The organism is Streptomyces sp. NPDC006332 (genome assembly GCF_040612855.1).
Taxonomy (GTDB): Bacteria; Actinomycetota; Actinomycetes; order Streptomycetales; family Streptomycetaceae; genus Streptomyces.
Window position 1 is genome coordinate 1 of the sequence record NZ_JBEXRA010000051.1, and the last position, 56,899, is coordinate 56,899.

Annotated in this window: 48 protein-coding genes and 4 pseudogenes (1 of these 52 cut by a window edge); 26 read left to right on the plus strand and 26 right to left on the minus strand. The window is 69.7% G+C overall.

Annotation, left to right across the window (positions count from 1 at the left end; translation table 11 throughout):
* Positions 1–220: 220 nt before the first annotated feature.
* Entirely contained in the window at positions 221–1,075 is an 855-nt protein-coding gene (locus ABZ027_RS33880; protein ID WP_356775107.1) for an oxidoreductase, read from the minus strand.
* Positions 1,076–1,363: 288 nt separating this feature from the next.
* On the opposite strand from ABZ027_RS33880, the gene ABZ027_RS33885 reads away from it, so the two are divergent.
* Entirely contained in the window at positions 1,364–2,281 is a 918-nt protein-coding gene (locus ABZ027_RS33885; protein ID WP_356775109.1) for a helix-turn-helix transcriptional regulator, read from the plus strand.
* Positions 2,282–2,313: 32 nt separating this feature from the next.
* On the opposite strand, the pseudogene ABZ027_RS33890 reads toward ABZ027_RS33885, so the two are convergent.
* The 17 genes and pseudogenes from ABZ027_RS33890 to ABZ027_RS33970 form a co-directional block, all read right to left on the minus strand.
* Positions 2,314–2,642 (minus strand): annotated as a pseudogene (locus ABZ027_RS33890) (NAD(P)-dependent oxidoreductase); the annotation flags it as partial.
* Positions 2,642–2,797: pseudogene (locus ABZ027_RS33895) on the minus strand (transaldolase family protein); the annotation flags it as partial. The pseudogenes ABZ027_RS33895 and ABZ027_RS33890, both read right to left, overlap by 1 nt.
* The gene (gene tkt, locus ABZ027_RS33900; RefSeq protein WP_356775111.1) at positions 2,794–4,878 is read right to left on the minus strand and encodes a transketolase; all 2,085 of its coding nucleotides are present in this window, start codon (positions 4,876–4,878) and stop codon (positions 2,794–2,796) included. The gene tkt and the pseudogene ABZ027_RS33895, both read right to left, overlap by 4 nt.
* Positions 4,879–4,911: 33 nt before the next feature.
* Positions 4,912–6,231 carry an MFS transporter gene (locus tag ABZ027_RS33905; protein WP_356775113.1) on the minus strand — a complete coding sequence of 440 codons (1,320 nt, stop codon included), beginning with the start codon at positions 6,229–6,231 and terminating at the stop codon, positions 4,912–4,914.
* Between the two features lie 199 nt (positions 6,232–6,430).
* On the minus strand, positions 6,431–6,931 hold the full coding sequence (locus tag ABZ027_RS33910) for a ribose-5-phosphate isomerase (protein WP_356775115.1): 501 nt from the start codon (positions 6,929–6,931) through the stop codon (positions 6,431–6,433).
* Complete coding sequence (locus ABZ027_RS33915) at positions 6,928–8,676, minus strand: dihydroxyacetone kinase family protein (protein WP_356775117.1); 1,749 nt, start codon at positions 8,674–8,676, stop codon at positions 6,928–6,930. The genes ABZ027_RS33910 and ABZ027_RS33915 overlap by 4 nt, the downstream gene beginning before the upstream one ends.
* Positions 8,673–9,605, minus strand: coding sequence for an NAD(P)-dependent oxidoreductase (locus tag ABZ027_RS33920; protein ID WP_356775119.1), 933 nt, complete (start codon positions 9,603–9,605; stop codon positions 8,673–8,675). The genes ABZ027_RS33915 and ABZ027_RS33920 overlap by 4 nt, the downstream gene beginning before the upstream one ends.
* Complete coding sequence (locus tag ABZ027_RS33925; RefSeq protein ID WP_356775121.1) at positions 9,602–10,474, minus strand: sugar phosphate isomerase/epimerase; 873 nt, start codon at positions 10,472–10,474, stop codon at positions 9,602–9,604. Before ABZ027_RS33925 ends, ABZ027_RS33920 begins: the two co-directional genes overlap by 4 nt.
* A 53-nt stretch (positions 10,475–10,527) precedes the next feature.
* Positions 10,528–11,376, minus strand: coding sequence for an alpha/beta hydrolase (locus tag ABZ027_RS33930; RefSeq protein WP_356775123.1), 849 nt, complete (start codon positions 11,374–11,376; stop codon positions 10,528–10,530).
* 64 nt (positions 11,377–11,440) lie between these two features.
* Entirely contained in the window at positions 11,441–11,854 is a 414-nt protein-coding gene (locus tag ABZ027_RS33935; protein ID WP_356775125.1) for a zinc ribbon domain-containing protein, read from the minus strand.
* 37 nt (positions 11,855–11,891) lie between these two features.
* Positions 11,892–12,701 (minus strand): N-acyl homoserine lactonase family protein, encoded by an 810-nt coding sequence (locus tag ABZ027_RS33940; protein WP_356775127.1) that lies wholly within the window; start codon positions 12,699–12,701, stop codon positions 11,892–11,894.
* Between the two features lie 20 nt (positions 12,702–12,721).
* Entirely contained in the window at positions 12,722–13,516 is a 795-nt protein-coding gene (locus tag ABZ027_RS33945) for an SDR family oxidoreductase (RefSeq protein ID WP_356775128.1), read from the minus strand.
* 18 nt (positions 13,517–13,534) lie between these two features.
* Complete coding sequence (locus ABZ027_RS33950) at positions 13,535–13,846, minus strand: putative quinol monooxygenase (protein WP_356775130.1); 312 nt, start codon at positions 13,844–13,846, stop codon at positions 13,535–13,537.
* A 49-nt stretch (positions 13,847–13,895) separates the two neighbouring features.
* Positions 13,896–14,795, minus strand: a complete 900-nt coding sequence (locus tag ABZ027_RS33955) for a ribose ABC transporter permease (RefSeq protein ID WP_356775132.1) — start codon at positions 14,793–14,795, stop codon at positions 13,896–13,898.
* A gap of 139 nt (positions 14,796–14,934) precedes the next feature.
* Positions 14,935–16,503: a sugar ABC transporter ATP-binding protein gene (locus ABZ027_RS33960; protein ID WP_356775134.1), complete on the minus strand. Its 1,569-nt coding sequence runs from the start codon at positions 16,501–16,503 to the stop codon at positions 14,935–14,937.
* Between the two features lie 6 nt (positions 16,504–16,509).
* Complete coding sequence (locus tag ABZ027_RS33965; RefSeq protein ID WP_356775136.1) at positions 16,510–17,625, minus strand: sugar ABC transporter substrate-binding protein; 1,116 nt, start codon at positions 17,623–17,625, stop codon at positions 16,510–16,512.
* Positions 17,626–18,005: 380 nt separating this feature from the next.
* Positions 18,006–18,710: an FCD domain-containing protein gene (locus tag ABZ027_RS33970; protein ID WP_356775138.1), complete on the minus strand. Its 705-nt coding sequence runs from the start codon at positions 18,708–18,710 to the stop codon at positions 18,006–18,008.
* Between the two features lie 240 nt (positions 18,711–18,950).
* Between ABZ027_RS33970 and ABZ027_RS33975 the strand changes: the two genes are divergently transcribed.
* From ABZ027_RS33975 to ABZ027_RS33990, 4 genes are all read left to right on the plus strand, one after another.
* Entirely contained in the window at positions 18,951–19,748 is a 798-nt protein-coding gene (locus ABZ027_RS33975) for an SDR family NAD(P)-dependent oxidoreductase (RefSeq protein WP_356775140.1), read from the plus strand.
* 193 nt (positions 19,749–19,941) lie between these two features.
* Entirely contained in the window at positions 19,942–20,688 is a 747-nt protein-coding gene (locus tag ABZ027_RS33980; RefSeq protein ID WP_356775142.1) for an SDR family oxidoreductase, read from the plus strand.
* 375 nt (positions 20,689–21,063) lie between these two features.
* Complete coding sequence (locus ABZ027_RS33985) at positions 21,064–22,773, plus strand: MFS transporter (RefSeq protein ID WP_356775144.1); 1,710 nt, start codon at positions 21,064–21,066, stop codon at positions 22,771–22,773.
* Positions 22,774–22,929: 156 nt separating this feature from the next.
* Positions 22,930–23,349 carry a nuclear transport factor 2 family protein gene (locus ABZ027_RS33990; protein WP_356775146.1) on the plus strand — a complete coding sequence of 140 codons (420 nt, stop codon included), beginning with the start codon at positions 22,930–22,932 and terminating at the stop codon, positions 23,347–23,349.
* A gap of 28 nt (positions 23,350–23,377) precedes the next feature.
* Here the strand turns inward: ABZ027_RS33990 and ABZ027_RS33995 are convergent, their stop codons facing one another.
* Positions 23,378–24,157 (minus strand): IclR family transcriptional regulator, encoded by a 780-nt coding sequence (locus tag ABZ027_RS33995; protein WP_356775148.1) that lies wholly within the window; start codon positions 24,155–24,157, stop codon positions 23,378–23,380.
* 151 nt (positions 24,158–24,308) lie between these two features.
* Between ABZ027_RS33995 and ABZ027_RS34000 the strand changes: the two genes are divergently transcribed.
* The 4 genes from ABZ027_RS34000 to ABZ027_RS34015 all read left to right on the plus strand — a co-directional run bounded on the left by ABZ027_RS34000 (position 24,309) and on the right by ABZ027_RS34015 (position 28,714).
* Complete coding sequence (locus ABZ027_RS34000) at positions 24,309–25,409, plus strand: NAD(P)-dependent alcohol dehydrogenase (RefSeq protein ID WP_356775150.1); 1,101 nt, start codon at positions 24,309–24,311, stop codon at positions 25,407–25,409.
* A gap of 194 nt (positions 25,410–25,603) precedes the next feature.
* A complete protein-coding gene (locus ABZ027_RS34005; protein WP_356775152.1) occupies positions 25,604–27,301 on the plus strand; it encodes a thiamine pyrophosphate-binding protein in 1,698 nt (565 codons plus the stop codon).
* 31 nt (positions 27,302–27,332) lie between these two features.
* Positions 27,333–28,151, plus strand: a complete 819-nt coding sequence (locus tag ABZ027_RS34010; RefSeq protein ID WP_356775154.1) for an SDR family oxidoreductase — start codon at positions 27,333–27,335, stop codon at positions 28,149–28,151.
* A 14-nt stretch (positions 28,152–28,165) separates the two neighbouring features.
* Positions 28,166–28,714 carry a VOC family protein gene (locus tag ABZ027_RS34015; protein WP_356775156.1) on the plus strand — a complete coding sequence of 183 codons (549 nt, stop codon included), beginning with the start codon at positions 28,166–28,168 and terminating at the stop codon, positions 28,712–28,714.
* A gap of 187 nt (positions 28,715–28,901) precedes the next feature.
* Here the strand turns inward: ABZ027_RS34015 and ABZ027_RS34020 are convergent, their stop codons facing one another.
* Positions 28,902–29,780 carry a helix-turn-helix transcriptional regulator gene (locus ABZ027_RS34020; RefSeq protein ID WP_356775158.1) on the minus strand — a complete coding sequence of 293 codons (879 nt, stop codon included), beginning with the start codon at positions 29,778–29,780 and terminating at the stop codon, positions 28,902–28,904.
* 102 nt (positions 29,781–29,882) lie between these two features.
* On the opposite strand from ABZ027_RS34020, the gene ABZ027_RS34025 reads away from it, so the two are divergent.
* The 3 genes and pseudogenes from ABZ027_RS34025 to ABZ027_RS34035 all read left to right on the plus strand — a co-directional run.
* Complete coding sequence (locus ABZ027_RS34025; RefSeq protein ID WP_356775160.1) at positions 29,883–30,578, plus strand: SDR family NAD(P)-dependent oxidoreductase; 696 nt, start codon at positions 29,883–29,885, stop codon at positions 30,576–30,578.
* A 375-nt stretch (positions 30,579–30,953) separates the two neighbouring features.
* Positions 30,954–31,250 (plus strand): annotated as a pseudogene (locus ABZ027_RS34030) (XdhC family protein); the annotation flags it as partial.
* Between the two features lie 102 nt (positions 31,251–31,352).
* Positions 31,353–31,810, plus strand: a pseudogene (locus tag ABZ027_RS34035) ((2Fe-2S)-binding protein); the annotation flags it as partial.
* 15 nt (positions 31,811–31,825) lie between these two features.
* Here the strand turns inward: ABZ027_RS34035 and ABZ027_RS34040 are convergent.
* A complete protein-coding gene (locus tag ABZ027_RS34040) occupies positions 31,826–32,302 on the minus strand; it encodes a tautomerase enzyme (protein ID WP_356775162.1) in 477 nt (158 codons plus the stop codon).
* A gap of 121 nt (positions 32,303–32,423) precedes the next feature.
* Here ABZ027_RS34040 and ABZ027_RS34045 point away from each other — a divergent pair, with 121 nt between their 5' ends.
* The 3 genes from ABZ027_RS34045 (at position 32,424) to ABZ027_RS34055 (ending at position 37,206) form a co-directional block, all read left to right on the plus strand.
* A complete protein-coding gene (locus ABZ027_RS34045) occupies positions 32,424–33,272 on the plus strand; it encodes an oxygenase MpaB family protein (protein WP_356775164.1) in 849 nt (282 codons plus the stop codon).
* 61 nt (positions 33,273–33,333) lie between these two features.
* Positions 33,334–35,577 (plus strand): tetratricopeptide repeat protein, encoded by a 2,244-nt coding sequence (locus ABZ027_RS34050; protein WP_356775166.1) that lies wholly within the window; start codon positions 33,334–33,336, stop codon positions 35,575–35,577.
* A 54-nt stretch (positions 35,578–35,631) separates the two neighbouring features.
* Positions 35,632–37,206, plus strand: coding sequence for an NAD(P)/FAD-dependent oxidoreductase (locus ABZ027_RS34055; RefSeq protein WP_356775168.1), 1,575 nt, complete (start codon positions 35,632–35,634; stop codon positions 37,204–37,206).
* Between the two features lie 68 nt (positions 37,207–37,274).
* On the opposite strand, the gene ABZ027_RS34060 is transcribed toward ABZ027_RS34055, so the two are convergent.
* Positions 37,275–39,074: a serine hydrolase gene (locus tag ABZ027_RS34060; protein ID WP_356775170.1), complete on the minus strand. Its 1,800-nt coding sequence runs from the start codon at positions 39,072–39,074 to the stop codon at positions 37,275–37,277.
* Between the two features lie 167 nt (positions 39,075–39,241).
* On the opposite strand from ABZ027_RS34060, the gene ABZ027_RS34065 reads away from it, so the two are divergent.
* From ABZ027_RS34065 to ABZ027_RS34080, 4 genes are all read left to right on the plus strand, one after another.
* On the plus strand, positions 39,242–40,369 hold the full coding sequence (locus ABZ027_RS34065; RefSeq protein WP_356775172.1) for a nitronate monooxygenase family protein: 1,128 nt from the start codon (positions 39,242–39,244) through the stop codon (positions 40,367–40,369).
* Positions 40,366–41,940 carry an acyl-CoA synthetase gene (locus tag ABZ027_RS34070; RefSeq protein ID WP_356775174.1) on the plus strand — a complete coding sequence of 525 codons (1,575 nt, stop codon included), beginning with the start codon at positions 40,366–40,368 and terminating at the stop codon, positions 41,938–41,940. The genes ABZ027_RS34065 and ABZ027_RS34070 overlap by 4 nt, the downstream gene beginning before the upstream one ends.
* A 269-nt stretch (positions 41,941–42,209) precedes the next feature.
* A complete protein-coding gene (sigJ, locus tag ABZ027_RS34075; RefSeq protein ID WP_356775176.1) occupies positions 42,210–43,112 on the plus strand; it encodes an RNA polymerase sigma factor SigJ in 903 nt (300 codons plus the stop codon).
* An 83-nt stretch (positions 43,113–43,195) separates the two neighbouring features.
* Positions 43,196–44,695, plus strand: a complete 1,500-nt coding sequence (locus tag ABZ027_RS34080; protein ID WP_356775178.1) for an acyl-CoA synthetase — start codon at positions 43,196–43,198, stop codon at positions 44,693–44,695.
* A 9-nt stretch (positions 44,696–44,704) separates the two neighbouring features.
* Here ABZ027_RS34080 and paaK read toward each other — a convergent pair whose 3' ends face one another.
* Entirely contained in the window at positions 44,705–46,003 is a 1,299-nt protein-coding gene (gene paaK, locus ABZ027_RS34085) for a phenylacetate--CoA ligase PaaK (protein ID WP_356775180.1), read from the minus strand.
* A gap of 254 nt (positions 46,004–46,257) precedes the next feature.
* Here paaK and ABZ027_RS34090 point away from each other — a divergent pair, with 254 nt between their 5' ends.
* Positions 46,258–46,983 (plus strand): alpha/beta hydrolase, encoded by a 726-nt coding sequence (locus tag ABZ027_RS34090; protein WP_356775182.1) that lies wholly within the window; start codon positions 46,258–46,260, stop codon positions 46,981–46,983.
* A gap of 4 nt (positions 46,984–46,987) precedes the next feature.
* On the opposite strand, the gene ABZ027_RS34095 is transcribed toward ABZ027_RS34090, so the two are convergent.
* The gene (locus tag ABZ027_RS34095; RefSeq protein ID WP_356775184.1) at positions 46,988–49,042 is read right to left on the minus strand and encodes a sulfatase; all 2,055 of its coding nucleotides are present in this window, start codon (positions 49,040–49,042) and stop codon (positions 46,988–46,990) included.
* A 115-nt stretch (positions 49,043–49,157) separates the two neighbouring features.
* A complete protein-coding gene (locus tag ABZ027_RS34100; protein ID WP_356775186.1) occupies positions 49,158–50,777 on the minus strand; it encodes an acyl-CoA synthetase in 1,620 nt (539 codons plus the stop codon).
* 174 nt (positions 50,778–50,951) lie between these two features.
* Between ABZ027_RS34100 and ABZ027_RS34105 the strand changes: the two genes are divergently transcribed.
* The 6 genes from ABZ027_RS34105 to ABZ027_RS34130 all read left to right on the plus strand — a co-directional run bounded on the left by ABZ027_RS34105 (position 50,952) and on the right by ABZ027_RS34130 (position 55,903).
* A complete protein-coding gene (locus tag ABZ027_RS34105; RefSeq protein WP_356775188.1) occupies positions 50,952–51,752 on the plus strand; it encodes a crotonase/enoyl-CoA hydratase family protein in 801 nt (266 codons plus the stop codon).
* Positions 51,753–51,801: 49 nt separating this feature from the next.
* On the plus strand, positions 51,802–52,746 hold the full coding sequence (locus ABZ027_RS34110) for an OB-fold domain-containing protein (RefSeq protein WP_356775190.1): 945 nt from the start codon (positions 51,802–51,804) through the stop codon (positions 52,744–52,746).
* A complete protein-coding gene (locus tag ABZ027_RS34115; protein ID WP_356775192.1) occupies positions 52,743–53,792 on the plus strand; it encodes a thiolase domain-containing protein in 1,050 nt (349 codons plus the stop codon). The genes ABZ027_RS34110 and ABZ027_RS34115 overlap by 4 nt, the downstream gene beginning before the upstream one ends.
* On the plus strand, positions 53,789–54,955 hold the full coding sequence (locus tag ABZ027_RS34120) for a thiolase domain-containing protein (RefSeq protein WP_356775194.1): 1,167 nt from the start codon (positions 53,789–53,791) through the stop codon (positions 54,953–54,955). The genes ABZ027_RS34115 and ABZ027_RS34120 overlap by 4 nt, the downstream gene beginning before the upstream one ends.
* A gap of 83 nt (positions 54,956–55,038) precedes the next feature.
* A complete protein-coding gene (locus ABZ027_RS34125) occupies positions 55,039–55,281 on the plus strand; it encodes a DUF397 domain-containing protein (RefSeq protein WP_356775196.1) in 243 nt (80 codons plus the stop codon).
* Positions 55,282–55,405: 124 nt separating this feature from the next.
* Positions 55,406–55,903 (plus strand): hypothetical protein, encoded by a 498-nt coding sequence (locus ABZ027_RS34130; RefSeq protein WP_356775198.1) that lies wholly within the window; start codon positions 55,406–55,408, stop codon positions 55,901–55,903.
* Between the two features lie 5 nt (positions 55,904–55,908).
* Here ABZ027_RS34130 and ABZ027_RS34135 read toward each other — a convergent pair whose 3' ends face one another.
* Positions 55,909–56,899 carry the 3' portion of an N-acetylmuramoyl-L-alanine amidase gene (locus tag ABZ027_RS34135; RefSeq protein WP_356775200.1) on the minus strand. It continues 977 nt past the right edge of the window, so the window shows 991 of its 1,968 coding nt (coding positions 978–1,968); its start codon lies off the right edge, out of view; the stop codon is at positions 55,909–55,911.

The following is a 56,899-nucleotide window of genomic DNA, read 5'->3' on the forward strand; positions in this document are numbered from 1 at the left end:
GAGAGACGGGTTTGGTGTGTGGGTTGTCGACCCGGAAGATCCGCACCCCGTGGGCCATCCAGTGCCGCAGCACCCGCAGGGTCTCGGCTGCGGGGGCGGCTCGGGTCGGTGGGCCTTCCGTGCGGGGTACTGGGCGGGCAGCGCAGCTGCCCGGGCCCGCCGGCCGGCGACAGGGTCAGGGGTACGGCGTTGTCGCCGGCCGGCGGATGCTGTCGCTGGGTCAGGCGGCGGAAGCGTCGAAGTCGGCCGACTTCGTCAGTGCCTCGTTCGCGCGGATCTCGGCGAGCATCGACTCCAGCTGCTCGATCGCCATGCCGTACGCCGGGGCGCCCAGCAGCAGACGCTGGGGGTGGGTGTCGGCGGCGAGGGCGGTGATGATCGCGCGGGCGGCGGCGTGCGGGTCGCCGGGCTCCTTGCCGGCGTCCGCGCGGAACGCGGCACGCGTCGCGCCGACCGTGTCGGCGTAGTCGGCGATCTCCCGCTCGGGCAGCGTCTCGTTGGCGGACCGGCCGGCCCAGTCGGTGCGGAAGGGGCCGGGCTCCACGAGCAGCGTGGTGATGCCCAGCGGGGCGACCTCCTGGCGCAGCGCGTCAGTCAGTCCCTCGACGGCGAACTTGGTGGCGGCGTAATAGCCGACGGCCGGGAAGGCACGCAGTCCTCCGATGGAGGAGAAGTTCACGATCGCTCCCGAGCGGCGCGCCCGCATGCCCGGCAGGACAGCGCGGACGACGTCGGACAGACCGAAGACGTTGATGTCGAAGATCCGGCGGATCTCGTCGTCGGTGCTTTCCTCCACGGCGGCGAAGTAGCCGATGCCGGCGTTGTTGACCAGCACATCGATGCCGCCGAAGTGCTTCTCCGCGGCCTCGACGGCCTCCCTGACCTGAGCGGCGTCGGTGACGTCGAGGGCCAGAGCCAGCGCCTGGTCGTTGCACTCGACGAGATCCTGGACCTGGGCGACATTGCGAGCGGTGACGACTGCCTGGTGGCCGGCGGCGAGGACCTCCTGGGTCAGAGCGCGGCCGAAGCCGGTCGAGCAGCCGGTGATGAACCAGACCTTCTGCTGAACAGTCACGATGCGGATCTTCCTCAGATTGGGCGCACCCGCTCCACGGCGATCACCACAGGTGACGTCGAAGGGGGGTGCGGTGTACGGGGGAAAGCGACGCCCGCCCCGGCGCCCGGACCAGCACACGGCAGGCGGGCCGCGGACCTTTCGAAGGTCGCTGCGATGGCCGCTCAACCATTGATGCACGCCGTGAAGCAGCAAACCAAGCCGTGAACGGGGGCCGTTGCTGCCGGGGAAAAACCTTCCCCCCCAGGCCAGTGGATCCCCGCCGCGAGCCGGGGAACACTGGCAGGCATGGCGAACAATGCCGAGGAGATCAAGAAGTTCCTGCGCACCCGGCGTGACGCGGTCCGCCCCTCCCAGGTCGGTCTGGCCAACTACCCGGGCCGGCGGGTACCCGGCCTGCGCCGCGAAGAGGTCGCGCAGCTCGCCGGAGTCAGCGTGGACTACTACACCCGCCTGGAACAGGGACGGCTCACCAGCGCCTCCGAAGGCGTCATCCTCTCCATCGCCGAGGCCCTGCAGCTGACCCAGGCCGAGACCCAGTACCTGCGCGACCTGCTGCGCCCCCAGCCCCGCCGCGGCACGGAAGAGGCGCCGCCCCAGCAGGTACGGCCCGATCTGCTGCGCATGCTGAACGGGCTGCACGACCAGCCCGCCTTCGTCCTCGGCCGCCGCAACGAGGTCCTGGCCTCCAACGACCTTCTCGACGCCCTGTTCACCCCGTTCAACCACCGCCCGCCCGGCGAGCGCAACCTACTGCGCTGGATGCTCCTCGACCCCGCCGCCCGCTCCCTGTACCTCGACTGGGCGCAGGTCACCTCCGAGGTCGTCGGTGTGCTGCGCGCCGAGGCCGGCCGCAACCCGAACGACCCGCAGATCGCCGAATTCGTCGCCGAACTGCGCTCCGCATCCCCCGAGTTCCGCACCTGGTGGGCCGAGCGGACCGTCGTCGAACGCACCTGGGGCAGCAAGCGGTTCAATCACCCCGTCGTCGGCCGCGTCGACATCACCTACGAAGCACTCTCCCTGCCGGGCGACCCCGACCAGATCCTCTTCGTCTACGCCGGCAAAACCGACGACGACCTCGAAAAGCTGCGCATTCTCGCCAGCTGGTACGCCCGGTCCACCCCCCGCCCAGCCTCTGCCGGAAAGGGCACTGCCCAGCAGCAACGGGAAGGGGCGGGCGAACAAGATCCCCGACACGCGTAGGCCCACCGCGGCGTTCCCCCCGGCGGCTACGGTCACGCCGTGTACGCCAGCTTCTCGCGTCGTACGGGATGCAGGAAGCCGCCCCCGGAGGCCCAGCGGGCGATCTCGGCGACGGCGTGCTCGGCCAGGCGCCCCCATTCGTTGCCCTGGGATCCGGCGAGGTGGGGAATGATGAGAACGTTGTCGCAGTCCCACAACGGGTGCTCGGGCGGCAGGACTTCAGGGTCGGTGACGTCGAGGACGGCACGGATGCGGCCGGCCGGGCGGTGTCGGTGAGCGCGTCCTGGTCGATGACCGCACCCCGGGCCGTGTTGATGAGTACGGCGCCCGGGCGCTTCGACTCGATCAGGGAGCGGCTGACGCCTTCTGGAAGATCGACGGGTTGGTGGTGACGCCCACGACGTGCTGCTGGTCGATCAGCTCGGCGAGGTTGCCGGACGTGATCCGCTTGCGCGACAGGTCGTCCAGCCAGATCGCCACGCCTTCCTCGGAGAGGCGCTTGAGTGCGTCTGTCATGACGTGGCCCCCTGGCGTAGGGATGCGAGGGCGGCCGATACGACGTTCTCGGCAGTGAAGCCGAACTCGCGGAAGAGGATATTGCCGTCCGCCGAAGCACCGAAGTGCTCCAGCGAAACGATGCGGCCCGCTTCCCCGACGTAACGGTGCCAGGTCAGTCCGATCCCGGCCTCGACCGCGACCCGCGCCTTCACCGCAGGCGGCAGGACGCTGTCCCGGTACCCCTGGTCCTGCTCCTCGAACCACTCCACGCACGGCATGGACACCATCCGCGTCGGCACGCCCTGGGCCTGGAGCCGTTCACGCGCCTCGACGGCGACGTGCACCTCGGAGCCGGTCGCGATGAGGATGACCTGCGGCGTCCCGCCCTCGGCGTCGAAGCGGACGTAACCGCCCTTGGTCACGTCCTCGTCGGGCTCGTAGGTGGGCACGCCCTGCCGGGTCAGCGCCAGGCCGTGCGGGGCGCCCTTGCCGAACTCCTTGGTGTAGCGCCCCAGGATCTCGCGCCAGGCGATGACCGTCTCGTTGGCGTCGGCCGGACGGACCACGTTCAGGCCCGGGATCGCGCGCAGCGAGGCCAGGTGCTCGGCCGGTTGGTGGGTCGGGCCGTCCTCGCCGAGGCCGATGGAGTCGTGCGTCCAGACATAGGTGACGGGCAGCTGCATCAGCGCGGACAGCCGGACGGCGTTGCGCATGTAGTCGGAGAACACGAGGAACGTGCCGCCGTAGATACGGGTGTTGCCGTGCAGCGCGATGCCGTTCATCTCGGCGGCCATCGCGTGCTCGCGGATACCGAAGTGGATCGTGCGGCCGTACGGGTCCGCCTCCGGCAGCGGGTTGCCCTTGGGCAGGAAGGAACTCGTCTTGTCGATGGTGGTGTTGTTGGAGCCGGCCAGGTCGGCTGAGCCGCCCCACAGCTCGGGGATGACCGCGCCGAGGGCCTGGAGGACCTTGCCGGAGGCGGCACGCGTGGCCACGCCCTTGCCGACTTCGAAGACGGGCAGGTGCGCCTCCCAGCCCTCCGGTAGCTGGGCCGCGGAGATCCGGTCGAACTCCTCGGCGCGCTCGGGGTTGTTGGTGCGCCATTCCTGGAGCTGCTTCTCCCACTGGGCACGCGCCTCACGTCCGCGCTCACCCAACTCGCGGGCGTGGGCGAGAACCTCGTCCGCCACCTCGAAGTGCTGCTCCGGGTCGAAGCCGAGGACCCGCTTGGTGGCCGCGACCTCCTCCTCACCCAGAGCCGAGCCGTGAGCGGCCTCCGTGTTCTGGGCGTTCGGGGCGGGCCAGGCGATGATCGAGCGCATCGCGATGAAGGACGGCTTGTCGGTGACCGCCTTGGCCTTCTCGATCGCCGCGAACAGCGCGGCCACATCGAGGTCGCCGTTCTCCTTGGGCTCCACCCGCTGCACATGCCAGCCGTACGCCGCGTACCGCCCGGCGACGTCCTCGGAGACAGCGGTCTCGGTGTCGCCCTCGATCGAGATGTGGTTGTCGTCCCACAGCAGGACCAGGTTGCTCAGCTTCTGGTGACCCGCCATCGACGAGGCCTCGGCCGAGATGCCCTCCTGCAGACAACCGTCACCGGCGATGCAGTAGACGAAGTGGTCGAAGGGCGACTCGCCCTCCGGGGCCTCCGGGTCGAACAGGCCGCGCTCGTAGCGGGCCGCCATCGCCATGCCCACCGCGTTCGCGACCCCCTGGCCGAGCGGGCCGGTCGTCGTCTCGACGCCCTTGGTGTGCCCGTACTCGGGGTGGCCCGGCGTCTTGGAGCCCCAGGTGCGGAAGGCCTTCAGATCGTCCAGCTCCAGGCCGAAGCCGCCCAGGTAGAGCTGAGTGTAGAGAGTCAGGGACGAGTGGCCCGCGGACAGCACGAAACGGTCTCGGCCCGTCCACGCGGGGTCGGCGGGGTCGTGGCGCATCACCTTCTGGAAGAGGGTGTACGCGGCGGGCGCCAGGCTCATCGCCGTACCCGGGTGGCCGTTGCCGACCTTCTGTACGGCGTCGGCGGCCAGGACGCGGGCAGTGTCGACGGCCCGCGCATCCAACTCGGTCCATCTCAACGCGGTTGGTGACCAGTGCATGAGGGATTCCATTCCGTTCCGGTGACTTGACCGCTAGCGAGAGACCGAGCCGAGCGCTCCACGAGCAGGGGAAGGAGCCACGCGCCGGGTCTTGTTGCGGAGACCGAGAAGCAGCGCGAGGAGTCCGGCCACCACGAGGGGGTAACCGAGGACGTAGTAGCCCGTGGCCACGTCCGCGCCGCCTGCCAGAACACCGACGAGAACCGGTCCGATGATGCCCCCGAAGTTGCCGATGGCGAGCACAAGGCCGGAGGCGGTACCCGCATGGGAATTCGGTACGAAACTGAGAACCCAGGCCCACCACGGCCCGAACGAGGCATGCACCCCGACGCATGCGATCGACAGCAGGACGAGGCTGCTGCTGAGGCTGCTTTCCAGCGCACGGCTGATCAGCAGTGCCACTCCGGCCAGCAGCATCGGCCATGCCACGAAAAGGGTACGTTGCTGCGGTTTGCGGTCGGAGTACAGAGCATTGAGGAACATGCCCACTGCGGCGACGCCGTAGGGCACGGCTGTCAGCCAGCCGACCGTGAGAATGCCGCTGCCGGACAGTTCGGTGAGCAGGGTCGGCAGCCACTGGCCGAACCCGTACAGGCCGATGACCCACAACAGGTAGATGACGCCGAAGAGCCATACCTTGGGGTTGAGCAGTACATCTCGAAGGTTTCCGCGTTCCGTCTGACCGATGGCACGGTTCGTGATGACGTACGTGCGCTCCGCCGCACTGAGCCGAGAGTCCTCTTCAGGGTGGTCGGCGGCGAGCCAGGCGAACAGCAGCGCCGCGATCACGGGTGGGGCTCCCTGCAGGATGAACATCCAGCGGTAGTCCAGGGCGCTGATCATCCAGCCCCCCAACGGGGCCATCACGATGGCCGATATCGGGATCGTGATCAAGGAAACCATGGAGGCCCGCCCTCGCTCCCAGGAAGGGAACCACCGTACGAAGCAGACGGTGAAGGCCGGGTAGACCAGCCCCTCTCCCAGACCGAGCACAGCGCGGACCATCAGCAACTGCGTGGTGCCGGTGAAGACGCCGGTGGCCATCGAAGCACAGCCGAACACCAGGAGGGCCGTGACGATGGTGCGCTTCGGCCCCAGTCGGTTCACCACCCAGCCGGCGGCCCCCAGGCTGACGACGTATCCCCAGAAGAAGGCGGAGAGAAGGACCCCGATCTGGGCCTGGCTGAGGCCCAGCTCCTCCTTCATCGCGGGTGCCGCGATGGACATGTTGGTCCGGTCGATATAGGCGACCAGGTAGGAGAAGAACAGGAGGCTGCCCATCCGGTACCAGCGGGCCTTGGGGATGTGGGCGTCACTGGGAGTGGTGTGGGCAGATGGAAGCGCTTCGGGCATGAGCTGCGCATCCCTTCGAATCGGTACGAGTGACAGGAGCGGCATTCCGAAGAGGAAGCCGTCCATGGAGCGGTGATCGAACGCGTGCGGGGTCCGGCGACGGCTTCCGGGTTGGGGAGGGGAGGCCGAGCGTCGTGGGAAAGCGGATGCCTGGCACGTCTCAGGGCGGGCGCCGGTGCGGCCCGAGAGCGCGGGTCAGTCAGGCTCGATGAGGTGTGCCGGAGTTCGGGGGAGCCTCTTGCTCGTATCCGGAGATCGCAGCGACCTTGGCCGCGGAGGCGGAGCTGGTGTCGAAGCGGTAGTCGAGCCATTCGCGGGCAAGGCGGCGGGCGAGTTCCAGGCCCACGACACGCTGGCCGAAGCACAACACCTGGGCGTCGTTGGACAGCACGGCCCGCTCCACCGAGAAGCTGTCGTGAGCGGTCACGGCCCGGACACCCGGCACCTTGTTGGCGGATATCGCCATACCGAGCCCGGTGCCACAGACGAGGAGCGCCCGCTCCGCCTCCCCTGCCGCGACAAGCTTGGCCGCGGTGACCGCCACATGCGGATACGCGGTGTTCTCGCCCGGGGTCACCCCCACGTCGATGACCTCGGCGATCCGGTCGTCTGCTTGCAGGTCGGCCTTGAGGGCCTCCTTGTACTCCAGGCCCGCGTCATCGCACCCGACGACCAGTCGCAGGGGCTGCTGTGCGGTCATACGACGTGCTCCTTCGTGCGTACGGAAAGGACTGACCGGACACACAGGGCGTAGGACGTCGCCCCGGCGTCAGGTGTACCGATGCTGCGTGCCGCCAACGGGCGCGCCCGGCCTGTCTTCGGAACCAGGTCCGCGGTCGCCAGGGCAGCGGTGTGGGCCACGGCCGCTGCCTCGTCCCACGCGGTCCACAGGTCCACGCCACGGCCGATGGCGGTCTCCAGGGCATCAGCGAACGGCAGGGCCGCGTCCAGCAGAGTCTTGTCACCCGGAGCGGCCTTGCCCAGGGCGACGATGGTGTTCAGCCCTTGCCGAAGGGCGTCCGCGACGTCCTCGGCGGTGATGGTGGACGCGGTGTCGCTCAGGCGTGACCCGGCCGTACGCAACGCGGCACCCCACAGGGCACCGGAGGTACCACCCGCTTTCGCGGCCCAGGCGTCACCCGCGCCGATCAGCACGGTGGTCACGCCCGCCCCCCGCTCGGCAAGGGGCGTGGCCGCGTCGACGGCGGCGGTCACGCCCTTGACCATGCCCCGTCCGTGGTCCCCGTCTCCGGCGACCGCGTCGATGCGGCCCAGTTCGTCGGCGGAATCGATCAGAGCGGTCCGCATGCTGCTCAGAGCGGCGACGACAGCGGCAGCGGCTTGCCGGGCCGCAGGCGTCGCCTGCGGGATCTGTGCCGCCTCGATGGACGAGCCACCCTGTGCTGCCGGCGAACGCCGTCGGCTGGCGCCTTCATCCTGGGCGAGAAGGGCGAGCCCCTTGCGGTAGGCGGGGGTGTTCGCCGGTGCGCGCCACAGTGACTCCAGTTGCTCGTCGAGGAACGTCACCGTGAGAGAGACACCGGCCATGTCGAGGCTGGTCACCAACTCGCCCACTTCTGGTTCGACGACGGTGAGGCCTCGCTCGGCGAGGAGCCGCGAGACAGTGGCCCACACGACGAAGAGTTCCTCGTACTTGGTGGTGCCAAGTCCGTTGAGGATTACCGCGATTCGCCCCGAGCAGTCGGCGGGCCGCTCGGCGAGAACACCGTCGACCAGCCGGTTGGCCAGTTCGGAGGCGGACGGCATGTCGGCCTCCGACACTCCTGGCTCACCGTGGATCCCCAGCCCGACGCCCATGCGCCCCTCGGGCACGGTGAACAGAGGCGTCCGAGCGCCTGGCAGGGTGCAGCCGGAGAAGGCCACCCCGAGGGTGCGGGTACGGTCGTTGGCCCGGCGCGCTGCTTCCTCGACCGCGTCGAGGTCGTAGCCGGCCTCGGCCGCGGCACCCGCCACGCGGAAGACCACGAAGTCCCCGGCGACCCCGCGGCGGCGATCGGTTTCGGCGCCGGGTGCACTGGCGAGATCGTCGGTGACGAACAGCACCCGAGCGTCCGTGCCCTCACCGGTCAGTCGCTGCGCGGCGCTCGTGAAGTTCAGGACGTCGCCCGCGTAGTTCCCGGAGAGAATCAGCACCCCTGCGTCACTCGTGGCGGCCTTCGCCACGGTGTAGGCCTCCTGGGCGGAGGGCGAGGTGAAGATGTTCCCGACGACGGCACCATCGGCGAAGCCGCGGCCGACGATGCCGCAGAAGGCGGGGTAGTGCCCGGAGCCGCCTCCGACGACGACGGCGACCTTGCCCCGCGGGGTCTCCTGAGCGCGGACCACGCCCCCGGGCACGCCGGTGACGTAGCCGGAGTTGGCGTCGAGGAATCCGGCGAGCATGTCCTCCGTGAAGGCCGCCGGGTCGTTGAACAAATGGGTCATCGGTCGTTCTCCATGCTTGACGCGGACCCATCCGCACCCGCTTGTACGGTTCCCGGGCCAGGCCCGGCGGCGCGGTACGTGGTGATGACGCGGGAGTCGTCAGCGCGGCCTAGACCGGCAGTCGCGGCGGCACGGAACCTGCTTGCCGCTTCCGTGAGCAGCGACGCGTCGAATCCGACCGCGCCCGCGGCATCGGCGACCAACGTCGCGTCCTTGACGAAGATGTCGATGGCGGAGCGGACCGGCGGATCCTCCGCGAGCATGCGAGGGCCGCGGTCGGACAGCATCCACGACCCGGCCGCACCGCCCTTGACGATCTCGAGCACGGTGCCCGCATCCAGACCGAGAGCCTCCGCGAAGGCCAGAGCCTCGCCGGCCACGGCCAAGTGGACGCTGCACAGGAGTTGGTTGACCAGTTTGACCGCCTGCCCGTCGCCCACGGCCGGGCCGCACGGGACGACCCGACCCATCGGCGTCAGCAGGTTCGTGTGCCGGGCCAGCAGTTCCTGGTCGCCGCCGGCCAGCAGCGTCAGTGTGCCGGCCTCCGCTCCCGCCACTCCACCCGTGACGGGTACGTCCAGTACCTCGACCCCGCGATCGACGAGGGCCTCGGCGACCGTGCGGACAGCGTCGACACCAACGGTGCTCATGATCACGCAACCTGTCCCCGCGGCGATCCCCTCGGTCACGCCTCCCTCTCCGAGGACCGCGTCGTGCAACTGCTGAGGCGTCGCCACCATCACCAGGACGGCGTCGACGCCCGTGGCGGCGTCCCCGGGACCGGTTGCCGGATGCATCCCCGCTGCCGCGGCCTCGTCCAGCCGCGCCGGGGACGCGTCGAAGGCGACGACGTCGAATCCGGCCGTGACCAGATGCTTCGCCATGGGGAGTCCGATGGCTCCGACCCCGACGAATCCCACGCGCGTCATTGGCCCTCCCGGCTGTCGTGTCCGCTTTCGGTGGCTGCGAGGAACATGGCGGACAGGGCTGCCGCCACCTCGTCGTCCTTGCTGGTGTACGGGCTGTTGTGGGTCTCCAACTCCAGTACGTAGGCGCCTTGGTAGCCGGCTGATTCCGTGGCGTCGAAGAACCGGGCGAAGTCGACGTCTCCGTGGCCGACGGCACGCCGTATGTCACCGGGGACCGCGTCCCGCAACTGCACATGCGCGATCTGGTGGGCGCGCTGGGAGAACGCCTCCGCGGGGTCGGAACCACCCGCGGCGACATGCGAGGTGTCGAACACCAGCGGTAGCTGCGAACCCAGTTGGTCGGCCAGTTCGAGAGTGCGGGCCAGCCGGAGGTAGTGCGGTGCCTCGACAGCCACCCGCACTCCGTATCGCTGCCCGACGGCCGCCGCCAGGAGGGAACCTTCGATCACCCGGGCAATCCGATCCCTGACGTCACTGGCCGCAGCGCGGTTGTCGCCGGGATCCAGGGCAGCACCGCCGGGAAGGATGAGCACGGGCGCACCGACGGTGGCGCAGAATTCAGTCAGTCTCTCCACGCGGTTCAGCACCACGGCGAAGTCCGTCTCGTCGAAGGACTCTGGATCCGCGTTCAGCGCGAGTGGCTTCAGACCGCCGGCCTTGACGGCGGCTGCGGCCTTCCGCAGCTGACCCGGCTCACCGTCGGGGGAGATGTGCTCGCACAGCCCACGCAGCGCTACGAGGTCGACGGCTTCGGCGCCCAGTGAGGCGATCCGTTCCAAGGCGGGGGCCAGCTCGAGGTGCCGGAAGCAGACGGTGGAGACACCGATGCGCTCGGCAATGGTGCGCCCGTTGGGCGCGACGACAGGCATGACAGGTCCTTCCGGACAGGTGTGCTGACGGGGAGGTGAGAGAAAGTGGCGCGCTATGTCCGGGCGGCCGTGAAGAAGGAGCGGAAGTGCCCGGCGAGTTCCTCCGGCTGCTCGTCGGGGACCCAGTGCCCGCATTCGTCGATCACCACCTCGGTGACGTCCTTGGCCATCGTTCGGCAGGAGATGGCCACTTCGGTCCCTCGTCCCCAACTGGTGCCGCCCCCGACGGCCAGGACCGGCATGTCCAGTGGCGGCAGCCCGGTGTTGTCCGCGACGTCCTGGGTGACGCTCCGGTAGTAGGCGAACCCGGCGCGGGTGGCGCCGGCGGAGGTGTACACGCGCAGGTACTCGGCGATGTCCGCGGGGTCGATGGCATCGGGCCGGTGCCCGTAGTTTCGCCAGAACCAGCCCAGGTAGTGGTGCTCGCGTCCTTCGACGAGTGCCTCGGGCAGGTCGAGGGTCTGCAGGAAGCGATGGTGCCAACGGCGTCCGCCCTGGCCGATGTCGGGGGCACCGTCGCCGGGAATGGCGACGTCGACGATGGCCAGTCGGCTGACGGCGTCGCGGTGGTCGGCGGCCAGCCGGAAGGCGACCACTCCGCCCCAGTCGTGTCCGGCCAGATGGAACGTCTCGATACCGAGCCGGTCGTGGACGAGTTCCCACACATCCGCCGCGACGGTCTTCTTGTCGTACCCACCGGCCGGGCGGGAGGTGTCCCCCAGCCCGCGCAGGTCAGGCATGATCACCCGAAAGCGGTCGGTGAGGAACGGCAGGGTCTTCTGCCAGCACAACCAGGTCTGCGGGTAACCGTGAAGCAGCACCAGCGGCTCGCCCTCACCGGCGACCGTGTAGTGCATCTGCACCTCGGACAACTGCGCATAGTGGTGTTCGAGCTGTGTCATGGCCTGGCCCTCCTGCTGCCGTGCCGCCGACAAGTCGGCTGCGGATCGGATGTGGTGACGACGCTCATGCCGGCGCTCCGTCGGCCTTGGGCAGGGGCGGTCCGTCGGTGCGACCCGTGGTGGCGCGTACTTCGTCCACGGTCAGCGGTGCGTGGTGGTAGTGGCCTTCGTGGGCCACCACCGGGGACCGCGGGGCCGAGAGTTCCGGGTAGCGCTCTTCGAGGGCCGTGCGCTGCTCCAGCGCTCTGCGCCAGTGGGTGACGACCTCACGGTTGCCCCGGTGGGTGCCGAGCCAGGTCGTCGGGGCCTCGCGGCTGCTCGGCGGCAGGCTCGCGGTGCCCGTCAGGCGGGCCCCGGCGGCCGGCTGACGCCGGGTGTTGGTCCCGCATGCCGGGCACGCGGGGTGAGGTGAACTCCAACGGGGGACAAGTGCCTCGAAACGGTGTCCGTGGCCGCACTCGTAGTCATAGATCGGCATGGGATGTCCTTCGGGCCGGGCGGCGGAATGGGTGCCGTCACGTGTAGTAGGCCGGGGCGGACCGTACGAGCTTCGCCTGTTCGGCGTCGTGGCCGAAGATCACGGTCGCGTCGGTGCGTTCGGCGATCCCTCTGATCTTCTCGACCGATGCCAGCCACTTCTGGCTGTCGTGCACGATGCCCGGCGTGACGCTCGGCGGGCCGAAGTTGTCCCCCCGGAAGATGGCATCCGAGGTGAAGATCATGGTGCCGGTGTCCGGCAGGTCCACCTGGAGCGACATGGTGCCCCAGGTGTGCCCGGGGGTCTGGAGCAGCTTGACACCGGGCAGGATCTCGGTGTCCTCGCTGACGGTCTGGAAGGGCAGTTCGCCGTAGTCGCTGCGGATGAAGGGGCCGTCGCAGTAGCCCTCGAAGCCGAACGCGCCCTCGTACTCCGCCTGGCTGCACACGACCTTGGCGTCGGTGCCGTTGAACATCCAGCCGTTGCCCGCGTGGTCCCAGTGCAGGTGGGAGAAGACCAGGAAGTCGATGTCACCGGTCTCCACTCCGGCCTGTCGCAGACGGGAGTCGAACCACTCCTGTTCCTCGGCGACGACCGGCCAGTAGTCGGTCAGTCCGGTCGGCGCCCACTTGGTCTCCCAGTCACGCGGCAGCCCGGTGTCCCAGAGAAGGTTGCCCTCGGGGTGCTGGATCAGCACGGAATGAACGGGCACGTCCACCCACGGTGCCGGCCTGTGAGGTTCCTGCCGGGTGCCGACCACACGTGCGGGGTCGAACAGCAGCCAGCTCAGGCTGGCCTCGAACTTGCCCACCGGCATGACGGTGAGCTTGATCTCGTCGCTGCTCATCTTCAGATGCCTCTCTCTGGTCAGATGTACCGGCTCAGCGTTTCTCCGCCGTCGACGCTCAGCAGGTGCCCGTGGACCATGCCGGATTCGTCGGAAGCGAGATAGACAGCGGCGTTCGCGACGTCGGCTGCTTCACCCCAACGGCCGAGCGGCAGTCCCTGGGCCAAGGAGTTCTGGAATTCGGTGTCGTCGAATTCGTCACGAGTGAAGGAGGTCTTCACGAAGGTGGGGCAGATTCCGTTGACCCGGATGCCCTTCGGGCCGTAGTCGGTCGCCAGGGACATGGTGAGCAGACGGGTGGCACCCTTGCTGGTGTTGTAGAGCGCCTGGCGCGGATGACCGCGCAATCCGGAAGTGGAGACCATGTTGATGAGATTGCCGCCGCCCCCCTGATCCAGGAACACCTTGATGGCTTCCACGGAGCCGAAGTACGTCCCCTTCACGTTGACATCGAGGATCCGGTTCAGCTCGTCGTCGCTGTATTCGTGGGCAACCCGCCCGTAGCTGCGGACGGCTGCGTTGTTCACCCACTGGTCGAGCCTTCCGAACCGCTCGACGGCCGCGTGCGCGAGTGCCCGCACTTCGTCGTGCGCCGAGACGTCACAGGGGACGAACACGGCCTGACCGCCGCGTTTGACTATCAGGTCGGCCGTCGCCACGTCACCGTCCGCTTCGAAACCGCCTTCCCGCGGGGTCGCGCGCACATCGCTCACGACCACCTTGGCGCCTTCCTCGGCGAACCGTAGGGCGATGGCACGGCCGATGCCTGAGCTGGAGCCGGTGATCACGGCCACCTTGCCCTGCAACCTGTTCATTGACTGCTCCTTTTCTGGTCAGGCCTTCGCGTCGGTACGCAGAGTGCACATGGAGATGCGTACCGGAATCGCGATCAGATGCCTGGTGAGGCGGTCGTAATCGGCGACGTGTGGGGAATCGAGATGCCGCCCGAAACAGTCCCTGGATTCCCACTCCTCGTAGAAGAGGAAGTGATCAGGATTCTCCAGGTCCTGGAGTATGTCGTAGCTGATGTTCCCGGCCTCTTTCCGGGTGGGCTCCACCAGCTCGGTCAGATTCCGCCAGAGTTCTTCGGCCTGACCAGGATGCGCCGTCACTTCGGCGACGATTCGAATCGGTTGACTGGGCATGCATTGCCCCTTTCGCTTCTTGGGCTTCTCCGCTCTTTCCCTCTTACAGTCAAGAGGCCTTGGCCCGTCGGCGCGCGCTGAGAGAGTCGAAGGAAACCGCGACGAGAATGATCGAACCGATGACCACCTGGTGCCAGAACGTGTTGACGTTCAGCAGGTTCAATCCATTGCGCACCACTGCCATCAGGGCCGCGCCGATCGCTGTGCCGGCCAGAGACGCCTTGCCGCCATTGAGGCGGGTGCCGCCGATCACGACAGCGGCGATGACATCCAGTTCGTAGTTGGTCGCCGCCTCCGGCATCGCGGCTTCGAGCCGGGAGGTCAACAACAGCCCTGCCAGCGCGGCGGCGAAGCCTGTCATCACATACACCGACACCTGAATCCGCGAGATGCCGATCCCGACCAGCCGCGCGGCTTCCCGGTTGCTGCCGATGGACAGCACATACCGCCCGTACTTGGTGCGGTACATCAGGTACCAACAGACAGCGAAGACGAGGACCATCACCAGCACCGGCACGGGAACCCCGGCAATGGCGCCCTGGCCGAACCACTGGAACTCGGAGAACGCGAGCCCGGTCATCGGGACTCCCTGGCTGTACACCATGATCACCCCTCGGAGGATGATCATGGCTGCCAGGGTGCAGATGAACGGCGAGATGCCGAGTCGGTCGATGAGCAGGCCGTTGACGAGGCCTATCAGGCCGCCCAGCAGCAGGCCGGCCAGCACGGCGAGGTAGATGTTGATGCCCTGCAGTATCAGGTCGGCCATGAACAGACCGGTCAGGGCGGTGGTGGCGCCCACCGAGAGGTCGATGCCACCCATGCCGATCACGAACGTCGCCGCGAAGGCGATGACGGACACGAAGACCATCTGCCGCAGGACGTTGGTGATGTTGTCGACGGTGAGGAAGTCGTTCGCCGTCAGGCTCAGCGCCGCGACGATCAGCACGAAGACGGGAAGGATACGCCCCGCGCTGCTGCTGAGCAGCGCGGATGTGAAGCTCACCGCTCGGGGTGGGCGGGCAGTCGCGGCCTGTGGTGCCAAGGAGGCTCCGGAAGCCGTGGGTGTCTGGGGGTACGTCTTGCTGTCACTCATCTGCGGCCTCTTCGGCGCGTTGGACGGAATAGTGAGCGATAAGTTCCTGGGTGGCCTCGCCGGCGTCCAGGACCGCCGCGACGCGGCCTTCGTACATGACCAGAACGCGGTGGCAGATACCGAGCAGTTCGGGGCTCTCGGAGGAGACCACGACGAAGGACTTCCCGCGCCGCGCGTAGTCGGCGATGTGCCGGTAGACGTCGGCCTTGGCTGACACGTCGATGCCGCGCGTCGGCTCCTCGAGGATGAAGACCTCCGGATCGACCGTGAGCCAGCGGGCGAGCAGTACCTTCTGTTGGTTTCCGCCGCTGAGCAGGGTGATGTCCTGCTCGCCGGACGCGGCCTTGACGCCCAGCTCACTGGTGTAGCGGTCGGTCACCTGTCGTTCCTGCTCCCGGTGCAGGCGCACTCGTGAACCACGCCGCAGGCCTGCGATGGTCAGGTTCCAGCGGATGGAGTGCCCGGTGAACACTCCCTCCGTCTTGCGTTCGGCCGGCAGGAAGGCCAGGCCGCATGCCGTTGCGTCCTGGGGGCTGCGAATCGTGACCTGTCGCCCGGCGACTGCCACGGTTCCCTTCTCCGGTGGCCGGATTCCGTAGACGGACCTGACGAGCGCGTTCTTGCCTGATCCGTTCAGCCCGGCGATGCCGAGGATCTCGCCGCGCCTCACCGCGAAACTGACCTTCTCGAAGTTCCGTGCCAGGGTGAGGTCCTCGACCTGGAGAACGGTCTCCTCGGCCGGCGGTGGCAGCGTCGGATACTGCTGTTCGAGAGAGCCGCCGATCATCAGCGAGATGATGGTGGCGACGTCCACCTGATCCGTCGGAGCCGTCGACACGTGGCTTCCGTCGCGCAGTACGGTGATGCGGTCACAGAGGCCGACGACCTGGTCGAGCTGGTGCGACACATAGATGACGGACTTGCCGGCGTCTTTGAGTCTGCGCACGGTGGCGAACAGTTGCTCGCGTTCTTCGGCCTCCAGCGCCTCGGTCGGCTCGTCCATGATGATGATGTCCGCACGGGAGTGCAGCGCCCGTGCGATCTCGATGAGCTGTTTCTCCGCCAGGCTCAGCCTGCTGACCGGAACATCGACGTCGATGACGACCCCGAGGTCCTCCCGGAGGAGGTCGTGGGTCCGATCGCGCATGGCGTTGCGGTCAAGGGGGCTCAGGATCCACGGACGTCCGCCCCGGCACTTCTCATGCCGGACGAAGATGTTCTCCACGGCCGTGAGGTCCGGGAAGAGCGACAACTCCTGGTAGATGATCGCGATGCCCAGCTCTTGCGCGTGCGCGGGTCCGCGGAGGTCAACGGCCTTGCCCCGGATGCGGATTTCGCCGTCGTCCTTGCTGTACGCGCCGGAGAGGATCTTCATGATGGTCGACTTGCCGGCGCCGTTCTCCCCGACCAGGCCGAGGACTTCACCCGGGAAGAGGGTGAGATCGACATCGCGCAGGGCGTGCGTGGCACCGAAGCGCTTGGTGATGCCCCGCATGTCGAGAACGGGGCTGCGGGCGGACGGGTCTCGCTCCTCCGCGTGACTGCGTGCTGAGGTGGTCATCACTGATCACTTCTTCTTCGCCGGGGGCACGTAGACGTAGTCGTCGGGATTGAAGTCGGCGATGTTCGTCTTGTCGTAGACCGTGACCTTGCCGAACACCGTCCGGGGCACGCGCCGGCCGTCGGCCACGTACTTCTCGATGGTGCTGATGATGTTGCGGCCTTCTTGCTTGGCGCCGGTGTCGACGGTCGCGGCGAAGTCACCCTTCTTGATCGCGGCGTTGGCCTCGCTCATGTTCTCGTAGCCGACGACCGCGACCTTTCCCTGCAGGTTGCGCGCCTTGAGCGCCTCCAACCCCCCGAGCGCCATTTCGTCGTAGAGCGAGACCAGGATGTCGATGTCGGGGTGGGCGGTGAGTATGTTCTCCGTGACGCTGAGGCCCTGGGCCCGGGTCCAGCCGGCCGGCTGGGAGGCAACCACCTTGAGGTTGGGGTACTTGGAGATCACCGAGTTGAAGCCGCGCATCCGTTCCGAGGTGTGCGGGCCCGGCAGCCCTTCGAGCATGGCGATCTTCACGGTGCCCTTGTTCTTGTAGTGGTCGACGATCCACTGCGCCTGTGCGCGGCCACCTTCGCTCTGGTCGTAGCCGATGTTGCTGACGTAGTACGGGCTGCACACCACCGGCGAGTTGAAGGTGAAGATGGGAATGCCCTTCTCCGATGCCTTCTTGAACAGCGGTTCCAGGGCGTTCTCGTTGTAGAGGGCGATGGCGATGGCGTCGTAACCCTGTGAGATCCACGCCTCCACGCTGCGGACCTGGTCGTCGGTGGCCGACTGGCTGGCGGGGGCCTGGACGTCCAGCTTGACTTTGGACTTGCCGCCTGAGGCGTCGATGCCCTCTTGTACGCCGGCCAGGACCCGCTTGTAGTACGTGTCCATCGCCGTCGGGCTGAAGCCGATCCTCAGCCGGCCCTTCTTCTTGGTGGGAGGAGCCTCCAGTCCCGAGGACTTGACGTTCCCCTCCTTGGTGACGTCGCACTTGGCGGCGGCTCCCGCCTTCTGGCCGCTGGATGACGAGGCCTCATTGGAGGTCGCACAACCGGCGGCGACGAAGGAGAGGGCGGCTACGAAGGCCGTGGCCCTCAGCCGTGTACGTCTGCTGGAGCGTTGGGTTCGCGTCATGGCTTCGACTGCCTTTCGTATGCGGACACGCGAAGCGGAGCTGTGGAGGGGGGCGGTGCGCGGTGGGGAAGGAGCGCGCCCCGCCCGGATGAAGGGAGCAGCAGTGACAGGAGGTTCGGTTCTCGCAGATATGACGTCTGCGTCACCAGCGCGTGTCGCGGCGGTCACCGTTGCAACGAAGGTAGGTATCGCTGTGGACGCTGTCAACGAATTGGTCCAACAAATTTGGGAGGGCGTGTTCACCCTGGGCCCGCGACCGTTCTGGCGACTGAGCGCTACCGGCCGGCTCTCGCCGTGCTTCGGGCACGTCGAAGAGCCCGCGCGCCGAGGGCGCGCGGGTATGGTGCTTCAGGGAAGGGTGGCCGGAGGTCCGGCCGCTGTCAGTCCGAGGTCTTGCCGGTGATCTGCTGCCAAATCTCGTAGTGGTGCTTCACGGCGAGCGTCGCGGCATCAGGGTCGTTCGCGGCGATAGCGTCCGCGATCTCCTCGTGGACCGAATCCGTCACCCGGCGGCGCGGCGTGCCGCCGACCTTCAGGTCCTCGGCCTCCCAGGCGGAGCGGCGACGATCGTGCAACAGCCCGCGCAGTGCCGCTGACAGGCCGTCTGTGAGCAGGTCCAGCACCGGGTTGTCGGCGATCCGGTAGAGCATGCGGTGAAATTCGTAGTCGGCGCTGTCACCACGTTCGACGTCGTCGGCCGACGAGGCCGCGTACATCTCGTCGATCTGGGCGCGCAGCCTGCTCACGTCCTGAGCGGTCGCGCGTTCCGCGGCACTGCGCACGGCCGCCGTCTCCAGCATTTCCCTGGCGCGCTCCAGTTCGGGAGTGGAGATCTGGCCGAACCTGACGGCCAGGCTGAAGTACAACCTGGCGAAAGCCGGATCGGGCGCCTCGAGGTAGGTGCCGCTGCCCTGCTTACGCCGCACCATGCCCATCGCCTCCAGGGTCGCGAGCCGCTCACGCAGGGTGCCGCGACTCACGCCGAGCTGGGCCCCGAGTTCACGCTCCGTAGGCAGCCGACCGGAGTCTCCGTCCGCGGTGGCCTGGGTCAACAGGTTCACCAATAGTTCGGTCTCCTCGTCCATACGCAACCCCTCCTCGCCCTCGTGGGGCCCTGTCGCCGCACGTCCTGACCATGCCGGAAGCACAGCACTAGCACACCTGCGCGTGTGCGGACGCGCGCGCCGTCCTGTCTGGAGCGCGCTTCATCACTGATCGTCGCAGGGTGAATATTTGTTGGACCAATATATCGCTCGATCGACGGGAGGAGGGTAGCTTTGACAGTGATGAGGATTGGTCCAACGAATTACAGAGAGGACCACACCATGAACAGCGTCCCCTCCCGCCGACCACTGGCACTGGTGACCGGCGCCTCCGCCGGCATCGGCTACGAACTCGCCCTGCTCTTCGCCCGCAACGGTTACGACCTCATCGTCACCGGTCGCAGCGACAACATCCACAAGGTGGCGCCCGACTTCGAACACCACGGTGCCGAGACGATCCCCGTTCAGGCTGACCTTGAGGACCACCAGGGAGTGGAGAACGTCTGGCAGGCCGTCACGAAGACCGGCCGGCCGCTGGAGGCAGCCGTCCTCAACGCCGGTCGCAGCATCGGAGGCGCCTTCCTCGACACCGACCTGGACGACGAGCTGGGCCTGATCGCGCTGAACGTCACCTCCGTCGTCCACCTCGCCAAACACGTGGCCCGGCACATGGCCGAACGTCGCCGCGGCCGTATCCTGATCACCTCTTCGATCTCCGCCACGATGCCGACGCCCTACGAGACCATCTACGGTCCGTCCCGGGCGTTCACCTTCATGTTCGCCGAATCCCTGCGGCAGGAGCTCAGGGAACACGGCGTCGGCGTCACCGCCCTGTTGCCCGGCGCCACCGACACCGACTTCCACTCCCGCGCCGGCATGGACAACACCGCGCTCGGCCCCGGAGCCAGGAAGAACAGCCGACGTGTGGTCGCACAGCAGGGATATGACGCACTCATGGCCGGCAAGGACCATGTCGTCGGAGGCGACCGTGCCACCAAGCGCATTGCCTTGATCAACCGCGTACTGCCCGAACCCGTCAAGGCCACCCGCCAGGCACGCATCACCAAACCCCGCGCCTGAAAGCAGGCGCTGCTTCCGGCGTCGTCATCGACGGTCGCCCGATCGACAGGTGGGGTGTTCTTTCAACGAACAAGACGTACTCGCCCGCGTCCGCGACGTCCCAAGATGAGGGCGACGGCCTTGCGGCACCGGGCGCTCCATGGGGCTGTGCCCGCTCTGGCTGTGTTCGAACGCCGACCGAGGAGACATGGCCATGGCTGGACGACTGGCGGGCAGGACCGCCGTTGTGACCGGAGGCAGTACCGGCATCGGGCAGGAGATCGCCAGGCGGCTCGCGGCGGACGGAGCGGACATCGCGATCGCGGACGTCGATCCGGCGGACGAGACGCGGGAACTGGTCGCGCGGACGGGCCGTCGGTTCTTCAGCGACAAGGTCGACGTCTCGGACGAGGACGCGATCAACGGGTTCGCCGCGAGGGTCCGCGGCGAGCTCGGTTGCGCCGACATCCTGGTGAACAACGCGGCCGTGGTTCTGCTGGCCGACCTCGACCATGTGACGTACGAAGAGTGGCGACGCACCTTCGCCGTCAACGTGGACGGTCCCTTCCTGGCCTCCAGGGCCTTCCTTCCGGACCTGAAGAAGTCCGGGTCGGGACGGATCATCAACATCACCTCGTCGAGCTACTGGACCGCGCCGCCGCCCTTCGTCTCCTACGTCTCCGCCAAGGGCGCGCTGAACGGCCTCACCTCCGTCCTGGCCGCCAACCTCGCCGCTCACGACATCACCGTCAACGGCGTCGCGGCGGGTCTGGTCCGGACCGCCGCGGCTGTGGCGAACACCAGCGACGCCTTCTTCGAGCAGGCCGTGCAGGTGCAGAACATCAAGCGGGTGCAGATGCCGGACGACGTCTCGGGCGTCGTGGCGTTCCTGGCTTCCGAGGACGCCGCGTTCATCACGGGGCAGATCGTCGTCGCGGACGGCGGCAGCACACGTCGCTGAGTAGCTCGGTGGAGGCCCGGCGTCCCCGCTCACAGTCGACGCCCCCAACCCCAGGGGGCGACTTCCAGTGACCGGACGTACCCCTTGGGGCCGGACCCTCGGTGCCGAAGCATCACTGACGACTTGTTCGTCCAACGAACATGTCCATTGAGCGTGACGGGGGACGCTTCCTACGTTGTCGCTGCTCGGTAGGACGGTCACCACGCCGGGCGACCTGAATCAGGGTTGGTCGCAGAGCCACGCGGAGGCGGTCCGCGCAGGCCCCGGGGCGGTTCGGCAGCGGTGTCTCCGCATGGCCGCACACAAGCACCCAGCAAGGTCCGGCGGCGAACGCCGGTTCCGACAGTAGCGCGCGCCGCGCGCAAGGAGTCGTCCATGGTCCAGATCGATTCACCCGCCGAGGCAACCGGAGAGAGTGCCAGATACACCCTGCGGCCAGGCACGCTGGCCGCAGTGGTGTTGGCCGTGTGCCTCTCGCAGATGGCCCTTTCCGTCCCCTCGCTCATCACCGGGCTGATCCAGCAGGATCTGACGCCGTCCTCGGCGCAGCTGACGTGGATCGTCGACGCCTTCTTCATCCCCGTCGCCGCGCTGGAACTGGGCTTCGGCGTGTTCGGTGACCTGTTCGGCCGCAAGCGTCTGCTCGTCGGGGGAGCCGCGCTCATCATCGTGGGCTCGACCGTCGCGGTCCTGGTGCCGGGGGCGGGGTCGTCGACGGACACCCGGGTGACGTTGCTGATCATCGGCCAACTCCTCAGCGGTATCGGGGCCGCGGCCATCTTCCCGACGAGCCTCGCCATGGTGGCGGCCGGCACGCACACCACCGCCACCCGCGCGCGTGGCGTGGCGGTCTGGGCCGCCGCACTCTCGATCGGCGGCTTCCTCGGCCCCCTGCTGGCAGGCGTCGCCGCCAAGATCCACACCGGCTGGGATGGAAACGGGAACTGGCGCTGGGCCTACGTCGGCATTCTGGTCATCGCCGCGGTCAGCGTGCTGCTGTCGCTGGCTCTCGCCCAGAACTCCGCCGCGCCCGAGGGCCGCTCCCTGGACTGGCCGGGGCAGATCACCGCCGCGCTCGGTCTGTTCGCTCTGCTGTACGGGGTGATCCAGGGGCCCGAGAGCGGCTGGGGGAGCCCGCAGATCGTCATCGCGTTCATCCTGGCGGGCGTCTTCCTCGTGCTGTTCGTCCTCGCGGAGGGCCGCGTGGCCCAGCCGCTCCTGCTCCTGAGCGCGTTCAGGAACCGGGCGTTCGCCGTCAACTCGGTGGTCACCCTGATCGGCATGTTCGGCTTCCTCGCGATCATGTACTCCACCAGCATCCGCCTCACCACCGTCCAGGGATTCAGCCCGCTGAAGAGTTCCGTCGCCTACCTCTTCTTCGGAGGCATCGGTTTGGTGCTGTTGCCTCTCACGTCGAAGCTGCTGGAGCACTACAACCCCCGGTGGGTTCTCTTCGCCGGCCTGGGCCTCATCGGGGTCGGCGGGTTGTGGTTCGCCGGAGTCCCGGCGAGCGACCGGGCGCTGGGCTCCATCGTCGGACCGCTGATCCTCGCGGGCATCGGCTCCGGACTCGCCTTCGCCGCCATGAGCGCGGTCGCGGTCAATTCGCTGCCCAACCATCTCGCCGGGATGGCGAGCGGTGCCACGAGCACCTTCCGGGACCTGGGGTTCGCCTTCGGCCCCGCGATCGCGGGCGCTGTCGCGCTGGGACAGGCCGGCAAGGAGATGGCCCGCGAGGTGGCCGGCAACCCCGGCCTGAGTAAGGCGTACGCGGCTTTCCAGGCCGCTCCGGCCCATGCCCCCGCGGACCAGAGACCGCAGCTGGAGGCCGCGGTGCATGCCGTTGGCTCGGGACCGCTCGGCGCCAACTCGGTGCCGGCGACCGTCACTTCGCCGGACGGGCAGGTCATCCCCTTCAACCCGCTCAAGGACGTCGCGTTCCACGCCCTCAGCAACAGTTACTCCCACGCGTACGTGCTCGGCGGCGTGGCCGCTCTCGTGGCCGCGGCACTCACCCTCGCGGGCGGGCGCGGTGGTCCGGGAGAGACGCATCTCGACGACGATCCGCGCACCCTCGACGACTGACCGCTCGACGCACCGGCCGGCGCCGGACCAAGGCATCAGGCCGCCTGGAACACCGGGACGCCCGCCGCGACTCCTTCCTGGGAGGAGCCACCGCGGCGGGCGAGGCCGTACCCCGCACAACGATCACACCCAACCCACTCGGACAGGAGTCGGACCATGACCACCACACAGTCAACGCCGGGCAGCAAGGACGACGTCCGCGGGCTGGACACGGTCTCCCAGGCAGAGGCGGCGTGGCTCGTCGCGATCACCCAAGGGGACGAGGAGCAGCGTGCGCTCATGCTCCCCGACTGCGTGATCGTGCACGGGCCGGTCGGGAACGTCCACGACCGCGAGCGCTTCCTCGCTTACAACGCGTCGATGGGAGCCACCGTCGAGGCCGAGACCAGCGAGGTGACGTGGCGGGAACGAGAGGGACGGGCCATCGTGACGTGTTTTCAGAAGATGCGCATCCGGCGCGTGCCCGACCTGCCGCCGTTCCTGGTGCAGGCGGTGGCCACCCGGGTGTGGTTCGCGACCGACGAGGGATGGCGGCTCGGCCACATGCAGCTCTCCCGGCGGCAACCCGCGGTATGACGCGCCGGACTTCCCGCCGCGCGCGAGGTCACGACGTACGGATGGGAATGCCCGGCCGCCAGCCAAGGCTCCGGGACAGCCCCAGCCCGCTCGCGACCAGCGAGGGAACGGCCGCCTGGAGTTTGATCGAGCCCGCGGCCACCACGACGGACAGTGCCGCGACGACCTTGCCGCGGCCGTCGACGATGCGTGTCGCGACCGACTCGGCGCCCTCGCTCAACTCCTCCTTGACGACAACCGTTCCGGTCGAGCGACAGGACGCCAGTTCGCGACGGAGTTCGGCCGGGTCCACGATCGTCCTCGGAGTGAAGCGCCGCAGTCTGCCCGCCAGCACCTCGTCGATGAACTCCGGACTGCTGTGGCTCAGCAGCACCTTGCCGACACCCGAGCAGTGCAGCGGCAGATGGCCGCCGACCTGCGAGGTGAGCCCGACGGCGTTGACCGCCGAGAGGCGTTCGATGATCACCGCCTCGTCGTCCTGGAGGACGGCCAGCTGCACATGCTGGCGCAGAGCCGTGTACAGGTCCTCCACGAAAGGCTGGGCGGCGCTGCGGAGCGTCTCCGCGCGGGGTGCGAGTGTGCCGAGACGCCACAGCCGCAGGCCGACCGCGAACCGGTTGTCGCTGGTGCGCTCCAACGCACCGGCCTCCACGAGTTCGAGCGTGAGGCGCCGCGCGGTGGCGTGCGGCATGCCGGTGCGCCTGACCAGGTCGGCGAGGCTCAGCTCCGTGTGGTCGGGGTCGAAGGCGAACAGCAGGTCCCACAGCCGAGAGCTGACGGTCCGGCCGGGCTCGTTCGCGCGAGGCATGGGCCTCTCCTTCGTCGTTCCTGACTCTGGCCACTCTACTTTCATGTTCGTTGGATGGATACAGCAGTTCTAACAACGCGCACTCCGCCGAACTCTTGCACGGAGCGAAGAACGGCTGGATCAACGACTACGACTCGGAGGTCGCCGTCTCATGAAGATCACTGCGGCGGTGTCACGCGAAAGCCGGACCGTCCCCGGGCTGGAGCCGGTCGACCTCGGTGAACCGAGGCCGGACGAGGTCCTGGTGCGCATGGTGGCGACCGGCATCTGCCACACCGACATCCATGCGCACAACGGCCGTGGTGTTCCCGTTCCTCGCCCGATCGTGCTCGGCCACGAGGGCGCGGGCGTCGTGGAGGCGGTCGGGGCCGGGGTGACGCGGCTCGTGCCCGGTGACCACGTGGTGCTCTCGGGCAACTCCTGCGGTGCGTGCCCCCGCTGTCTCGACGCGCGGCCCACCTACTGCCGGGAGGCGATGCGGGTGGCGTTCGGCGGCGCGCGACTCGACGGCAGCTCACCGATCACCCAGGACGGTGACCGGATCGCGGCGATGTTCTTCGGACAGTCCTCCTTCGCGACGTACGCACTGGCGCCCGCACGCAGCGCGGTCCTCCTGCCGAAGGACGTCCCGCTCCACCTGATGGGACCGCTCGGCTGCGGTGTCATCACGGGGGCGGGCTCGGTCCTGGAGTCGTTCCGGCTCCGCCCCGGACAGTCGATCGCGGTGTTCGGCACCGGAGGCGTGGGACTGGCGGCCGTCATGGCGGCCCGTCTCGCAGGTGCCCGGCACATCGTCGCCGTCGACATCAACCGGCCCCGGCTCGACCTCGCCCGGGAGCTGGGAGCGACGGACACCGTGCTGGGCGGCGCCGGTGCCGAACAGGCGCTGCGAGACCTCGACCCCGACGGCTTCGACTTCGCGTACGTCACCGCGGACGTGCCGTTCGTCTACGCGACCGCGACGACGTGCCTCTCTGTCGAAGGCACCCTGGGCTTCGTGGTGGCACCCGCGGGCGAATGGGTTCCGGACACCGGTTTCCTCCTCGCCGGGGGCCGCAGGCTCCAAGGGATCATCGGAGGCTCGGCCAACCCCCACGTGCTGATCCCGCAACTCGTCGAGTACTGGCGGGCGGGTCGGTTCCCCTTCGACCGGATGATCGAGGAGTTCCCGTTCAGCGAATTCGCCCGAGCGTGGACGGAGACCGGTTCCGGGCGGGTGATCAAGGCCGTGCTCAGGATGCCGGAAACCTGAGATCGCTTCCGCGCACAGCCCGTCGGCGGGGTCACGATCGTGCGATGTCGATCAAGGCTTTGGCCGTCCAACGAACACAGTCATTGTCGTACCCCACGACCTCACCCAGACTGCGGCACGGGCGGCCCGAGACGCGGCCCGGCCGCAGCGCCCCTTGTCGAAACCCGAGTACGTTCAGAGAGGCGGACCACCGTATGGCAACCGCAACCGGTAGTGGGCTCGTCGTCAGAACGCTGCGGCGAGCCGGGGTCGACGTGGCCTTCGGTCTGCCCGGAGCGCACATCGACGGCATCCTCCAGGATGCCCTGGACGCCAAGCTGCGGGTCGTCGACGTGCGCCACGAAGTGAACGCCGGCCACGCGGCCGAGGGCTACGCACGGGTCACCGGGGAGCTGGGTGTCGCCGTCGTGACGGCCGGGGGCGGCTTCACCAACGTCCTGACCTCGGTCGCCAACGCCTATCTGGACCGAACGCCGGTGCTCTACATCGCGGGCTCGGGCCCGCTGGAGACGGACCAGGTCAACGACCAGCAGGCCGGGTTCGACCAGGTCGCCATGGCGACCCCGGTGACGAAGTTCGCGCACCGCGTCACCCGTGCCGAGCTGATCCCGCGTCTGGTCGCCCAGGCGATCCGCACCGCACAGTCGGAGCCCAAGGGCCCGGTGCTCCTCGACATTCCCTGGGACGTCCTGCGCCAGACGGTCGACGTCGACGAGGCCGAGAACTACCGCGTCGAGATCGACGGCACCGGCATCGCCCCCACCAGTGGCGTCGACCGCATCGTCGAGGCACTCGGCGCCGCCCGGCGGCCGATCGCGCTGGTCGGCAAGTCCTTCGTCACCGCCGAGGCGCGCGCACTGTTGCACGAGTTCGCCGCCCGAGCGGGCGTGCCCCTGTTCTCCGACTGGGAGGGACTCGGAGCGATCGCCGGCTCCGCACAGCAGGTCGGTCTCGTCCAGACCCTGGCCACCGTCTCCGAGGACGAGCGGCCCGACCTGGTCCTGCTGCTCGGGCTGCGCTTCGGAATGGCCACCCAGTTCGGCACCGGGCGGCTGCTCCCGAAGAGCGCGCGGATCTTCCAGATCGACCCCGACGGTCGTGAGCTGGGCCGTCTGCAGGAGGTCGAGCTCGGCGTCCAGGCCGACCCCATCGGCACGATCGGCCTGCTGAACGAGCGGCTGGGCGACGGCCCCGTACCCTCAGGGCGAGAGGACTGGCTCACGGCCCTGCGGGACATCTCCGCCACCCGGCGGTCCGCGCTCGCCGCCGAGACCGAGCAGCACGAGGACGCGGCGATCCACCCGTACCTCGCGGTCCGTACGATCGCCGAGAGCGTCCCCGACCAGGCCACCGTCGTCGTCGACGGCGCTCTGACCGAGCTGTGGCTCTCGGAGACGATCGCGCTCGCGCCGCTGTCCCACTACCTAGGGCACGGATACCTCAGTTCGATGGGCAGCAACTTCGGTGTGGCGCTCGGAGCGCAGTACGCGCATCCCGACAGGGCGACGATCCTCGTCACCGGCGACGGCGCCGTCGGCTACAGCCTCGCCGAGTTCGACTCCCTCGTCCGGGCGGGACTCCCGGTCGTCGTGATCGTCCTCAACAACCGGGCGTGGGGCGCCACCCTGCACACCCAGCAGTTCGTCTTCGGACAGGACCGTGTCACCAACAACCGCCTGGAGAACGGCTCCTACAGCGGCGTGGCGCGAGCCCTCGGCGCGGACGGCGTCGACGTCACCGAGCTGGACCAGCTTGGCCCGGCGATCGAGGCCGCCCTCGCGGCCCGCCGGCCGACCTGCATCGACGTACGCGTGAGCCTCGCGCCCATTCCTCCGGAGGAGCGCGTCCTGAACGGCGGAGCTCCGTTCGGTGGCGTCGAGATCGACGCCTGAGCCACCTTTCGGAGCGACCAGAAGGAGCGTCATGAACGACACGACCGACGCGGGACGTTCCGAACCGGCCGTCGGGGCCCGGCGGCAGCGCTTCCTCGGGAAGACCTGCCTCGTCAGCGGCGGCAGCAGAGGACTGGGACTGGCAGCCGCTCAGGCCTTCGCGCGTGAGGGCGCGCGCGTGGTGATCATCGCGCGGGACCCGGACCAGTTGAAGGTCGCGAGCGGTCTCATCGGTGACGGCACGATCACCGTCGCGGCCGACCTCTCCTCGGTGGCCGGCATCAAGGCCGCGCTCAGCGAGGTCACCGCGGAGGTCGACCACGTGGACGCCGCCTACCTCAACGCGGGGCACGCCGGCATGAAGCGCCTCGACGACATGGACGAAGCCACCTGGGACAGCGTGTTCGACACCAACGTCAAGGGCTCGTTCTTCCTCATGCAGGGGCTCAGGCCCTTGCTCGCACCCGGCGGGGCCGTCGTCTTCTGCGGCTCGGCGGCCGGCCGAAGGGCCGGCGCGGGAACCGCCGCCTACGGAGCCAGCAAGGCCGCACTGGAGCACCTGACGCGCATTCTCGCCGCCGAGGTCATCGCCGACGGTATCCGCGTCAACATCGTCATTCCGGCCGGCATGAACACCGATATCGCCTCCCGTACGACGGGCCTGGCGCCCGGGGGAGCGGACGCCTTCCGAGAGCGGATCAGGCTCAGTACTCCCATGCTTCGGGAAGGGGAACCGGACGAACTCGCCGACGCCGTGCTCTTCCTGGCCTCGTCGGAAGCCGGCTACATCACGGGTGCGGCCCTCCCGGTGGACGGCGGCCTCACCAGCTTCATCCGTCCGTCGCCCTAGAGAGGACGACCACCGTGGATTTTCCCTTCGGCCAGCCGACCGACGCCGTCGTCCAGGTCGCGTACACCGTCCCCGACCTCGCCATCGGAATGCGCTGGTGGACCGACCACCTCGGCGTCGGCCCCTGGTTCGTGAACCAGAGGATCGGCGGCGAGGGTTCCACCTACCGCGGTGAGCCCGGGAAGGCCGAGTTCACCCTCGCGCTCGCCTTCTCGGGGCACATGATGATCGAGCTCGTCCAGACCCTCGACGACGAGCCTTCGATCTACCAGGACGCATACGACCGCCACGGCTACGGCTTCCACCACGTGGCCAAGGCCGTGCCCAACGTCAGGGAGGAGGTCGAACGCCGCGAGGCGAGCGGGGCGATGGTGCGTTTTCACGATGTGGCCCCGGGTGGCGAGGTCTTCTTCCTGGACGGTGGTGAAGACGCCCCGGGGATGATCGAGCTTGTCCAGGACAGCGAGATCACGCGGCAGATGTTCACCTCTGTCTGGCGGGCGTCGGTCGACTGGGACGGCTCGCGACCTGTCAGGGACTTCGCGGAGTTGCTGCCTGACTGACATTCGGCCGGTACGACGGAGGGGCGGTCCTGCCGGACCGCCCGTCCATCATGTGTCCGGGTCCCGCACCCGTCGGCTGATCGGCTGATCGGCTGATCGGCGCTACTTTCCGGCGGTGATTTAGACGTAGGTGGTGCCGGTGACCTTGCGGTGGTCGTAGGTGCCGGTGACCTTGGCGCTGCGATCGTTACGGCGTGGAGAACAGGCCGGGCCCCGAAGACGCGGGGCCGTCGGCGTGGACGCCGCCCGTGACGCGCAGGAACTCCAGTTTTTCCGCGTCGGTGGAGCCCGCGGCGACCGTGTAGACGACGAGGCGGATGTCGCAGCCTGGGACGGTGAGCACGTCGCAGTCGCAGATCACCTCGCCCACCTGGGGGTGTACGACGGTCTTGCGGGCCGAGACGTGCGGGCCGACCGTGCCCTCCTCCCACAGGCGGGCGAACTCCGCGCTGGTGGAGCGCAGTTCCTCGATGAGGTCGGTCAGGCCGCGGTCGCGGGGGTAGCTGATGAGAGCTGTGCGCAGGTCGGCGACGAGGGCGGGTTTGAGGGCGTCGTCGTCCCGGAGCACGGGCCAGGCCGCGAGCGGCCTGGGCACGTCGACGAAGACCGACCGTGCCAGGTTGCGCTCGTGGTGGGTCAGTGCGCTGGGGTCGCCCATCAGTACCGCCCATGCGGGGGTCCAGGACAGCAAGGTCCAGTCGGCACTGAACACGCCTGCGGGGAATTCCCCGAGGCGGGCCAGCATCCGTTGGACCCCGGCCGGGACATGCGTGGAGACCGTTCCCTCCTGGGGCGGCAGGAGGCCGGCCAGCCGGTAGGCGTGATCGCGCTCCATGGGCTGCAGCTGCAGTGCCCTGGTCAGGCTCGCGACGACCTGCGCCGATGGGCTGGTGGCGCGGCCCTGTTCCAGGCGGACCACGTAGTCGACCGACAACCCGGCGAGTTCGGCCAGTTCCTCGCGTCGCAGCCCCGCCGCGCGTCGTCCGGGCCGTGAGGTCAGTCCGACGTCGGTGGGAGAAAGCCGGTCGCGCCAGCGGTGCAGTGCCGTACCCAGGGTTTCGTCCACTTGGCCATTGTGTCCGCTGGGCGGGCGTTGTGCCTGGTACTGGCGGTCCTACCGTCGCAGAGGGCACTGGTTGTCCCTTTGTCGCACGCCGACAGTGGACGCATGACAACAACGTTCATCACCGGAGCCAACAAGTCCCTCGGGTACGAGACCGCCCGTCGCCTGATCGAGGCCGGCCACACCGTCGTCGTCGGCGCTCGCGACCCGGAGCGCGGCCGGGCGGCAGCCGACGCACTCGGTGCCCGTTTCGTCCAGATCGACGTGACGGACGACGCCTCGGTCGCCGCGGCCGCCGCCGACATCGAGGCCCGCGAGGGAAGCATCGACGTCCTGATCAACAACGCGGGCGTCTTCGGGACGCACAGCCACGCCGACCAGATCACGGCCGCTGACGCCGGCGAGGTCTTCGAGGTCAATGTCGTGGGGATCGTCCGGGTGACACACGCGTTCCTGCCGCTGCTGCGCAAGTCCGCGCACCCGGTCATCGTCAATGTCTCCAGCGGCATGGGGTCGTTCGCGGCCACCCACGACCCCGGGCGCGTCGAGTCGAGGAACCTCGCGCCGCTCTACACGGCCTCGAAGGCCGCCGTGACCATGCTGACCACGCAGTACGCGAAGTCCTGGCCGGACGTGAAGGTGAACGCGGCCGACCCCGGCTACACCGCGACCGACTTCAACGCGCACAGCGGCCCGCAGACCGTGACCGAGGGCACCGACGCGATCGTCGAACTCGCCACCATCGGGGCGGACGGACCGACCGGAACCTTCCGTGACCGTCATGGTGAGATGGCCTGGTGACGACCGGTCTGTAGACCACCTCCATCCCAGCCAGACCGTCAGTGCGGTGGTCATCGACCAGTTCACCTAGGGTCACCCCGTCCAGATGGCCGGTCGTCACCAGCCGCACCGACCGTCGCCGGGAGCGGAAGGCGTCTCACAGTGAGACTCATCCCGTCGTCGTCTTCCGGCATGCTCAGGCCGACGTGCCAGGGCGGAGCCTGAGGAGTGTGGGCGGACATGGCGAAACGGTCGTGGGGGCACCGAGAACGGCTGCTGGCTCTGGGCGGGGAGCGGCACACGACGCTGACGGCGTCCACCTGTCGGACCGGACGCTGTCGGGCGCCACGTCACTCCCCGGCATCAGCCCTTCTCCGGCGTAGCTGGGACAGGGAGGCCCTGCGGATGCCGGTCGCCTGCGTCGGTGCCATGGGATCGCGTCGCACCCACGCCGATCGTGAGCGCAGCTTGCGCGAAGCCGACCTGAGCGAACGGGAGTTGACCAGGCTCAGGTCACCGGTCTGCCTCGACCTCGGCGCCCGTACGCGCGAGGAGACCGCCCTGTCCATCGCGGCGGAGATCGTCGCCACCCGTCACGGCGGCACCGGCGTCCCCCTCACCGACGCCCAGACGCCCATCCACCCGGACACAGGTCAGCAGGCGGTACTGCGGACCGCACTGGGAGTCGCCTGATGGCGGCGCCCGGGAAGCAAGGAACCGAGCCTCTCCCAGGTCGAGCACGCGGACGTCTTTCGGACGGTGCCCGAGACCTCGGCCAACGACAACACGACCACCGTGGTCGGTGGCCTGATCACGGCGCCGCCCGCGTTCGGTGCCGAGGAAGCGGCGGTCGCCGAGGCGCCGCCGGGCAGTCGCGTTTCCCTGACGGTCCACGGCGTCCGGCGCACCGTCACGGTAGACAACCGCACCTCGCTGCTGGACCTGCTGCGCGAGCACCTGGACCTGACCGGTTCAAAGAAGGGCTGCAACGCCGGTGCCATGCGGCGCCTGTACCGTCCTGGTCGACGAACGCCGGGACAATTCCTGTCTGACGCCGGCGGTGCGTCTCGAAGGCGCCGAAGTCACCACGATCGAGGGCTTGGAGAACGGGGAGCGGCTCCACCCGCTGCAGCAGGCGTTCATCGACCAGGACGCCTTCCAGTGCGGCTTCTGCACCTCAGGCCAGATCGTGTCCGGGTGCCGCGTGCATCCAGGAGGGCCACACCGACTCCCCGGAGGAGATCCAGGAGTGGACGCACGGGATGGGGTCACGCGCCGAGTGCGGCGCGGACGGCCTTGACCTTCTCCTCGGTGAACACGCCGCTGTCGAGGAGGGAGAGGACGGACAGCACGCCGCCGCTGGAGCCCCAGCTGCCCTCGTCGATGACGCGGAGATTGACCCACCAGCTCGCCGACGGCTTCGACAGGCCGCAGGCGTCGGCCATCGCGGCCAGGACCCGCTCGACGACCGCGGATCTGACCTCCTGCCGCCAGTCCCCGTCCATCACCGCCACGTCGATCACCATGACGTCGGCGTCCGGGCCGATATCCGCGAGGAGCCGTCCGCCGATCGCCATCATGTCGGGCTCACGCTCGACGAAATGCACCTGGAAACCGACCCGTGCGGGCGGAGCGAACTGTCCCACCTCGGGCACGAGGACCGCGTCCGTCAGGGTCTCGGCCAACGTGCGACGCTGCTCGTGGCTCAGGCGCCCCGTCGGGGCGTTCACGGTGATGATCGTCATGGCATCTCCTATGACAGTCGTTATAGACGGCCTCAGGGTACACCGCCCTACCCCGCCGTACAGGGCCTGCCGGCGGGCTTGCGGTATCGACCAGAGCCCCGGCCCATGGCAGGGTGGGCCCATGAGCGAGGCCGACCCGGGGCTGTTCGGGCCCTCCTCCGTGACCTGGCAGATGCACGGTGACCCGATGATGTGGGTCGCCGGGATCCGCGCCCTCTATCTCCAGGCACTGCACCCGCGGGCGGTTCGCGGTGTCATGCAGAACTCCGACTTCCACAACGACGCGTGGGGCCGGCTGATGCGTACCGCCGGCTTTGTCGGCACCACGACCTACGGCACCACCGAGGCCGCCGAGAGGGCGGGCGCCCGGGTCCGCAAGATCCACCGGATGCTCGGCGCCACCGACCCCGACACCGGTGAGCGCTACCCCGTCGACGAGCCCGAACTGCTGCTCTGGGTGCACTGCGCTGAGATCGACTCGTACCTGCACGTCGTCCGCCGCTCCGGCTTCCCGCTCACTGACGCGCAGGCCGACCGGTACATCTGCGAACACCGGGTCAGTGCCCGTCTGGTGGGCCTCGACCCCGACGACGTACCGGCGGACCAGGCCGAGATGACCGCCTACTTCGAGAAGGTGCGCCCCGACCTGGCCGCCGGAGAAGACGCACGCACGGTGGACGACTTCCTGCTCCGCCCTCCCACGCATCCCCTCCTGGTCCCGGCGCGAGAGGTGCTGTGGCGGCGCGTGGCCCACCTGGCCTACGCCTCCCTGCCGCCGTACGCCCACGAGTTGTACGGCAGGCCGGCCCCGGAACCGGCGACCGTCACCCGGCGGCTGCGTGCCACGGGCACCCTGCTGCGCTGCGTTCCCGCACGTCTGCGCTGGCAACTCCCGCCCAAACACATCCTGCGCGCCATGGCCCGCCTCGGACCGACTGCTCGCCCGGCACCGTACAAACTCGGACGATAGCTCGCCATACTGGACCCGCCAGGGGTGGGTGAGGTGGAGTCGACGGGGGCGGTCGCGGGAGATGGGGGACGACAGGCTGATCCAGGGCCGGTACAGGCTGCTCGACCTGATCGGGCGGGGCGGTATGGGTGAGGTGTGGCGGGCCCGCGACGAGTCACTGGGCCGGCAGGTCGCCGTGAAGTGCCTCAAGCCGCTGGGCGGGCACCACGACCAGGCCTTCACCGCGGTCCTCAGGGAGCGGTTCCGGCGCGAGGCGAGGGTGGCGGCCGCGCTGCAGCACCGCGGGGTGACCGTCGTCCACGACTTCGGTGAGTGGGACGGCGTCCTCTACCTCGTCATGGAGCTCCTGGAGGGACGCAACCTCAGCCAGCTCCTGGAGGACAACAAGCAGCACCCGCTGCCGGTCCCCGATGTCGTGGAGATCGCCGAGCAGGTCGCCGCCGCCCTCGCCTACACCCATCAACAGGGCATCGTGCACCGCGACCTGAAGCCGGCGAACATCATGCGGCTGACCGACGGCACGGTGAAGATCTGCGACTTCGGCATCGCCCGCCTCGGCCACGACATCGGCTTCACCTCCCGGCTCACCGGTACCGGCATCGCCATGGGCACCCCGCACTACATGTCGCCGGAGCAGATCGGGGGCGTCGAGGTCGACCAGCGCAGCGACCTGTACTCGCTGGGCTGCGTGCTGTACGAGATCGCCACCGGCGCCCCGCCCTTCGACCTCGACGACCCCTGGGCGATCCTCATCGGCCACCGCGACACACCGCCCCGCCCGCCCCGCAGCCACCGCTCCGACCTGCCCGCCTACCTGGAGAAGGTCATCCTCGACCTGCTCGCCAAGCGTCCCGAGCAGCGCCCGGACGACGCCCGCGAGCTGGTCCGCCGGATCAGCACCGGCCGCGTCGCACCGATGTACGTGCCGACCGTCGTAACCCCGCAGCCGACGCCGCGCCCGTCCGAGCCGGCCACCTCGCGCGCGGCGGCCCGCCTGCCGTCCTGGACCCGGGGCATGACCACCGGTCACAAGGCCACCGGCTCCTCATCGCGCGCCAAGGCCCCCGACGCGGGCGCCGGCCTCACCGGCGAATGGATCCCGCGCCCGCCCGGCGGCAGACCTGAGGAACCGGTGCCCGACGCACCGCCCGCCCCCTCCCCGGAGGCGGTCACCGCGCTCGCCGGGCGCCACAACGCCGGGCTCAGCCTCGGACGGCTCGGCCGTTGGGCCGAGGCCGGTGAGGTGCACCGCGCGGTCGCCGCCGAACGCGAACACCTCCTCGGCCCCGACCACCCCGACACCCTCGCCAGCCACTACGAGGTCGCGTTCACCTACAGCCGCACCGGCCGCGCCGCTGACGCCCTGCGCGAGTACAAGCACGTCGCCCGCGCCCGCAGCATCGCGCTCGGCCCGGACCACCCCGACACCCTCGCCGCCCGCCAGGAAATGGCCTACGTCCTGGGCCAGTTGGGCCGCCACTTCGACGCCCACCAGGTGTACAACTCGGTGCTCGCCGCCCGGGAGAGCAGCATGGGCGCCGACCACCCGGACACCCTGCGCTGCCGCCACAACCTCGCCTTCAACCTCAGCAGGCTGGGCCGTCTGGAGGACTCGTACCGCATGGCCTGCGAGGTGGCCGCCGCGCGCGCCCGCGTGCTCGGCCCGCACCACCCCGACACCCTGGTCACCCGCTACGAGGTCGCCTACGCGCTCGGCCAGTTGGGCCGCTGGCCGGAAGCCCTGGGGACCTACCGCGAGGTGGCCGAGGCCCGTGCCCAGGCCCTGGGTCCCGACCACGCCGACACCCTCGCCGCCCGCTACGAGGTCGGCATCAGCCTCGGCCGTCTCGGCCGCAGCACGGAGGCGCTCGAGCTCTACCGCGAACTGATCGACGACCGCACCCGGATCCAGGGCCCCGCCCATCCCGAGACCCTGCGCGCCCGCCACGGTCTGGGCGTCAATCTCGGCCGCCTCGGCCGCTGGGAGGAGGCCCTCGCCGAGTCCCGCGACGTGTGCGCGATCCGCGAGCGCGTCCTGGGCGCCGACCACCCGGACACCCTGGTCAGCCGTCGTGAGGTCGCCGTCGGTCTCGGCTGGCTGGGCCGCTGGCCGGACGCGCTGACCGAGTACCGCCGGGTGGCCGCGGCCCGCGAGCGTGTCCTGGGCGCCGGTCACCCCGACACCCTGGCCAGCCGGAACGACGAGGCCCACTGCCTGGAGCAGCTCGGGCGGGGCGCGGAAGCCGTGGAGCTGTACCGCCAGGTGGCCGAGGCGCGGCAGCAGGGCACCCCCGGCGGCCACTGACCCGGGTGCGGCCCATCTCTGGCCGATGTGGATCACCCCGTGTTACGAAGAACCATGCCTGCACACGAGGGACACCGGACGTACGACGCCGTCGTCATCGGAGGCGGCCACAACGGGCTCGTCGCCGCCGCCTACCTGGCCCGGGCGGGACGCTCGGTGCTGGTCCTGGAGCGACTGGAGCGCACCGGCGGCGCCGCCGTCTCCACCCGCCCGTTCACCGGCGTGGACGCGCGACTGTCACGCTACTCGTACCTGGTCAGCCTGCTGCCGAAGAAGATCGTGCGGGACCTCGGGCTCGACTTCCGCGTCCGCACCCGCACCGTGTCGTCGTACACCCCCGTCGAGCGGGACGGCCGGCCGACCGGACTGCTGGTCGGCGGCAGCGAACGACGCACCCGGGAGGCGTTCGCCCGGCTCACCGGCGGGGAGGGCGAGTACCAGGCCTGGCAGCGGTTCTACGCCATGACCGGCCGCGTCGCCGAGCGGGTCTTCCCGACGCTCACCGAGCCGCTGCCCACCCGTGACGAGTTGCGCCGCCGCATCGACGACGAGGACGCCTGGCGCGTCCTGTTCGAGGAACCGATCGGCGCGGCGATCGAGGACCGTTTCGCCGACGACCTGGTGCGGGGCGTCGTCCTCACGGACGCCCTCATCGGCACCTTCGCCGACGCCCACGACCCCTCCCTACGGCAGAACCGCTGCTTCCTCTACCACGTCATCGGCGGCGGCACCGGAGCCTGGGACGTACCCGTCGGCGGCATGGGAGCCCTCACCGACGCGCTGGCCGAGGCGGCACGAGCGGCCGGCGCCGTCCTGGCCACCGGACACGAGGCCGTCCGTATCGACACGGACGGGCGCACCGCGGAGGTCACCTACCGGACCGCCGACGGGGAGAGCACGGTCGCCGCCGGGCACGTCCTGGTCAACGCCTCCCCGCGGGAACTGGCCGCCCTCACCGGCGACCGGGCCCCCGCGCCCGCCGAGGGCGCCCAGCTCAAGGTGAACATGCTCCTCGAACGACTGCCGAGGCTCCGCGACGAAACCGTCGATCCCCGAGAGGCGTTCTCCGGCACCTTCCACATCGCCGAGGGCTACGAGCAACTGGCCTCCGCCCACACCCAGGCCGCGTCCGGTGAACTGCCCGCCGCCCCGCCCTCGGAGATCTACTGCCACTCGCTCACCGACCCGACGATCCTCGGCCCGGACCTCGCCGAACAGGGCTACCAGACCCTGACCCTGTTCGGGCTGCACACGCCGGCCCGGCTCTTCGAGCGGGACAACGACGCCGTCCGCGACGAACTCCTGAAGTCCACCCTCGCCCAACTGGACGCCCACCTCGCCGAGCCGCTCGCCGACTGTCTGGCCACCGACGCCGACGGACGGCCCTGCATCGAGGCGAAGACCCCGCTCGACCTGGAGCGGGACCTGCGCCTTCCCGGCGGCAACATCTTCCACCGGGACCTCGCCTGGCCGTACGCCCAGGAGGACACCGGCCGCTGGGGCGTGGAGACCGGGCACCCCAACGTGCTGCTGTGCGGGGCGGGCGCGGTGCGCGGGGGCGGAGTGAGCGGGGTGCCGGGACACAACGCGGCGATGGCGGTGCTGGAGCGGGACGGTGGCGACGACTGAGGGCCGAGTTTCGCAAGCAGTCGCTGCGGGACGTCCCTGACGGGCTTGCGGCCGACGCCCCCGGGACCCTAGTCCGCCGACGGCACCCACCCGGCCGCCTCGACGCGCGCCGCGTCCGCCGGACGCGCCTCGTCGAACAGGACACCGGCCGCCGCCTCGACCCGCACCCCGTCGACGTAGGCGCCGCGGCCGACGTACCGTCCGTCGGTCGTGTACCGCCAGCGCAGGACCAGGTGGCGGGCGGTCGGCAGGTCGGCCGTGAGGTGGTGCCAGACGCGGCCCGACCAGCCGGTGGCCGTGCCGTCCGGGTGGTGCAGCGGCCGGCCGCCGGGTCGTTTCGTCGTGAACGGGACCGGCAGCCAGCTCGCGCCGCCGTCCGTCGAGGCCTCCAGGACGAGCACATCCGTCCGTGGCTCGGTGTCCCACCACAGTGCGCAGCGCAGTCGCGCGGCGTCCGAGGACGTGTCGAGGCCGGGAAGGCCGAGCGTGGCGGTCGTGGAGCTCGCCATGCCCGAGAACCAGGCGCCGCGTCCGTGCGCGGGCCGGACCGCGACGGCCCGTGCCATGTCGTTGCCGGCCGCCACCCGGGGAGCGGACCCCGACCGCCAACCACGCACCGGGTGCACCGAGTTGCCGAGCACGATCAGGAAGGAGTCGGTCGTCGGGTCGAGGACCAGCGAGGTCCCGGTGAACCCGGTGTGGCCTGCGGTGCGCGGGGTGGCCATCGCGCCCATGTACCAGTGCTGGTAGAGCTCGAAGCCGAGGCCGTGCTCGTCGCCGGGGAAGGCGGTGTTGAAGTCGGTGAACAGCAGCTCCACCGACTCCGGCCGCAGGATGCGGGCACGGCCGTAGGTGCCGCCGTTGAGCAGCGTCCGGCCGAGGACGGCCAGGTCCCAGGCGTTCGAGAACACCCCGGCGTGACCGGCCACGCCACCGAGGCTGAACGCGTTCTCGTCGTGCACCTCACCCCACACGAGGCCTCGGTCGAGCCCCGACCAGGGGGCGCGGGCGTCCTCCGTCGCGGCGATCCTGGGTCTCCAGGACGCGGGCGGGTTGTAGCGGGTGTGGCGGAGGCCGAGCGGCGCGGTGATCCCGTCGTGGAGGAGGGCGTCGAGTGAGCGGCCGGTGATCTTCTCCAGCACAAGTTGCAGTGAGATCAGGTTGAGGTCCGAGTAGAGGTAGGCGGATCCCGGCGGGTTGAGCGGCGCCTCGTCCCAGATGAGCCGGAGTTTCTCCTCGTACGACGGGGCCTTGTAGAGGGGTATCCAGGCGCGGAACCCCGAGGTGTGGGTGAGGAGTTGACGGATCGTGATGTCCTGCTTGCCGACCCCGCCGAACTCCGGAAGGTATCGGGCGACCCTGCCCTCCAGCTCCAGCGCGCCCCGCTCGATCTGCTGCACCGCGAGGATCGAGGTGAACAGTTTTGAGACGGAGGCGAGATCGAAGACGGTGTCCTCGGTCATGGGGATCTGCTGGGCGGCCGGGAACTCGACGCCCGTGTCGGTCGTCTCGTCGTACGACCGGTAGCGCACCGCCATGCCGATGGGCTGGTGCAGGGCCACTGTGCCGCCCCGCCCGGCGAGCAGCACGGCGCCCGCGTACCAGGGATGGCTGGGGGAGGGGCCGAGGAAGGCCTCGGCGTCGGCGACGAGTTGACGCAGGTGTGCGGGAAGCAGCCCGGCGCGCTGGGGGGAGCCGTATCGCAGGGTGGGACGTCCGGTCGGCCGGGTCGCCCCGGCCGCGTCGGTGGGTCCCGCCGGGAACGGGGCGAGAGTGAGGGCGCCGCCCAAGCTCACTGCCACGCGCCCGAGTTGACGGCGAGTCGGTCCGCTGCCCTTCGTCCCTCTGTCCGCCGTGTCGTCCTTCATGGGTGAACCTCCCGCTGACTGAAAGTATCTTTCCGGGATCACCTTGCGCGGTGAAACTTTCGTGTCAGGTGGGCGCTGTGTCAACGGGACGTGCGGCCACCCAAGAAAACTGACGGAGCATCAGAAAACCTCTTCCGTCGTCCGGAGGACTGCGGCATCCTGCGCCCATGCAGACGGAGCTGAGCAAGACACTCGGAGTCGAGCACGCCGTCTTCGGCTTCACGCCGTTCCCCGCCGTCGCCGCGGCCATCAGCCGGGCCGGCGGATTCGGGGTGCTCGGCGCGGTCCGCTACACCGCCCCCGACGACCTCAAACGCGACCTCGACTGGATCGAGGCGCACATCGGCGGCAAGCCGTACGGTCTCGACGTCGTCATGCCCGCCAAGAAGGTCGAGGCCTCGGGGAACCGGACACTGACCGAGGCCGACGTCGAGGCGATGATCCCCGAGGGGCACCGGCAGTTCGTCCGGGACACCCTCGCCAAGCACGGCGTACCCGAACTCGCCGAGGGCGAGGCCTCCGGCTGGCGCATCACCGGCTGGATGGAACACGTCGCCCGCACCCAACTCGACGTCGCCTTCGACTATCCGATACGGCTGCTGGCGAACGCCCTCGGCTCACCGCCCGCCGACGTGGTGGACCGCGCCCACGACCAGGGCGTGCTCGTCGCCGCGCTCGCGGGCAGCGCCCGGCACGCCCGCAAGCACCAGGAAGCGGGCATCGACATCGTGGTCGCCCAGGGGTACGAGGCCGGCGGTCACACCGGCGAGATCGCCTCCATGGTGCTCACACCCGAGGTGGTCGAGGCCGTCGACCCACTGCCGGTGCTGGCCGCCGGGGGAATCGGCAGCGGGCAGCAGGTGGCGGCAGCGCTGGCGCTCGGCGCCCAGGGGGTGTGGCTGGGTTCCCTGTGGCTGACCACCACGGAGGCGGACATGCATTCGCCCGCGCTGACCCGGAAGCTGCTCGCCGCCGGTTCCGGCGACACCGTCCGTTCCCGCGCCCTCACCGGCAAGCCGGCCCGCCAACTGCGCACCGAGTGGACCGACGCCTGGGACGACCCGGACGGGCCCGGCACCCTCCCCATGCCCCTGCAGGGACTCCTCGTCGCCGAGGCCGTCTCACGCATCCAGACGTACGAGGTCGAACCGCTGCTGGGTACGCCGGTCGGTCAGATCGTCGGCCGGATGACCAGCGAACGCAGCGTTCAGGCCGTCTTCGACGACCTCACCCGGGGCTTCGAACGGGCCGTCGACCGTGTCAACCGCATCGCCGGAAGGAGCGGCCAGTCGTGAGCACCTCTCCCGCTGCCACCCCCAGCACACCCCCCACCGGCTTCTGGGCCCAGGCCACCGCGGACCCGAACCGCACGGTCCTCATCGCACCCGACGGTGAACCCTGGACCGCCGGGCGCCTGCACGCCGCCACCAACCGCCTCGTCCACGGGCTGCGCGCGGCCGGACTGGAACGCGGCGACGCCTTCGCGGTGGTCCTGCCCAACGGGCCGGAGTTCTTCACCGCGTACCTGGCCGCCACCCAGGCCGGCTTCTACCTCGTCCCCGTCAACCACCATCTCGTCGGCCCCGAGATCGCCTGGATCGTCGCCGACTCCGGCGCCAAGGTCCTCCTCGCCCACGAACGCTTCGCCGGGCCCGCCCGCCACGCCGCCGACGAGGCCGGCCTTCCCGCCACCCACCGGTACGCGGTCGGCACGGTCGAAGGTTTCCGGCCGTACGCCGAACTCCTCGACGGACAACCGGAGTCGGCGCCCACCGACCGCACCCTCGGCTGGGTCATGAACTACACCTCGGGCACCACCGGCCGCCCGCGCGGCATCCGGCGCCCGCTGCCCGGCAAGCCACCCGAGGAGGCGTACCTCGGCGGCTTCCTCGGCATCTTCGGCATCCGCCCGTTCGACGACAACGTGCACCTCGTCTGCTCACCGCTCTACCACACCGCCGTCCTCCAGTTCGCGGGCGCGTCCCTGCACATCGGCCACCGCCTGGTCCTGATGGACAAGTGGACGCCCGAGGAGATGCTCCGCCTGATCGACACCCACCGGTGCACGCACACCCACATGGTCCCCACCCAGTTCCACCGCCTCCTGGCCCTGCCGGCGGACATACGGGCGCGCTACGACGTGTCGTCCATGCGGCACGCCATCCACGGCGCCGCGCCCTGCCCCGACCACGTCAAACGGGCAATGATCGACTGGTGGGGCCACTGTGTGGAGGAGTACTACGCGGCCAGCGAGGGCGGCGGTGCCTTCGCGACCGCCGAGGACTGGCTGAAGAAGCCCGGCACGGTCGGCAAGGCCTGGCCCATCAGCGAGCTCGCGATCTTCGACGACGACGGCAACCGGCTGCCCCCCGGCGAGCTCGGCACCGTCTACCTGAAGATGAACACCGGCGGCTTCTCGTACCACAAGGACGACGCCAAGACGCGGAAGAACCGCATCGGTGACTTCTTCACCGTGGGCGACCTCGGCTGCCTCGACGAGGACGGCTACCTCTTCCTCCGCGACCGCAAGATCGACATGATCATCTCGGGTGGCGTGAACATCTACCCGGCCGAGATCGAGTCGGCCCTGCTGGCCCACCCCGCGGTCGCCGATGCCGCCGCCTTCGGCATCCCGCACGACGACTGGGGCGAGGAGGTCAAGGCGGTCGTCGAGGCGGCACCCGGCCACGAGCCCGGGCCCGCCCTCGCCGCCGAGCTCCTCGACCACTGCGCCGGTCAACTCGCCGGGTACAAGCGGCCCAAGAGCGTCGACTTCATCGCCGAGATGCCCCGCGACCCCAACGGCAAGCTGTACAAGCGGCGGCTGCGGGACCCCTACTGGGAGGGCCGTACGCGACCGGTGTGACCAGCGGCCGTCCCGGCGAGTTGTCACCTACGGGGTGACGCCGCCGTCACCCCGGAACCTTCCCCCGGGGACGGTCGGCGACCGGGACGGCGCCTTCTCGAACGAAACCGGACCGACGTGTGCGCGGCTCCACCCCGAACCGGCGCCGCCGCCGAGCAGATTGGCGCGAGGGGTTCGTGGCGGAGTTGACTGGTACGGCCACGGCGCGACGAACGCGGCCACCGCACACGCCCGCGCCGCGCATCGAACGACTGGGAAGGACACGGGCATTGGAAACCCCGGAACCGGCGGCCGAGCAGTTCGAGACATACCGTCCGCTGCTGCTCGGGCTCGCCTACCGGCTGCTCGGCAGCATGGGGGACGCCGAGGACATCGTCCAGGACGCCCACCTGCGGTGGACCGGCACCGATCGCACCGGGACCCGCGTAACCGGGGCCTTCCTCGTCACCGTCGTCTCGCGACTCGCCCTCGAACGGCTCCGGTCGGCACGGGCGGCCCGCGAGGCGTACCCCGGGCCCTGGCTGCCCGAACCCGTGGCCACCGAAGCGCTCGGTCCGCTGGACACCGCGGAGCGGCGGAACACCGTCGCCTATGCCACCGTCCACCTGATGGAACGTCTGTCACCCCCCGAGCGGGCGGTGTTCGTCCTGCGTGCGGTTTTCGAACTGTCCTACGGCGAGATCGCGCGCGTCATCGACACCACCGAGACCAGCTGCCGCCAGATGCACCTGCGGGGCGCCCGTCGACTCGCCGCCGGACGCGACCGGTTCGCTCTCGCCGAGGACGAGCACGCCAAGCTGCTCACACGGTTCCTGGAGGCCGTGCAGAGCGGTGACCTGGCCGCCCTCACCGACCTCCTGACCGATGACGTGACCGCTTGGAACGACGGCGGCGGCAAGGTCAGGGCGGCTCTGCGGCCCATCGAGGGCCGGGACCAGGTCGTCCTGTTCCTCTCCGGCCTGGCCGTCCGACGACCGTTCGGGACGCCCCGCCGGGTGGACGTCAACGGCCGCCCCGCGATGGCGCTCACGGTCGACGGCATCGACCAGCTCGTCACGATCGACGTGCGCGACGGCCTGATCGACGGCACCTACGCGGTACTGAACCCCGACAAGCTCGGCCATGTGCGGGCCCGGCTCGGGCCTGCCGACGCCGTCGGGAACGAGCGGTAGAGCGCACCGACGAACGGGCGTCCCGAGGCGGGGTTCTCGACGGTGCTTGACCTCCCTCCGCGACGGACCGAGGATCATGTGTCATGACGCCTGGACACGGCAGTACGGTTGACGGGGTGCTGCGCCGCAGCGCCCGACGCACCCCGGCGCGCGTGGCGGTGGAGTACGCCGACCGCGCCTGGACGTACGACGAACTGGACCAGGCCGTCTCCCGGGCGGCCGGGCTGCTTCTCGGTGAGGGACTCGTCCCCGGCGACCGGGTCGGCGCCTACGGCCACAACTCCGACGCCTACCTGATCGGTTTCCTCGGCTGTGCCCGCGCCGGCCTGGTGCACGTGCCGGTCAACCAGAACCTGACCGGCGACGACCTCGCGTACATCGTGAACCAGTCGGGCACCTCGCTGGTGCTGGCCGACCCGGACCTCGCCGGTCAACTCCCGGACGGCGTACGGACGTTGCCGCTGCGTGACACCGAGGACTCGCTGCTGGCGCGGCTGGCCTCGACACCCGCGTACGACGGCCCGGAGCCGCGCGGTGAGGACCTGGTGCAGTTGCTCTACACCTCCGGCACCACGGCCCTGCCCAAAGGCGCGATGATGACCCACCGTGCCCTGGTGCACGAGTACCTGAGCGCGATCACCGCTCTCGACCTCAGCGCGGGCGACCGCCCGGTGCACTCGCTGCCGCTGTACCACTCGGCCCAGATGCATGTGTTCCTGCTGCCGTACCTTGCGGTCGGCGCCACCAACACCATCCTCGACGCCCCGGACGGCGACCGCCTGTTCGACCTGATCGAGTCCGGCCGTGTGGACAGCCTCTTCGCCCCGCCCACGGTCTGGATCGCTCTGTCCGGCCGCCCCGACTTCGCCACCCGTGACCTCGGCGGACTGCGCAAGGCGTACTACGGCGCGTCGATCATGCCGGTGCCCGTCCTGGAACGGCTGCGGGAGCGGCTCCCGAAGCTGGCCTTCTACAACTGCTTCGGCCAGAGCGAGATCGGCCCCCTGGCGACCGTCCTCGCCCCCGACGAGCACAAGGGCCGGATGGACTCCTGCGGCCGGCCCGTCCTGTTCGTGGACGCCCGGGTGGTCGACGAGGACGGCAAGGAGGTGCCCGACGGCACCCCCGGCGAAGTCGTCTACCGTTCCCCGCAGTTGTGCGAGGGCTACTGGGACAAGCCCGAGGAGACCGCCGACGCCTTCCGTGACGGCTGGTTCCACTCCGGCGACCTCGCGGTGCGGGACGCGCACGGCTACTTCACCATCGTCGACCGGGTGAAGGACGTCATCAACTCCGGTGGTGTCCTGGTCGCTTCACGCCAGGTCGAGGACGCGCTCTACACCCACGACGCCGTCGCGGAGGTCGCGGTGATCGGCCTGCCCGACGACCGGTGGATCGAGGCCGTCACCGCGGTCGTCGTCCCGCGCGGCGAGGTCACCGAGGAGGACCTCCTCGCCCACGCCCGCGAGAAGCTCGCCCACTTCAAGGCGCCGAAGCGGGTGGTGTTCGTGGACGAACTCCCTCGCAACGCCAGCGGGAAGATCCTCAAGCGGGAGCTCAGGGACAGGTTCTCCCACAGTTAGACACCTACCTCACTGGCGTGGACGCAGGTCCTCGATCCGGCGGATCTTGCCCACCGACCGCTCCAGCGACTCCGGATCGACGATCTCGACCAGGGCCGACACGCCGATACCGTCCTTCACGGCCGCCGTGATGGCCCGCGCTGCCGTTTCACGGTCCTCGGGCGTGGCACCGGGGCGGGCCTCCGCCCTGACCGTGAGGGAGTCCAGGCGGCCCTCGCGGGTGAGCCGGAGCTGGAAGTGGGGTGCGACACCCGGCGTGCGCAGCACGATCTCCTCGATCTGGGTGGGGAAGAGGTTCACCCCGCGCAGGATCACCATGTCGTCGCTGCGGCCGGTCACCTTCTCCATCCGCCGGAAGGCGCGGGCCGTGCCCGGCAGCAGGCGGGTCAGGTCCCGCGTCCGGTAGCGGACCACCGGCATGGCCTCCTTGGTGAGCGAGGTGAAGACCAGCTCGCCCCGCTCGCCGTCGGGCAGCACCTCGCCGGTGATCGGGTCGACGACCTCGGGGAAGAAGTGGTCCTCCCAGATGTGCAGCCCGTCCTTGGTCTCCACGCACTCCTGCGCGACCCCGGGGCCGATCACCTCGGACAGCCCGTATATGTCCACGGCGTCGATCGCGAACCGCTCCTCGATCTCCTGCCGCATCTGCTCGGTCCACGGTTCGGCGCCGAAGACCCCGACCCGCAGCGAGGTGGAGCGCGGATCGACGCCCTGCCGCTCGAACTCGTCGAGGATCGTCAGCATGTACGACGGCGTCACCATGATGATCTCGGGCCGGAGGTCCTGGATCAGCTGGACCTGGCGGGCCGTCATGCCGCCGGACGCGGGAATGACCGTACAGCCGAGACGTTCGGCGCCGTAGTGCGCTCCGAGCCCGCCGGTGAACAGCCCGTAGCCGTACGCCACATGCACCGTGTCACCGGGCCGCCCGCCCGCCGCGCGGATGGAGCGCGCCACCATGTCGGACCACAGGGAGAGGTCGCCGTCGGTGTAGCCGACGACCGTGGGGCGCCCGGTGGTGCCGCTCGACGCGTGCAGGCGCCGGATGCGGTCCCGGGGCACGGCGAACATCCCGTACGGATAGTTCTCCCGCAGGTCCGCCTTGGTGGTGAAGGGAAATCGGGCCAGGTCGGCCAGCGAGCGGCAGTCGTCCGGGCGGATCCCGGCCTTGTCGAAGGACTCCCGGTAGAAGGGCACATGGTCGTAGGCATGCCGCAGCGAGGCGCGCAACCGCTCCAGCTGCACCGTCCGCAGCGCCTGCGCGTCGAGCCGTTCCCCCGGGTCCAGCAGGTCCGTCGCGTCCGTCATGCCGACCTCTCCCTCCGCACCGTCCAGGCGACCGATCATTCGGTCGACGTGTTCGGGATCAGTAATCCAGGCGGCCCCCGGCGGGGCAAGGGGAGGGCCCGCACTTTCTGCCAGGCAACCCCGTCGCGGCCCTCCCGCCCGGTCACCCGGATCGCCGACACGCCGAACTGTCACCCCTTCAGGGCCGGTGCCCCGCCTCTGCTGTCGGCAGAAGCGGGCCGTGGTCCGTCGGTCCCGCGGATACGGTCATCGGCATGGACATCGCACCGCGCACCGTCAAGGCGAACGGCATCACCCTCGCGTACCGTGCCTGGGGTCCTGAGGGCGCGCCGCCGCTGCTCCTGCTGCACTGCAGGGGCGCTGACGGCGCGGACTGGGCGCCGATCGCCGCGCGGCTGGCCGTGGGTGTCCCGGCCCGCCGTGTGTACGCCCCCGACCTGCGCGGTCACGGCCGCAGCGACTGGCCCGGCACCGAACCGGGCGCGGGCCCCGAGGTGTACGCGTACGAGGCGATGTGCGCCGACGTCCTGGACTTCCTCGCCGCCCTCGGTATCGAGCGCGCCGACGTGGTGGGGCACTCGCTGGGAGGCGCCGTCGGCTACCTGCTCGCACAGCGCGCACCCGAGGTCGTACGACGTCTCGTCCTGGAGGACGTGCCCGCGCCGATACCGCTCGACCCGCCCCGCCCGCCCGCCGCCCGACCCGACGGCGACCTGCCGTTCGACTGGGCCATGGTGCGGGCCACCGACGGACAGCGCAACGCCCCCGATCCCGTGTGGTGGGACCACATGGATCGGATCACCATGCCCACACTGCTGATCGGGGGCGGGGCCACCAGCCTCATCCCGCAGGATCAGATCGCCGTCCTCGCCGAACTGATCCCGGACTCCCGGCTGGTGACCATCGACGCCGGACATCTGGTGCACGAGACGCGACCGGAGGAGTTCCTGGCCGCGCTGGAGGACTTCCTGACGGCCTGAGGCATCACTTCCCGTACGCGGTCATGAAGCGGTCGCGGAACTTGTCCATGCCCCAGGCCGGTGCGTTCTCGGCAGGCTTGAGCCCGTCGCTCCAGCCCCAGTCGGATATCCGGTCCAGCACCTTCTTGTCGTGGGCGACGATCGTGATCGGCACGTCCTTGCGGTTGTCGCCGGCCGTGACCGTGGGGACCGGCTGGTGGTCGCCGAGGAAGACCAGGACCGTGTTCTCGTCGCCGTAGCGCTCGACCCACTCGGTCAGACTCTGCAGCGAGTACTGGACGGCCTTCCGGTACTCGGTGCGCACACGTTCCGGCTTCTGCCAGACCTCCGTGGGGTCGGTGCCCTCCTTCTTGATCTGCTCGAAGACGGATCCGTCGCCGAGCTTGTCCCAGTCGGTCATGCGCGCGATGGGGGACCAGGGGTTGTGGCTGGAGGCCAGGATGATCTCCGCCATGATCGGATCGCGGTTCTTCTTGCCGTGCTCCAGGCGTTCGAAGGCCTCTAGGCTGAACTGGTCCGGCACGGGCGTCCAGCTGAAGTACGGGCCGTTGTAGCCGAGATGTGTGGAGTCGTAGATGTGGTCGAGGCCGAAGTACTTGCCCTCCGGCCAGGCCTTGCGCACACCGGGGACGACGCCGACCGTGCGCCAGGCACCGGTCTTCTGGAAGTAGCTGGTGAGGGTCGCGCGGTCGCCCGTGGTCAGGGCCCGGTACCGCTGCTGGTTCTTGACCCACAGGCCGGACAGGAACGTCGAGTGGGCGAGCCAGCTGCCGGCGCCCGCCACCGGCGACCTGAGCCAGGCGCTGCGCGACTCGAAACCGGCCGCCTTGAGCCGACCCGTGCCCTCCTTCAGGGTCGCGTCCAACTCCGGTGCCATCGCCGGGTCGTCGAGGGCGACACGGCCGTAGCTCTCGATGAACGTGAACATGACGTCCTTGCCGCGCAGTCCGGTCAGCAGCTGGTCCGGCGGGGTGGCGGCGAAGGCGTCGACGGCGGCCTGCTTCTCGAAGACCTTGGCGTCGCCCAGGCCGTTGCGCACGCTCTCCACCCGGTTGGCGAGGAACTCGGTGTTGCCCTTGGTCGCTATCGTGACTCCGCCGACCTGCACGCCCAGCGTGAAGCAGGTGATCCACGCGGTGCCGAGAACGAGGGTGGTGGGGACGGCCGCCGGACGGTGCCGGGCCATGACGTTCGTCAGCCGCACCACCGCGAGCGTGCTCAGCGTGAGGACGGCGATCAGCAGGACGATCACCCCGACCACCGCGAGCACCTCGCCCGCGCGGCCGAACGACTCCCTGACGAAGTCGGCGGCGTCGTCCAGCAGGATCCAGTCGAAGACGAGGTCGAAGGGGCGGGCCAGGAACTGGTTGAAGCCCATGTCCATGAACTTCAGGACGGTGAACAGGCCGAGGAAGGACCCTGAGACCACGGCCGTGATCCGCCGCGGCTTTTCGGGAAGCGTGAGCAGCAGACACGCCAGGACGATCCCCTCGACCGGCAGGCGGAGGAAGGAGAACAGCGTGAGCTTGTCGAGCCGGTTGGGCATGAGCAGCGCGGCGAGCACAAACGCTCCGGCCAGCACGCTCGTTCCTACGGCCACACCGCGTGCGGCGCTGGGATAGCGGCGGCGCCAACCGAACCAACCGGGTTTCGGCGAGCCAACGGCCTCGCCGAGGTCGGGCTGGTCCTCGGCCGCCGCTTGCGCCGGATCGGCGGCGGTGCCGTCCGACGCCTCCGGCGCGGCTGCCTTCTCCTCGTCGGCTGGTGCTCCTGCCCGTCCGTCCTCGTCCGGTGCTCCCGCCTTCTCCTCGCCGGCCGGTTCTCCGTCCCGTCCGTCCTCGTCCGGTGCTCCTGCCTGCTCGCCGTCGGTCGTTGCTCCCGTCCGCGTGTCCTCTTCCGGTGCGGCTTCTTCCGGCTCTACGGCCGTCCCCTCCGCCGTACCGACACCTCCGCCCGCCTCGTCCTCTCTCGGCCCGTCAGCCACAGCGGAATCGCCGCCGTCCGGGACCGCCTCACCCTCGGTGTCGGGCAGTTGACGATGGCGAGTGAAGAGCGACACCCGGCGGTCCTTCCGTGCAGTCGTGCAATGGCATGGCAAACAAGGCCCGAGGGCCGAACCTGCCACCACCAGTACGTCCACACGTCGTCATCGGTTCAACCGAGGGACCCGGAATTCATTCTTCCGCCGCCGCGGCCACCTCCCGGGCCCACCGGTAGTCCGCCTTGCCGCTGGGCGAGCGCCGGAGCGTCTGGGTGATCACCAGCCGACGCGGGATCTTGTAACCGGCCAGCCGGGCACGGCAGTGCGTCTGGATCTCCTCCAGGGACAGCCGCGGGGCACCACCGCGCAACTGCACCACGGCCGCCACCTGGTGTCCCCACTTCGCGTCCGGCACCCCGGCCACCAGCGCGTCGTACACGTCCGGATGGGACTTGAGCGCCTGCTCGACCTCCTCCGGATACACCTTCTCCCCGCCCGTGTTGATGCACTGCGAGCCCCGCCCGAGAACGGTGACCACACCCTCCTCGTCGACGGTGGCCATGTCGCCGAGCAGCACCCACCGCTCGCCGTCCTTCTCGAAGAAGGTCTCGGCGGTCTTGCGCGCGTCGTTGTAGTAGCCGAGCGGCACATGACCGCACTGGGCGACCCGCCCGATCTCGCCCACGGCGACCGGCTCGCGGGTCGCCTGATCCACCACCTGCGTACGGGAGTTGACGCGGACGCGGAAGCCCCGCTCGGGGCCGGAGTCCGCCGTGGCCGTGCCGTTGAAGCCCGACTCCGAGGAGCCGAAGTTGTTGAGCAGCATCACGTTCGGGACGAGCGCCTGGAACTGCCGGCGGACCGTGTCCGACATGATCGCCCCGGAGGACGACACGTTGAACATCGAGGACATGTCGACGCCCTTCAACGGACCTTCGAGCGCGTCGATCAGCGGACGCAGCATCGCGTCGCCGACCAGCGACATGCTGGTGACCTTCTCCTTCTCGATCGTCCGCAGCACCTCCTCCGGCACGAACTTGCGGTGCAGCACCACCCGTTGGCCGAAGTTGAAGCCGATGAGGGCCGTCAGCGTGGAGGTGCCGTGCATCAGCGGGGGAGCGGGCAGGAAGGTGAGCCCCGCCCCGCCGGCCGCGACCCGCTCGGCCAGTTCCTCGGGTCGCTTCACCGGGTCACCGGTCGGCGCGCCGCCGCCGAGCCCGGAGAAGAACAGGTCCTCCTGGCGCCACATCACGCCCTTGGGCATCCCGGTCGTGCCGCCGGTGTAGATGATGAACTGGTCGTCTCCCGAGCGGGACGCGAAGCCGCGTTCGGCGGACGCCGCCGCCTCGGCGTCCGTGAAGGCGACCGCCGCGACCTCGGCCGCCCCCGGTGCCGGCGTTCCGACCCGCACCAGGTGCCGCAGCGCGTCCGTGTGCGGCAGTGCCGCCGCCACCAGGTCCGTGAACTCCGCGTCGAAGACCAGGCCCACCAGGTCGGCGTCCCGGTAGAGATAGACCAACTCGTCTTCCACGTACCGGTAGTTGACGTTGACCGGCACGATCCGCGCCTTCAGGCAGCCGAGCACGGTCTGCAGGTACTCGACGCCGTTGTACAGGTGCAGCCCGACGTGCTCGCCGGGACGCACTCCGCTGTCGAGGAGATGGTGGCCGACGCGATTGGCGGCCGCGTCCAGCTCCGCGTACGTCAGACGGCGCTCCGCGCCGGTGCCGGGGTGGTCGACGTACACGAGTGCCTCGCGGTCCGGGACCACGTCGACGACGGACTCGAACAGGTCGGCAAGGTTGTACTCCACCGCTCCTCCTGACCCCGGGTGCCTGGCATCGGTCGGTTCGCCGTCATCAGAGCAAAGGGCGCCGCAACTGTGAAGGGCCCGCACCGAAGAAATCTGACTGTGTGTCAGAAAACCCTTGAAGTGCCCCGGCCACTCCTGCAACCTGTTCTCGTTCTGTCAGAGGGGAGATGGCCCATGGCTGGGACGGAACACCTCACGGTGCGACGCGAAGGCGCCACACTGGTACTCACGCTCAACAGGCCCGACGCCAAGAACGCGCTCTCACTGTCGATGCTGGTCGGTCTGTACGACGGCTGGATCGAGGCCGACGCCGACGACGAGATCCGCTCGATCGTGCTCACCGGCGCAGGCGGCGCGTTCTGCGCGGGCATGGACCTCAAAGCCCTCGCCGGCAAGGGGATGGAGGGCGAGCACCTCCGGGACCGACTGAAGGCCGACCCGGACCTGCACTGGAAGGCGATGCTGCGCCACCACCGCCCGTGCAAGCCGGTGATCGCCGCCGTCGAGGGGTACTGCGTCGCCGGCGGTACCGAGATCCTCCAGGGCACCGACGTCCGCGTCGCGGGCGAGTCCGCGACCTTCGGCCTGTTCGAGGTCAGACGCGGCCTCTTCCCGATCGGCGGTTCCACGGTCCGGCTGCAACGCCAGATCCCCCGCACCCACGCGCTGGAGATGCTGCTCACCGGCCGCCCCTACAGCGCCCGCGAGGCCGCCGGCATCGGCCTGATCGGTCATGTCGTCCCCGACGGCGACGCGCTCGCCAAGGCGCTGGAGATCGCCGAACAGATCAACGCCTGCGGCCCGCTCGCCGTCGAGGCCGTCAAAGCCTCGGTGTACGAGACCGCGGAACTGACCGAGACCGACGGCCTCGCCGCCGAACTCGAGCGCGGCTGGCCCGTCTTCGACACCGCCGACGCCAAGGAAGGCGCCCGCGCTTTCGCGGAGAAACGACCGCCCGAGTACAAGCGCGCCTGACCTCCTGCCCGGACCGCACCCGACCCTCCCTCGAAAGGAGACATCCGGGATGCCCGAAGTCCTCCAAGCCCCGCTCGTCGTCGAGTTCCCCTTCACCCGCTCCCTCGGACCCGTCCAGAGCGCCTTCCTGACCGGCCTGCGTGAGCGCGTCGTCCTGGGCGTACGCACCGGCGACGGCCGCGTCCTCGTCCCGCCCGTCGAGTACGACCCCGTCACCGCCGAGGAGATCGGCGACCTGGTCGAGGTGGCCCCCACCGGCACGGTCACCACCTGGGCCTGGAACCACGCCCCGCGCCGTGGCCAGCCCCTGACCACCCCGTTCGCCTGGGCCCTGGTCCGCCTCGACGGCGCCGACACCGCCCTCCTGCACGCCCTCGACGCCCCCGGCCCGGACGCCGTGCACACCGGCATGCGGGTCCGGGTCCGCTGGGCCGACGAACGCTCCGGCGCCATCACGGACATCGCCTGCTTCGAGCCGTACGACGGCACCGAGCAGCACGAACCCGCCGGTCACAGCGGCGAGTTCGAGAACCCGGTCACCGGCATCGTCGCCGCCGCCCGCCTCGACTACACCTACTCGCCCGGCCGCGCCCAGTCCGCCTACATCCACGCACTGGGCGACCGGCGCATGGTCGGCGAACGCTGCCCGTCCTGTACCAAGGTGTACGTCCCTCCGAGGGGTGCGTGCCCTACATGTGGTGTCGCCACATCCGAACAGGTCGAGGTGGGGCCGCGCGGCACGGTGACCACGTACTGCATCGTCAACATCAAGGCGAAGAACCTCGACATCGAGGTGCCGTACGTCTACGCCCACATCGCCCTCGACGGCGCCGACCTCGCCCTGCACGGCCGGATCGGCGGCATTCCCTACGACCAGGTGCGCATGGGCCTGCGCGTCGAAGCCGTGTGGAGCGACGACTCCCGCTACCCCGACCACTACCGGCCGACCGGCGAACCCGACGCGGACTACGACACCTACCGGGAGCTGCTGTGACGCGAGAGATAGCGGTCGTCGCCTTCGCGCAGACCGACCACCGGCGTACCTCGCACGACGTCTCCGAGGTCGAGATGCTGATGCCGGTACTGCACGACGTCCTCGCGCAGACCGGCCTGCGGACCGCGGACATCGACTTCACCTGCTCCGGCTCCAGCGACTACCTCGCCGGGCGTGCCTTCTCCTTCACCCTCGCCCTCGACGGCGTCGGCGCCTGGCCGCCGATCTCCGAGTCGCACGTCGAGATGGACGGGGCGTGGGCCCTGTACGAGGCGTGGGCCAAGCTGCTCACCGGCGACGCCGACACCGCGCTCGTGTACTCCTACGGCAAGTCCTCGCCCGGCTCGGTGCGTGACGTGCTGACCCGCCAGCTCGATCCGTACTACGTGGCCCCCCTGTGGCCCGACTCCGTCGCGCTCGCCGCCCTCCAGGCCCAGGCCCTCATCGACGCCGGCGACACGGACGAGCCCGGGCTCGCGGCCGTCGCCGCCCGAAGCCGGCAGGACGCGGCGGCCAACTCCCACGCCCAGCTGCGAGGCGCGGTGCCGCAGGGGGGATACGAGGTACGCCCGCTGCGCACCGGCGACTGCCCGCCCATCGGTGACGGCGCCGCCGCCGTGATCCTCGCGGCCGGGGACCGCGCCCGGGAACTGTGCGCACGGCCCGCCTGGATCCGCGGCATCGACCACCGCGTCGAGGCGCACGGTCTGGGTGTGCGGGACCTGACCGACTCTCCCTCCACCCGCCTGGCCGCCGAGAAGGCCGGCGCCTTCGACAGGCCCGTCGACACGGCCGAGCTGCACGCGCCCTTCACCGCGCAGGAGGTCGTCCTGCGCAAGGCGCTCAGGCTGCACGACGACGTGCGCGTGAACCCGTCCGGAGGAGCGCTCGCCGCCCATCCGATCATGGCGGCCGGACTCGTCCGGATCGGCGAGGCCGCCGCACGCGTCCACCGCGGCGAGTCAGACCGCGCCCTCGGACACGCGACCTCCGGCCCGTGTCTGCAACAGAACCTGGTCGCCGTACTCGAAGGGGATCCGCGATGAGCAAGGAGCCCGTGGCCGTCGTAGGCATCGGCCAGACCAAGCACGTCGCGGCGCGCCGCGACGTGTCGATCGCCGGGCTGGTCCGGGAGGCCGCCCGGCGCGCCCTCGACGACGCCGAGCTGACCTGGGCGGACGTCGACGCCGTCGTCATCGGCAAGGCGCCCGACTTCTTCGAGGGCGTGATGATGCCGGAGCTGTACCTCGCGGACGCGCTCGGCGCGGTGGGCAAGCCCATGCTGCGGGTGCACACCGCGGGGTCCGTCGGCGGGTCCACCGCCCTGGTCGCCGCGAGCCTGGTCGCGGCCCGCGTCCACCACACCGTGCTCACCCTCGCCTTCGAAAAGCAGTCCGAGTCGAACGCCATGTGGGGCCTGTCCCTGCCGATCCCCTTCCAGCAGCCCCTGCTCGCCGGGGCCGGTGGCTTCTTCGCACCGCATGTGCGCGCGTACATGCGGCGCAGCGGCGCGCCCGAGACGGTCGGTTCCCTCGTCGCCTACAAGAACCGGCGCAACGCGCTGAAGAACCCCTACGCGCACCTCCACGAACACGACATCACCCTGGAGAAGGTCCAGGCCTCGCCCATGCTCTGGGATCCCATCCGCTACTCGGAGACCTGCCCCTCCTCCGACGGCGCCTGCGCGATGATCCTCACCGACCGCGCCGGAGCCGCCCGCGCGCCCCGCCCCCCGGCCTGGATGCACGGCGGCGCGATGCGCAGCGAACCCACCCTCTTCGCCGGCAAGGACGCCGTCTCGCCCCAGGCCGGCAAGGACTGCGCGGCCGACGTCTACCGGCAGGCCGGGATCGCCGACCCGCGCCGGGAGATCGACGCCGTCGAGATGTACGTACCGTTCTCCTGGTACGAGCCCATGTGGCTGGAGAACCTCGGCTTCGCCGACGAGGGCGAGGGCTGGAAACTCACCGAGTCCGGGGTGACCGAACTCGACGGTGACCTGCCCGTCGACATGTCGGGCGGTGTCCTGTCGACCAACCCCATCGGCGCCTCCGGCATGATCCGCTTCGCCGAGGCGGCACTCCAGGTACGCGGACAGGCCGGGGAACACCAGGTGGAAGGGGCGCGCAGAGTACTCGGGCACGCCTACGGCGGTGGATCCCAGTTCTTCGCGATGTGGCTGGTGGGGTCACGGCCACCCGACTCCTGAAAGGTCCCCCTCACGTGGCCTGTTGGCGCCCGGAACCGGTCGCTAGGCTGGCCGCGGACGACGCAATCGGGAGGAGCACGGACGTGGCCGAGACCACCATCCAGCAGCAGCCGCTCATGGGCTGGGACAAGCCCGAGCTGGACCTCAGCAACGCCGACTGGCACTCCAGCAGCCGTGGCCTGGGGGATGTCCAGATCGCCTTTGTCGAGGGATTCATCGCGATGCGCAACAGCGGCCGCGCGGACAGCCCTTCCCTGATCTTCACGCCCGCGGAGTGGGGCGCGTTCGTGTCGGGAGCGCGGGAAGGAGAGTTCGACCTCACCTGACCGCCCCACCGGCCATCACGCACGTCATCGCACGAGCGGCTGGCGCCGTGGCGAAACACTGTCCGCCACGGCACCAGGTCCGCCCACACGCCACGGACCCGGCGCGGCCACGTACCATGGCGGCATGTCGTTCCTCCGCCGCCGCAGCGCCACTCCCGCCGGGCCCGACTTCGACGTCCTGGCCATGGACCCGAGCGACTGGCCCGGCAATCTGAACGCCGGCCTGCTGCCCGCCCCCGACGGTACCTGCCAGGGCCTGTACCTGCGGTACGACCTGTTCGGAGGCCGCGGCCCCGCGATGATCATCGGCAACCTGCCGGAGGGCTCCCCGGCCCGCGACATCGCCGACGACGAGATCCCCTTCGAGGTGGGACAGCTGCTGCTGGCCCTGGAGAACGACGAGGAGGTGAGCGTCGTCAGCACCGAGGACATGCCGGTGATGCAGGGCGACAACCTCCTGATCGTGCGTCGCCTGAAGCTCTCCGAGAGCCGGATCTCCTGCGTGCAGTTCGACCGCAGCGACAACGTCCTGGTGACCATCGCCGCGTGGGACCGCCCCATCACCGACGACCTGTACGCCCTGCTGAAGCCGCTCCCGGCGGAGCTGTTCCAGCAGGGCTGAGGCGGCTACCCTGCCGACGGCACCACCTGTACGTCGGCGGCCCGCACGAACGCCACCCGGTGACCGAACTGGATCTCGTAGTACAGGTCCTCGCCGGTCACCACCTTGTGCGAGTCGGTGCCGAAGGTGACCGCGTAGAAGTACTCGCCCGGCACTCTGTCCCCGATCACGTACTTCTGCCCCGCCGGCAGCTGGTACGGCAGCGGCGACACCGCCTGGACGGGCACTCCCGTCGGATAGGCCGCCGCCTCCGGGTAGGCCCTGCCGTACACCGGGACGCTCGCCAGACCGGCCCTCGGCGTCACCACCCGCCCCCTCGCGTTCACCGCGGTCGGGTGATTCCTCGGGTTGTTGAACCAGGCCTTCTGACCCAGGAACCAGATCGCCGTCCAGTCGCCGTGGCGGTCGGCGACGGCGTACTGCTGGCCGGTGGAGACACGTGAGGACAGGTCGTTCACCCCGGGCGTGGGGGCCGTGCCCAGACCGATGTCCTTGATCAGGGCGGAGTTCTCGTCGTGGTCGGAGTACAGGCGGACCTCGCTGGAACCGTGGGCCGCGCAGGGCTCGCCCTGGGTGACGCAGCCCGTGTACTCGGGCTGGTTGTGGGCGTAGTCGGGGCGGATGGTCACCAGCCCGCCACGCGTGCCCGCGCTGGGCTCGAACGGGCGTCCCAGCAGCTCGAAGTAGTGGCGCCAGTCCCAGTAGGGGCCCGGGTCCGTGTGCATGCCGGGGACGGTCGACGTGGTGGGGCCGGGCACATTGTCGTGGCCCAGGATGTGCTGCCGGTCCAGCGGAATGTCGTACTGCCTGGCCAGATACCTCACCAGTCGTGCCGACGAGCGGTACATCGCCTCCGTGTACCAGGCGTCCGGGTCCGCCAGGAAGCCTTCGTGCTCCAGTCCGATCGACTTGGCGTTGACGTACCAGTTGCCCGCGTGCCAGGCCACGTCCTTCGCCTTCACATGCTGGGCGATGTGACCGTCCGTGGACCGCAGG

What these genes read in the sequence shown, in the direction of transcription:
- ABZ027_RS33885 (WP_356775109.1), top strand. Translation starts at nt 1,364, where the DNA reads ATGGCGAACAATGCCGAGGAGATCAAGAAGTTCCTGCGCACCCGGCGT.
- tkt (WP_356775111.1), bottom strand. Translation starts at nt 4,878, where the DNA reads ATGCACTGGTCACCAACCGCGTTGAGATGGACCGAGTTGGATGCGCGG.
- ABZ027_RS33905 (WP_356775113.1), bottom strand. Translation starts at nt 6,231, where the DNA reads ATGCCCGAAGCGCTTCCATCTGCCCACACCACTCCCAGTGACGCCCAC.
- ABZ027_RS33910 (WP_356775115.1), bottom strand. Translation starts at nt 6,931, where the DNA reads ATGACCGCACAGCAGCCCCTGCGACTGGTCGTCGGGTGCGATGACGCG.
- ABZ027_RS33915 (WP_356775117.1), bottom strand. Translation starts at nt 8,676, where the DNA reads ATGACCCATTTGTTCAACGACCCGGCGGCCTTCACGGAGGACATGCTC.
- ABZ027_RS33920 (WP_356775119.1), bottom strand. Translation starts at nt 9,605, where the DNA reads ATGACGCGCGTGGGATTCGTCGGGGTCGGAGCCATCGGACTCCCCATG.
- ABZ027_RS33925 (WP_356775121.1), bottom strand. Translation starts at nt 10,474, where the DNA reads ATGCCTGTCGTCGCGCCCAACGGGCGCACCATTGCCGAGCGCATCGGT.
- ABZ027_RS33930 (WP_356775123.1), bottom strand. Translation starts at nt 11,376, where the DNA reads ATGACACAGCTCGAACACCACTATGCGCAGTTGTCCGAGGTGCAGATG.
- ABZ027_RS33935 (WP_356775125.1), bottom strand. Translation starts at nt 11,854, where the DNA reads ATGCCGATCTATGACTACGAGTGCGGCCACGGACACCGTTTCGAGGCA.
- ABZ027_RS33940 (WP_356775127.1), bottom strand. Translation starts at nt 12,701, where the DNA reads ATGAGCAGCGACGAGATCAAGCTCACCGTCATGCCGGTGGGCAAGTTC.
- ABZ027_RS33945 (WP_356775128.1), bottom strand. Translation starts at nt 13,516, where the DNA reads ATGAACAGGTTGCAGGGCAAGGTGGCCGTGATCACCGGCTCCAGCTCA.
- ABZ027_RS33950 (WP_356775130.1), bottom strand. Translation starts at nt 13,846, where the DNA reads ATGCCCAGTCAACCGATTCGAATCGTCGCCGAAGTGACGGCGCATCCT.
- ABZ027_RS33960 (WP_356775134.1), bottom strand. Translation starts at nt 16,503, where the DNA reads ATGACCACCTCAGCACGCAGTCACGCGGAGGAGCGAGACCCGTCCGCC.
- ABZ027_RS33965 (WP_356775136.1), bottom strand. Translation starts at nt 17,625, where the DNA reads ATGACGCGAACCCAACGCTCCAGCAGACGTACACGGCTGAGGGCCACG.
- ABZ027_RS33970 (WP_356775138.1), bottom strand. Translation starts at nt 18,710, where the DNA reads ATGGACGAGGAGACCGAACTATTGGTGAACCTGTTGACCCAGGCCACC.
- ABZ027_RS33975 (WP_356775140.1), top strand. Translation starts at nt 18,951, where the DNA reads ATGAACAGCGTCCCCTCCCGCCGACCACTGGCACTGGTGACCGGCGCC.
- ABZ027_RS33980 (WP_356775142.1), top strand. Translation starts at nt 19,942, where the DNA reads ATGGCTGGACGACTGGCGGGCAGGACCGCCGTTGTGACCGGAGGCAGT.
- ABZ027_RS33985 (WP_356775144.1), top strand. Translation starts at nt 21,064, where the DNA reads ATGGTCCAGATCGATTCACCCGCCGAGGCAACCGGAGAGAGTGCCAGA.
- ABZ027_RS33990 (WP_356775146.1), top strand. Translation starts at nt 22,930, where the DNA reads ATGACCACCACACAGTCAACGCCGGGCAGCAAGGACGACGTCCGCGGG.
- ABZ027_RS33995 (WP_356775148.1), bottom strand. Translation starts at nt 24,157, where the DNA reads ATGCCTCGCGCGAACGAGCCCGGCCGGACCGTCAGCTCTCGGCTGTGG.
- ABZ027_RS34000 (WP_356775150.1), top strand. Translation starts at nt 24,309, where the DNA reads ATGAAGATCACTGCGGCGGTGTCACGCGAAAGCCGGACCGTCCCCGGG.
- ABZ027_RS34005 (WP_356775152.1), top strand. Translation starts at nt 25,604, where the DNA reads ATGGCAACCGCAACCGGTAGTGGGCTCGTCGTCAGAACGCTGCGGCGA.
- ABZ027_RS34010 (WP_356775154.1), top strand. Translation starts at nt 27,333, where the DNA reads ATGAACGACACGACCGACGCGGGACGTTCCGAACCGGCCGTCGGGGCC.
- ABZ027_RS34025 (WP_356775160.1), top strand. Translation starts at nt 29,883, where the DNA reads ATGACAACAACGTTCATCACCGGAGCCAACAAGTCCCTCGGGTACGAG.
- ABZ027_RS34040 (WP_356775162.1), bottom strand. Translation starts at nt 32,302, where the DNA reads ATGACGATCATCACCGTGAACGCCCCGACGGGGCGCCTGAGCCACGAG.
- ABZ027_RS34045 (WP_356775164.1), top strand. Translation starts at nt 32,424, where the DNA reads ATGAGCGAGGCCGACCCGGGGCTGTTCGGGCCCTCCTCCGTGACCTGG.
- ABZ027_RS34050 (WP_356775166.1), top strand. Translation starts at nt 33,334, where the DNA reads ATGGGGGACGACAGGCTGATCCAGGGCCGGTACAGGCTGCTCGACCTG.
- ABZ027_RS34055 (WP_356775168.1), top strand. Translation starts at nt 35,632, where the DNA reads ATGCCTGCACACGAGGGACACCGGACGTACGACGCCGTCGTCATCGGA.
- ABZ027_RS34060 (WP_356775170.1), bottom strand. Translation starts at nt 39,074, where the DNA reads ATGAAGGACGACACGGCGGACAGAGGGACGAAGGGCAGCGGACCGACT.
- ABZ027_RS34065 (WP_356775172.1), top strand. Translation starts at nt 39,242, where the DNA reads ATGCAGACGGAGCTGAGCAAGACACTCGGAGTCGAGCACGCCGTCTTC.
- ABZ027_RS34080 (WP_356775178.1), top strand. Translation starts at nt 43,196, where the DNA reads ATGACGCCTGGACACGGCAGTACGGTTGACGGGGTGCTGCGCCGCAGC.
- paaK (WP_356775180.1), bottom strand. Translation starts at nt 46,003, where the DNA reads ATGACGGACGCGACGGACCTGCTGGACCCGGGGGAACGGCTCGACGCG.
- ABZ027_RS34090 (WP_356775182.1), top strand. Translation starts at nt 46,258, where the DNA reads ATGGACATCGCACCGCGCACCGTCAAGGCGAACGGCATCACCCTCGCG.
- ABZ027_RS34105 (WP_356775188.1), top strand. Translation starts at nt 50,952, where the DNA reads ATGGCTGGGACGGAACACCTCACGGTGCGACGCGAAGGCGCCACACTG.
- ABZ027_RS34110 (WP_356775190.1), top strand. Translation starts at nt 51,802, where the DNA reads ATGCCCGAAGTCCTCCAAGCCCCGCTCGTCGTCGAGTTCCCCTTCACC.
- ABZ027_RS34120 (WP_356775194.1), top strand. Translation starts at nt 53,789, where the DNA reads ATGAGCAAGGAGCCCGTGGCCGTCGTAGGCATCGGCCAGACCAAGCAC.
- ABZ027_RS34130 (WP_356775198.1), top strand. Translation starts at nt 55,406, where the DNA reads ATGTCGTTCCTCCGCCGCCGCAGCGCCACTCCCGCCGGGCCCGACTTC.